Raw genomic sequence first — 56,056 nt, 5'->3', positions numbered from 1 at the left:
AACGCAGGTTGTGGCGATCTGCCACAGCGCTTCGCCGCCCCGCGATCCGGCCGTCGCTACGCACGCACGAGGGGCTCGCCGTGCAGGATCGGCGTCGCCGTGAGGGCCACGGAATCGCGCGCGCCGGGCTCGTCCAGCACGAGGGCGAGCGCGGCGCCGCCGAACTCCTCGAGCGGCACCTCGACGGTGCTGAACCCGGGCAGCACGTCTCCGAGCATCGGGACGTGGTCGAACCCGGTCACCTCGATCCCCGCTGCCCGGGACTCGCCGAGTTCGCGCAGGCGGGCGATGACGCCGACGGCCATCGCGTCGCTCATCGCGGCGATGACCTCGACGTCGTCGAGCCGATCGCCCAGCAGGTCGACCGCGCGGTAGCCCCCGTCGCGCGAGAACTCCGTGTGCACGATGTCGTCGTCCGGGATCTCGATCCCGCGGTCGGCGAGGCCCTCGACGAACCCGCCCACGCGCTCCAGCGCCGTCACCTCCGCCGACGGGCCCGAGACTATCGCGAAGCGCCGCTTGCCGGCATCCGCGAGTCCCCCGGCGAGCAGGCGCGCGGCGTGCCGGTTGTCGACCGTGACGGTCGGGAACCCGAGCTCGTTGTCGCCGATCACCACGATCTTCGCGCCGTGGTCGCGCAGCACCCTGAGCTGCTCCTTGACGGATGCCTCGCGCGCGGGGTCGGTCGTCCGGCTCGTCGCCATCACCACGGCGAGATGGCGTTCGCCGCGCAGCTGCGTGAGGATGTCGAGCTCGCGGGCGGAGTCGTCGCGCGTCGTGCGGACCGCGACCGAGATGCCGCGCTCCTCGGCCGCGTGCATCATGCCCGAGATCATCGTCGCCGAGCCGAAGTCGTCGATGTCGCCGACGATGAATGCGACGGTGCGGGCGCGTCCGCCCTTGATCGTCTGCGCGGCGGGGCTGACGGAGTAGCCCAGCGTGCGGGCGGCCTCCTCGACGCGGCTGCGCAGCTCGGGCGACCCGCTCTGCTTGCCGCGGACCCCGCCGTTGAGGGCGCGGGAGGCGGCGGGCACCGATACACCCGCCAGGCGCGCCACATCGGCGAGGGTGGGCGGCTTGGCTCCTGGCGTCATCGTCGTCCTTTCGCGGCTGATAACGCTATCCAGTATTGCCGATGCGATGCCGGGCGCGTGCCACTTCCACCCGCGCCGCAGCCCCGCTCCCCGCGACTCAGCGCACGACCGCGGTCACGGTCGCCAGGCGGCCGAGCACCTCCTGGCTGATGGAGCCCAGCAGGAATCGCGCGAGCGCGCCGCGGCCGTGCGAGCCGACCACCGTCAGCCGCGCGGAGCCCGCCAGCCCGTTGATGATCTGCGACGGGTAGCCGCGCTCCACCTTCCGCACGATCTCGAGGTCGGGGTAGCGCGAGCCGAGCCCGGCCAGCGAAAGGGCGAGGGCCTCGGCGGTGAGCTTCTCCATGTTCTCGAGGTACTCCGCCGGATACGACCCCATGTTGCGCGGCGCCTCGAGGGGCGTCCACACCGCCACGGCGATGAGCGGCTCGCCGAGGCGGTCGGCCTCGGCCGCGGCGAAGGCCACCGCCTTCTCCGACACCGGCGAGCCGTCGACCCCGACGACCACCCCCGACCGTCCGGCGGCGTCCGCGTCGGGAACCACGACGACCGGGCAGTGGGCTCCCGCCGCGATGCGCAGGCCGTGCGCGCCCCGGGCCGCCCGCGATCCCTGGCCTGGGTAGTCGCTGCCGATCACGAGCAGCGCCGCGTCGGCCGAGGCGTCCACGAGCTTCGCCACCGGGTTGCCGCGCTCGACGCGCGTACGCACGACCAGCCCGTCCGCGGCGATGCGCGACGCCTCGTGCTCCACGCGCTCGCGCGCCTCCTCGAGCGCGGCGGCGAGGACCGAGTCCTCCCCCACGGCGCCGACGGCGCCTCCCACGACGGTGACGAGCTCGAGCGGCCGCCGGCGCTCCCTCGCGCGCTGCGCGGCCCAGTCGACCGCGCGACGCGCGACGGCGGCATCCGTGATTCCGACGACGATGGCTTCACCCACGATGACTCCCCTCGGATGCCCCCAGGCTAGCGCCGGCGATCGCCTAGGTGCAGGCGGATGCGCCGTGACAAACACCTCGGCCGCGAACGCGGGAAGCCCGGGCGTCCGAGGACGGCCGGGCTTCCCGTGAAGAGGCGGCTACAGCGCGAGGCGCTCGCGCACGACGTCGGCCAGGGCGTCCGCGTGACGACGGGCGTCGTCCTCGGAACCGGCCTCGACCATGACGCGCACGAGCGGCTCCGTGCCCGAGGGGCGCAGCAGCACGCGCCCGGACAGCCCGAGCTCCGCGGTGGCGCGGGCCACGGCATCCTGCACGATCTCATCGCCCACGCGCGTCCGGTCGACGCCCTTCACGTTGACGAGCACCTGCGGGTACACCGTCATGACCGACGCCAGCTCGGCGAGCGTCTTGCCCGTGCGTGCCATCTCGGCCACGAGGTGCAGGCCCGTGAGCAGGCCGTCGCCGGTCGTCGCGAACTCGCTCATGATGACGTGCCCGGACTGCTCGCCGCCGAGCGAATAGCCGTGCTTGTTCATCGTCTCGAGCACGTACCGGTCGCCGACGGCGGTCGTCTCGAGACGGATGCCGTGGGCGTCCATGGCGCGGTGCAGGCCGAGGTTGCTCATGACGGTCGCGACGAGTGTGTCGTCCTTGAGGGCGCCGCGCTCCTTCATCGCCACGGCCAGGATCGCCATGATCTGGTCGCCGTCGACGATGCGGCCCTCCGCGTCCACGGCGAGGCAGCGGTCCGCGTCGCCGTCGTGCGCGATGCCGACGTCGGCTCCGACGCGGACGACGTGCTCGGCGAGCAGATCGAGGTGGGTGGATCCGACGCCGTCGTTGATGTTGAGGCCGTCGGGGTCGGCGCCGATGACGGTGACCTTCGCGCCGGCGTCGCGGAAGGTCTCGGGAGAGACTCCGGATGCCGCGCCGTGCGCGCAGTCGAGCACGACGTGCAGCCCCTCGAGGCGGTTCGGCAGCGAGCCGAGCAGGTGCACGACGTAGCGGTCCTCGGCGTCTGCGAAGCGGCGGATGCGACCGACGCCCGCGCCGGTGGGCTGCAGCTTCGGGCCGGCCATGGCCTGCTCGATGCGCGCCTCGACGATGTCGGGCAGCTTCACGCCGCCGGTCGCGAAGATCTTGATGCCGTTGTCGGGAGCGGGATTGTGGGATGCCGACACCATGACGCCGAAGTCGGCATCGATGTCGGCGATGAGGAACGCGGTCGCGGGCGTGGGGAGCACACCGGCGTCGTACACGTCGACGCCCGAGGACGCGAGCCCCGCCTCGACCGCCGCCGAGAGGAACTCGCCCGACACGCGCGGGTCGCGCGCGACGACGGCCGTGAGGCGCTTGCCGGCGGCGCGACGCGCCTCGGCCGTACGACCCTGGCCCAGGACGACAGCGGTCGCCTGGGCCAGGGTCAGTGCGAGATCGGCGGTGAGGGGGCCGTTGGCCAGCCCCCTCACCCCATCCGTGCCAAAGATCGGCATGCGGAGAGGAAGCCGATCAGCGCTTCGAGTACTGCGGCGCCTTGCGGGCCTTCTTGAGACCGGCCTTCTTGCGCTCGATGACGCGGGCGTCGCGCGAGAGGAAGCCGGCCTTCTTGAGGGTCGGGCGGTTGTTCTCGACGTCGATCTCGTTCAGTGCACGGGCGATGCCGAGGCGCAGCGCGCCGGCCTGACCCGAGGGGCCGCCGCCCGAGATGCGGACGATGACGTCGTACGCGTCGGTGAGGTTGAGCACCGTGAACGGGTCGGTGATGAGCTGCTGGTGCAGCTTGTTCGGGAAGTAGTCCTCGAACGCACGGCCGTTGACGGTGATGGTGCCGGAGCCCGGGATGACGCGCACGCGGGCGATGGCCTGCTTGCGGCGACCGACGGCTGCGCCCGACACCGAGAGCACGGGGCGCTCGGCGGCGACGGCGGTCTCGTCGACCTGGGACTCGGTGGAGTAGCTGCTGGGGGTTTCTTCGATGTTCGCCATCAGTGTGTCCTGTTCTGTGCGGCGCTTACTGGGCGACCTGGTCGAAAACGTACGCGGTGGGCTTCTGCGCCGCGTGCGGGTGCTCGGCACCGCGGTAGACCTTGAGCTTCGACAGCTGGTCGCGGCCGAGGGTGTTCTTGGGGAGCATGCCTCGGACGGCCTTCTCGACGGCGCGGACCGGGTTCTTCTCGAGGAGCTCCGAGTAGGTGACGGACTTGAGGCCGCCCGGGTAGCCCGAGTGACGGTAGGCCTTCTTCTGCTCGAGCTTCTGGCCCGTCAGCGCGACCTTCTCGGCGTTGACGATGATGACGAAGTCGCCCATGTCGACGTGGGGGGCGAAGGTGGCCTTGTGCTTGCCACGCAGGAGTGCGGCGGCGTGCGAGGCGAGGCGGCCGAGGACGACGTCAGTCGCGTCGATGACCAGCCACTCGCGCTGGGCTTCGCCAGCCTTGGGGGTGTAAGTGCGCGTCACAGTAGTGCTGCTTTCTTGATCGAACGGAGAGGTTCGTGAATCCCACTCCGGGGTGGTTCCGCCTCTCGATGAGAGACCGAACACGCCAGTGGAGGGCTCACGTTCGCGGTGCCGGGTCAGCTGAGCCGAACACCAAAGATCGATTCTACGGCATCCGGATGCCTCGTCCAAACCGCCAGCGCGCGCCCGGGCGCGGCAGGATCTCAGGGGGTGACGGGCTCCGTCGGCTCCGGCGCGGGAGCAGGCTGCGGTTGCTGCTCCTCGGCGGGCGGCTGCTCCTGGTTCGGAGGCGCCGGCTCCGGCTCGGGCGTCACGGGTGCCGAGTAGAAGCGGCGGGATGCCTCCTCCTCCGCTCGCAGCTGGTCCTCGCGCAGCGCGGTCACCGCGGCGGCATAGGCGAGCAGCTCGGCGTCGCCGCTCGCTCCCGCGCTCTGCGCGGCGCCGGCCGCGGCCGCCGTGGCGATGACGTCGTCTCGGAAGCTCTGAAAGGCGAGGTCGTTCTCGGCGGCGATCGCCTCGGCGGTGGCGGGGAGCGTCGCTCCGAGCGCACGCTGCGCCTCGGTCAGCGCGGTGACCTGCTGTGTCACCGCGGCGGTCGCGGCCTTCACCTCTTCGGTCGTCGCCGTCACGGCCGCGGAGTAGGCGCGGGCGTCCGCCGCCGCGTCCTCCGCGGACTGCACGTCGTCGATCGTGGTCACGTCGGGGGCGTCGTAGGCGGCCGGTCGCTCGGGCAGCGTCGTGCTGTCCAGAAGAGCGATGACGGCGGCCGCGGCCGCGTTCGCCGCGTCGAGCGCCGGCTGGTCGCTCATCCCCGCGACCGCTGCGAGCGCCGGCGTGGCACTGTCGGCCGCGGCGCGGGCAGCCGCGGCTGTGGTGTCGTACTCCGCGTACGCCGCCTCCATCGCCGGCACCGGCTCGTCGGCGGCGTCCGCGGCGGCCTCGAACTCGGCGGTCGCTGCGGCGAGCTCCTCGGCCTGCGCCTGGAGCAACTGCGACACCGTGATGCTCGCGGCGACGAGCATCAGGACGAGCGCGACCGCGATTCCCACGGACCACCACGTGCCCTTGCTCCAGGCCCGCATTCCACGCGGCGTCGAGGCGAACTCGCCCTGGGCGGCCTGCGCGGCCGCCGCCGCCTTCGCCGCGCGCCGCGCCTCGCGCTTCGTGGCGCGTTCAGACGGCGGGCGTCGCTCGGCAGATCGCCCCGGCGGCGCGACGGCCGCGGCTGCCCGACTCGGAACCGTGACGGCCTCGGCGCCTCCGGCCGCGATCGCCGCTGTCGCGGCGGCGTCCGGTGCGTACGCCGATGGCGGAGCGGATGCCTCCACCGGCACGTCTGGCGCATCGTCGAGAGGGATCAGCTCACCGTCGGCGTCGAACACGAAGAGGTCGTCGGGGTCGTACGAGAGCAGGTCGTCATCATCGAGCGCGAAAAGATCCTCGTCGGGCGGCATGGTGTCGGGGATCGCCGACTCGGCCGCATCCCCTGGCATCCGATCGGCCTCAGAGGGCACGCCATCGAACTCCGCGCCCGCAGGATCGTGCGCGGGCGCGGGATCCAGCGCGGGCGCGTCGAGCGTGGGCGCCGGTGTCTCCTTCGCGGGGCCAGGCGCGTCTACCGGATCCCGGCGCGGCGGTCGTGCGAAGAACTCGGCGAGCCGGTCGGCCGTATTCGGGTCGCGCGTGGGTCCAGGTGCGGCCGACGTCAGAGCGTCCGGGCCGAAAAAGCTTGCGAGAGCGCGCGCCCGATCATCGCCACCGTCGACTGGGGCAGTCTGCGGTGGCGTGCCTTCTTCACGGCTGGGTTCGCCGCTTTCGGGTATGCGGACCAACGGCGCGCGCCCTCCCTAAAAGTCACGGCCGAATCGACTCAGATTACACCCGCGGCTCGGTCACGCCGCGTGCGCCGAGGAATTCTCATCGCGAGCCGACGCATGTTGAGCCGCGTTACTCGGCCTGAGCGTCCGGAAAGCGTTCTTCACCGGGTGGTATCCTCGAACGGTCCCCGCTGATGGAGGGCGTCTTCATCCGCGCGTCCGCGCAGCGTTGAGCTTCTTCAGGGAGATGATCGGCACGTGACAGTCTGCGACCACCGAGCGCACGAGGGGCTCTGACGCGTGGCGATCGACGAGCGCCCGCAGACTCATGCGCGCCGCCCGTTCGACGAGCGGGTCGCGCCCACGCCTCGCACCTTCCCCTCCCCTGCGGCTCGCGTCCGCCGCTGGCAGCGTCTGTTCGCGGCGCTTCTCTCCATTACCGACACCATCGTCATAGCGATCGTTGTCTTCGGCGCACAAGTCGCGCGAATCGGTTTCGGCCAGGATCTCGTCATCGCGGGCATCCCCGATGAGAATGTCGCCGTCGCTTATACAGTCGTGTCGATCGTGATGGTGCTCGGCTGGGCGCTGTCTCTTCGACTGTTCGGCACCCGCGATCACAAGATCATCGGGACTGGCGTGGTGGAGTACAAAAGGGTCACCAACGCGACCTTCGCGTTCTTCGGGGTCTTCGCCATCCTGGCATTCGCTCTGCAAGCTCCTATCGGTCGTTCTTACTTGCTCGTCGCGCTGCCCGCAGGGTGGGCACTCCTGATTTTCAGCCGCTGGGTGTGGCGCAAGTGGCTCATAGGCCGTCGCCGGCGTGGCCGCCTCCTGAGGCATGCAGTGCTCGTCGGCGATCGCGCGAGCTCGATCCATGTCGCGCAGCAGATCCAGCGCGATCCGGGGTGCGGCTTGGAGATCGTCGGCGCGGTCACGGAACATGGCTCGACGGAGGCAGCCTTGACCGACGACATCCCTGTCATCGGCGACTGGAACAACGTGCTTGAGAACGTCGACCGCGCCCGAGCGGACACTGTCATCGTCACGGGCAACCACTCCCTCAATCCGCGCCAGCTGCGTGAACTCGGTTGGGGTTTGGAGGAGCGAAAAGCAAGCCTGATCGTGGCGCCCGCTCTCACCGACGTCGCTGGCCCTCGCATTCACTCGACTCCGGTGGCAGGTCTCCCGCTCATCCATGTCGACTATCCCGAGTTCACCGGCATCCACCGGTTCCTCAAGCGTGCTTCCGATGTCCTGGGCGCCGCGTTCCTCATCGTGCTGGCGTCTCCGATCATGATCGCCGTCGCGATCGCGGTGAAGGCTACGAGCCCAGGCCCAGTTCTCTACGGGCAGGAACGCATCGGCCGCGACGGCATTCCGTTCAAGATGTGGAAGTTCCGTTCAATGGTGGTGGGCGCCGACGATCAGCTCAGAAGCCTTCTCGATGCCCAGGGCACGTCAGACCGCCCGTTGTTCAAGATCGTCGACGATCCGCGCATCACCCCGGTCGGCAGGTTCATCAGGCGGTACTCGCTCGATGAGCTTCCCCAGTTCTTCAATGTCCTAGGCGGCACAATGAGCTTGGTCGGACCGAGGCCGCAGGTCGCTGCAGAGGTGGCACTATACGAGGGTGGAGCGCACCGCAGACTCTTCATGCGGCCAGGCATCAGCGGCCTCTGGCAAGTGAGCGGGCGATCTGACCTGGACTGGGACGACGCCATTCGCCTCGACCTCTACTACGTAGAGAACTGGTCTCTCACGGGCGACCTCGTCATCCTCTGGCGCACGCTTCGCGCCGTCGCAGCAACGGAAGGTGCCCGCTGATCACTAGTCGTCGAGCCCGTGCTCGAGAGTCGATCTTCGCGCGAGCAGACGTTGGTAGTACGCCGGCAGAACCTTAGCCCGGACACCTTATGACTCCAGAAGAACAGCAAGAAGTGAGCGAATGGTGGGGCGTCAGTTCTTAATCCGGCTGGTCGGGCTAGGGGCCGCTTCCCTGATCCAGGCGCTATGGCTCATCCTGCTCGCACGGCAAACGGGCGTCGACGCCGTTGGCGTCTACACAATTGTCACCGCGTGGTTTCTTTTTGCTTCATCAGTCTTAGGCCTCGGCATGGGCGCCTATGCCCTACGCCTTGGCCCTCAGTCGCTGAGTTCGGATCGCGCGGTGACCACGATGGCTTTGCTGCGGTTCGGAACCGTAATTGTGATCGCACTCGGCTGTGTCACCGCATCGAACCTGCTGGAGGTATCGCCACATGAGGTGGCTCTCATAGCCATCATGTACGGCGCCCTCGAGAGCATCACGGAACTGTCGCAAGGCGTTCTCTCTGGGCGACGCCGAGTAGTTCTAGCCGTCTCGCTGCTGCTTGTTCAACGCGCTCTCCCGCTAACCGGCTTGCTGCTGTATATGCTGACCGACGCGAGCACTTGGGTCTTCCTGGGGCTGGCGCTCGCGATCGTCGTGTCGAGTGCGAGTTTGCTAACGGTAGCGACGCGTCCCATCCCTGTCGCCCAAGTGTTGCGGCCAGCGCGTGGGTTCTGGGCTACCACTGTAGTTTCAAACGTGTCGCAGCTCGACACACCGTTGGTCGGACTGACCGCAGGTGTAAGCACGGCGAGCCTTTTCGGAACTGCTAACAGGTTGACGAACCCCCTCAACCTCGTCACCAGCGCACTGCTGAATGTTCTGGTCCCTGAACTGGTTGCGACCACGAAGCACGAATCTCGGATGGTCCTCTTTCGCAGAGTACGGAACATCGCCCTCATCCTCGGCGCAATTCTCGTCGCCCTCGCTTATCCTCTGGGCATGCTTGCGGTCACGCTCCTCGGTCCGGAGTTTGAGGCAATCATCCCTTTCGTCATCGGGTTTGTCGTGGCAGCCGCGCTGAGCGGCGTGAGCCGGACGTACCAGGCGGGGCTCTTCGCTCTCGACCATGCCAGACAAGTAGCGGCCGGGATCCTCGCGGGAGCCCTCACGGGCCTCGGGCTGATCGTCGCTCTCGGTACCCTCGGGAATCCGGCGGCTGTTGCCCTTGCACCGCCCATCGCCCAAGTCGTAGTTCTGCTTTGGCTTGCAGTCGCCTGGCGTTCTGCGCTACGCGACGCGCACACGGACGAGAATTGAAGGACGCAAATTGTCAATAACCGTACTCCTCACGGTCGCGATCAGTCCCAACGTCTCCGGCGCAGTTGCCGTTCGGAACATCGATGTACGCCGCGCGCAGTACACGGAGGCTGTGCGTAGTTGGATTCCCTTCCTGAAATCGACTGGTGCCACCCTGGCGTTGGTGGAGACGACGGGCTCATCCCTTGACGAACTCTCCACGTCGCTTAGTCCCGTGCCAGGACTCGTCGACACGCTGAACGTTGGTGTTCCGGCCGATGAGCGAGCTCGCGGCAAAGGGGCGGCTGAGTTTTACGCCGTCGAGGAGTACTTGTCTCTGCGCAACCCCAGCGGAACCATTTATAAGGTGACCGGCCGACTTCGGCTCAGAAACGCTGCGAGAGTTATCAGCGAACTGGGTTCAAATGAGATCCGCGTTCGAGGACTGCCCAATCGAGCGTACATCGACACACGCGTTGTCGGAGCGGGTGCCGAAGCGTGGAAGTTTGTAACCCCTATGGTGCGCGCAACTGTCGACGACGCGGCGGGCATCTACGCTGAACACGCTTTAGGTGCCGCCATTGCTCAGGGCTCATCGCTCGGGGCTATCACCGCGTCACGGTTCCGCCACGCTCCGCTGATTGTTGGGCAGTCAGGAAGCACTGGCGCTCAGTACGGCCGCCTGCGCACGGACCTTGCCCGCGCCGTTCTTCGGCCTGGGGAAGACCTCCTCGCTTGGTTGGCGGCGCACAAGCAGGTGTAGGACCTTGGGCGTGACATCAGGAGTCGCCCTTCAACAGTGCTGCGGTGAACCGACTCGATCCAAACCCGGCAAGCGGCAATGGAGCGGGCGCCGCCAGCGATTTGACGAGCGCCGCACGGAGCTCCGCCGTATCGAGCCGGCACCAGTATGCCCGGGTTCTACCGAGGATCTTCGCATCCCGCCGGAGCGAATGGGCGCCCGCGAGAACAAGGCGCGTGCCAGCCGCTGCCGCCTTGCTTACAACGCCACTCGGACCTTCGTTCGTGTGGGCGGCAACAATGCAATCAACCGCGCCGATCACGGCGTCGAACTCTCTGTCGGTGAGCGGACGGTTCCATTGAATGACAGAGACGCCTGCGTCACGCAGATCCGACAACGCTGCGTGCGCCTTTGCCAACGCCGAGGGTTCAATCTTGCCCGCAAGAAGCAGGTTGGCGCCGGTGACACCCAGAAGGGACCGGCCCACGAGTTCGAGATTCTTTCGCTCAGTTATCGACCCGACAACAGCGACCCAGTGCCCGTCCGCGACGTCGAGCAACTCTGATCGAACGCGGTTGACATCGTCGATCGTCGCGGTCAGAGTCACGGGATCATGAACCCATTTGCCGAGCCCAGGAGTGCGCCCCAACGGACTACGCAACGCGTATGCGGCAACCCCAGCACGGCAGTTGGCCGCCAGTAACCGCAAGCGCTTGACGCCTGTAATCGCCGCCTCGCGAACCCAATTCCCGTTGGGTTGCGCGCTTGGCCGCATGGCCAGCAGGTTCAGTCTTCCCTTCCCGCGCCAACCGTGGATGATCGACTCCCAGAGGTATCGATCACCATCCGGAATGACTGTTATGTCAGCGTCGAGCGTCCTTGCCATTTCCGCGACTTCTGCGAGCGACAGTTCTGTGTCCACGAGAACGACTTCCGCCAGGGAAACCGAAGACCCAATGTGCACAGCCCACTCGTCACTCCCGACCGCGGACGCCGATGTAGAGACCCGGACGCCGTACCCGCGCGCACGAGACTCTGCAATCAGCAATGAAACGTAGTAAAGCCTGTGCCCGCGGTGATCCGGTTCATGCACCATTACCGTAGTCACCGATTCACTGCTCCGAGGACTGGTCCGCGGAAGCAACGTTGATCTGTTCCACATGAGCTCTTTGCGCCTCTAGTGAGTCGAAGCGCGACCCGATCCGGGTGGCCGGGTTGCCCGCCATGATCGCGAACGGATCGACATCTCTGGTCACCACTGCGCCGGCCGCAATGATCGCGCCATCGCCTATACTGCAACCTGAGATGATCGTTGAACCATAGCCGATCCAAACATCGGTGCCAATGGTTACCGTGTCTCTCGGGGAGGATTCGCGTTCGCCGACCCATATCCCTTCATTGACGGGCACTCCAACCTCGTTGGTTCGATGGTCGTCACGGCCAACGATGCCCACGTTCGCGGCGATGAGTGTGTGGTTTCCAATTGAGCCGCTTACCTCGATTGTGCAGCCCCGGCCAACCCACACATCGTCGCCAATAGTAAGCCCGTGGAAGGACCGGATTACGCTGCCCGAACCCATGCGGAAGCGACGCCCGACGGTAACTTCCCCATGTATGGCGAGTCTCCGATACGCACCCTGCCACATCGCCCGCACCCAGGACCCGCCAGGGATTCGATCAAGCCGTCCTCGTCCTCTAGGCATTGATCTCTCGCTGCTCGCGGTTACGCAGTGCGTTCTCGAATCCTTCGGCCATCGCGGTCGACGAATACCTTCGGCCGACAGTGGCGACGATCTCCTCGTGGTCCCATGCCGAACCGAGGAAGGCGTCGACCAGGCGTTGCGCCAGCGAGTCCGCATCTCTCGCGCGGAAAAACTCGCCGTTCTCCCCTGGATGGAAGAGTTCGATCTCTGGCGCATGTGGCTCGTCGTCGGCGACCAACACCGGCACCCCGAATCCGAAGCTCTGCGTCAAACTAAGTCCGGCGTAGCCGGGCGAGAGCGAGACCACGGCACTCGAGTAGATCTCGCGAAGCAACGCGTAGTCACCAACGTGACCTCGAAACTCTATCCGATCATGCAAACCGAGCTCCTCAGCGCGGCTTCGGAGCGGGTCCAGCAGAGATCCTTCGCCAACGTAAACCAGACGAGCGTCTTGTGGCAGCCGGGGTAGCGCGATCGCAAAGGCATCGAGTGCGAGTTCCGGACGTTTCGACGGTTCCAATCGTCCGACAACGAGCGCAAGGTTTCTTGCGGTTAGCCGCGACCACCCGAGATCCTCCACGGGATAGAGCCCGTTTGCGGCGACCCATACCGGTGTTGCGGGGTCCTCGGATCGAACGATGCTCGAGTCGCTCCAGGTGTAGCTAATGACGCCGTCCGCCATCCGTCGCATCGCGCGACGCAAGGGCACTGTGCGCGCTCCCGCCCCTTTTCTCGGCAGAATGTGACCCCACACGAGGGTTCGCCTCTTGCGCAGGCGTCCCGTAAGCAACGCCGCCCAAGCTGTCAATGATCGTGGATTGAGGTCAACGACAACGACGTCTGCGTCGGCGAGCTTTCCGATTACACCTGATTGCCAAAGGAGTCTCCTGCCGACCAGTCCGTACGATGCAGACACGTGAACTCCGGGCCGGCGCAGAGTTCGAACGGTTTCGTCCAAGTGCGTCGAGCCCGCGCGAAACTCGATCACGTCTCCCGACGCGGTGAACGCGTCCCGAAGGTGATCGATGAAGTTCGATCGGTACTCGGGCAGGACCGCTACTGCTACGACGGCGCGCATGACGGCGAACCTTCCTTTGGATGGGAGTGCCGGACATCGGCTGGGGACGACCTCTACGGCTTCGCGGTGTAGCGTACGGTGGTGCAGCGACCGCGTCGAATCACTCTTCTTAGCCTACACTTCCCGCCTGAAGCGACCGGGAACGCGCCGTATTCTGGCGGGCTAGCTCGCGCCCTGCAACAGCAGGGATTCTCCGTCACAGCGATCACCGGCCAACCCCACTACCCAGAGTGGAGATTCAGGGAAGGCCACAGCGAAATCACTGCCGTCGACCGAACAGATGGTGTCACAACCAAACGATTGCGGCACTTGCTGCTGCGGCCTCCGCGAGGTCTTCGCAGACTCATTTCGGAGATCTCGTTTGGCGTTCGTTTGCTCCTCGCACGGTGGGAGTCCCCCGACGTGGTGGTCGCCGTTTCGCCGGCGCTCTTCGCCACTGCGATGGCAGTGGTCCGCGCAAAGGTCTCTCTCCGACCGAAGCCGGTGGTGGTCTGGGTTCAGGACATCTACACCCTCGGCCTACAGGAGACAGGGGAGGGTGGGCGACTCGCCGGACGTGTCGTTCGAGCTGTTGAGCGGGGCACGCTGAAGCGCGCGGATGCAGTGGTGGTGGTACACCCAAGGTTCGAGGAGTTCGTTACGACGCATCTTGGAGTCCGCCCCGAGCGCGTCTTGGTGATCAGGAACTGGACCCACCTCAGACCGGCTCCGCCAATTGACAAGGGGGACGCCAGGAGTCGATTGGGGTGGCAGGTGGAAGGTGAAACTGTCGCAGTCCACACAGGAAATATCGGTCTGAAGCAGGGTCTGGAGACCATCGTCGACGCCGCGCGGCTGGCGGACGAAACCGAGAATGCGATCCACTTCTTCATCGTTGGGGATGGTTCCGAACGTGAGTCTCTCCAGCGTCGAGCGCGCGGTGTGCGGCGATTAACCTTCGTCGATCCAGTGAGCGACGACGACTATCCGAAGGTCCTCGCCGCGGCCGACGTCCTGGTCGTCAACGAAAGGCCCGGCGTCTCTGGAATGGCCGTCCCTAGCAAATTGACTTCATACTTCGACGCACAGCGCCCCGTGGTCGCGGCGACCGATCCGACAGGAACGACAGCCTCGGAGGTCCGGCTTGCCGAGGCCGGAGTGGTCGTTCAGGCAGGTGACCCCGAAGCCGTGATAGCCGCCATCACCAGCCTGTCCAACGACACGACGCTGGCCGCACGACTCGCCGCGAACGGGAGGCGATACCGCATGACCGAGCTGGATGAGTCGGTCGCGGTCGAACGGTGGAAATCTGCCATCACCAGCGCGACCATGCGGCGAACTGCCTGCAAGACGCGGCGATAGGCTGGATTTGTCATGCACACCCGGCGTCGCACTCGCGCGCCCCAACCCCACGAGGCAAGTTTGACGAAACGCGCGCTAATCACCGGCATCACTGGTCAGGACGGCTCCTATCTCGCGGAACTCCTGCTCTCCAAAGGATACGAAGTGCACGGGCTTATCCGCCGAGCGTCGACCTTCAACACCGCCCGCATCGACCACCTCTACGTTGACCCGCATGATCCCGAGGCGAAGCTCTTCCTCCACTACGGCGATCTGAGCGATGGAGCTCGTCTCGTGACGCTCCTTGCGGAGATCAAACCTGACGAAGTCTATAATCTCGCCGCTCAGTCACACGTCCGCGTATCGTTTGATGAACCCGAGCACACAGCAGATACCACGGGGACAGGGACCATCCGGCTTCTTGAAGCGGTTCGTCTCTCCGGGATCGAAACCCGCTTCTACCAGGCATCCTCTTCGGAGCTCTACGGCGCAACTCCTCCCCCGCAGAACGAGGACACGCCCTTCTATCCGCGTTCGCCGTACGCCGCCGCAAAGCTCTACAGCTACTGGATCACCAAGAATTACCGCGAGGCATACGGCATGTTTGCGGTGAATGGCATCCTGTTCAACCACGAGTCACCGCGCCGCGGTGAAACTTTTGTGACTCGCAAGATCACGCGCGCCGTCGCAGCGATCAAGGCGGGCAAGCAGGAGCACGTCTATATGGGAAATCTGGATGCTGTGCGTGACTGGGGCTACGCAGCAGAGTATGTCGAAGGAATGTGGCGCATGCTCCAGACAGACGACCCCGAAGACTTCGTGCTCGCCACTGGCCTCGGCATCACGGTGCGAGAATTTCTGGAGATCGCCTTCGACCATGCCGGGCTCGATTGGGAGCAGCATGTCCGTTTCGACGAACGGTACCTGCGGCCGACTGAGGTCGACGCTTTGATCGGTGACCCGACGAAGGCGCGCGACCGGCTCGGATGGACGCCAACGATCGACGGCCGTGAACTGGCTAAGCTCATGGTCGATGCCGACATCGAAGCCCTCGAACACGCCGGGCGACACTGGATTGACCGCGTCTCACTGAAAAGTTGGGGAACACGATGACCGCCCCCGACGGAGTCGAGTACACGCCTGGTGAGCTCGACCGAGATGCAACTTTCTATGTCGCCGGCCATGGGGGGCTCGTAGGCTCCGCGATCTGGCGCCGGCTTCAGGCATCTGGGTTCAACCGCCTGGTGGGAAAAACCTCAGCTGAACTCGACCTCAAAGATCGCGACTCCGTGTTTGCGTACATGAGTGAGATCAAGCCCAGGTACGCCGTGGTCGCCGCGGCGAAGGTTGGTGGAATCCTCGCAAACAGCACGTACCCGGTCGACTTTTTGAGCGACAACGTGCGGATCCAGACGAACGTTCTGGACGCCGCGCGCGCAAACGAGGTCGAGCGAGTGGTATTTCTCGGCTCGTCCTGCATCTATCCCAAGTTCGCCCCCCAGCCCATCCGTGAGGATGCGCTCCTCACGGGTCATCTCGAGCCGACGAACGACGCTTACGCGATCGCGAAGATCACGGGCATCATGCACACTCAGGCGGTCCGGCGGCAGTACGGCCTTCCGTGGATCTCAGCGATGCCGACAAACCTCTACGGGCCGAATGACAACTTCTCGCCAAGCGGCTCGCACGTTCTACCCGCCTTGATTCGCCGCTACGACGCGGCCGCTCGATCGGGTGCCACTTCGGTGACGAATTGGGGAACCGGTAACCCACGCCGCGAGTTCCTCCACGCAGACGACATGGCCGACGCCGTACTGCACTTGATGGAACACTATGACGGGCCTGAGCAGGTCAACGTCGGCACGGGATCGGACGTCACGATCCGTGAAATTGCAGAGACAATCGCCAACGCCACCGGATTCACGGGTGAGACTAAGTGGGATACCTCGAAGCCTGACGGGACGCCGCAGAAATTGCTCGACGTGTCGAAACTCGCCGCAGCCGGATGGACATCGCGGATAAGCCTGCAGGCTGGACTTGAGCGCACCGTGGCCTGGTACCGCGAGCACATTAGCCACATTCGAACTTAGTCGCCACAGTTCGAAAGGTTGAGCTGGCTTACCAGCGATGGAAAACCGGCTGGCTTCCGGCACGCTCGGCAGACCTACCGGCCGCGCGTTCGCACCCATCTCGAGTATCCCTCGATCCAAGCGAGTTTCGAGCCACTCGCCGTGGTTGCGTGCGCGTATCCGGGATCGAGTCTTTGGCCGACGCCGGTCGGGGATTAGGCTTGTCGCGTCGAAACTACGTCGGGATGTGGACGCTTCCCGATGACGACTGAAATCTTCAGCGGATGGAAGATTGAAGCTCGAAAGCGTTCTGAAGTGGTGCGACGTCGCGCGGCGGACTGGAGCGCTGGGTGGCCTGAGAAGCCACGAAGACGAAGACCACGAGCCCGGGGATCAGGTAGGTGCGACCGGGCGCTGAGACAACCTCGGACATGGACAGGCTCAGCACGATCCCCATGACGGCCGCGGCGTAGCAGGCGCTGACCACATCGTCATTCTTCATGAGCGCCGCAAGTAGCGCCAGGCCGAACGCGATCGCCCCGACTATTCCGGCTGAAACTAACAGCTCGGGGACCAGGCTGTGTGTGGAGTAGTTGGAGAGGATGAAGGGGACGGAGACCGCAGTCACCCAATAGGACGAGCCATAGCCAAAGAACGGTTGCGCGCCGAACAACGAGGACGCGTGCTCCCAGAGCAGCGCACGCCCGGTGAGGTCGAACCCAGTCCACCCCAGGTACGGGATCGCCGCGACGACCACGCCAACGCCTACTGCTGCTACCCGCACTAGCAACGGCCTGCCGAACCGAACCGAGATCTTGTACGCGACCGCCATGCCGATGCCCACCATGAGCGAGTAAAGCCCCGACCGGCTGGTGCTCAGGTCGACAAGGATGAATCCGGCGGCGGTGATGGCAGCGAAGGTGATGACACGCGCAGAGGCAAGAAGCGACACCGAGCAGGCTGCGGCGATGAACATGCCTAGCGCGTTGCCTGTGGCCACGGCTCCGAGCGATTCACCCCACAGGGAGCACTTGTCCGTCCGGCATGCCCCGATCATCCGCTCTGGCAGAAGGATCGTCAGGACCGACACGGTGACAAGTGAGATGACCACTCCCGTCGAGGCACCTGACTTTATCGCCGTGAAGCTCCAGCCGGCCCTTGGCGCGATGAACGCGGGCAGGAACACAGAGATCGACAGTAACGTCATCAAGAGTGAGCCACCGCCAAAGGCGTGGGCCAGGAGTATCCCGAAGAGCAGTGACAGCCAGATGCCGGCGGGGACGACTCCCGCGCGCGTGTGGAGGGCGCCGACCACCATAACGGCGCCGGTAAGGATCATCGGCAGAGTTCGCGCGAGCGAGACATCGTCGGCCGTAAGCTGCACCAACTCGAAGTTCGCGAGTGTTCCAATACCACCGGCCCCGAAGACCGTCATGGACCACCAGAACTCGGGGTAGCCGCGGCTGCTAATCCGCGCCCGGTCGATGCGTAGTGCCACCAGCCAGACGGCGACAGCGGCGAGCAACACAACGACAGGAGACACCGACTCATCGTACTGGGATCACGGACCCGACCCTTGATGCGTGCCCTCAGGGCGACTCCGTTCCACGCATACTGACCGCCTGCCCGAGAGTCCAACCTACTCATGCTTCTACGCGCGCATACTGCGTTGGCACCGAGTCTCACAGATCATCACCCGGTGTACTTCCATGTGGTCCGCTTGATGGTCTTCGGCCACGTGTTGCACCGAGCGCCTTCGACCGCAGGCTCCGCACTGTGACTTAGCATCGAATTGATTGCGACGGGCGTCTTCCTGGTGACATCGAAGGAGCAAGGGTGTTCGAGATACTCACGGTGTGCACGGGCAACGTCTGCCGCTCACCACTTGCACAGACGCTGCTCAGCACACGCCTCGCCGCATACGCACCATTCGTGCACAGCGCCGGTACTCAAGGACTCGATGATGCGCCTATGACCGCCGAGACCCAGCGCCTCGCGCTCGCACTGGGGGTGACGGCCGACGCCGCGAACGGGCACCGATCGCGATACCTGACCGGCAATGACTTGCGCTCCCCGGACTTGATCCTCGCGATGAGCCGCGAGCACCGCCGCCGCGTCGTGGAGATCGCTCCGGGGCGCCTACGCTCCGCGTTCACCCTGCGGGAGTTCGCACGGCTCGCGACTGATACGCCCGATAGCGAGATCGCGACGGCATCTGTGGCCGGCGGAGCGGATGGGCGCGCCCGAGCCCGCGCTGCCGTCGCAGCCGTCGCCGCCCACCGCGGCATTAGCCCACCCCCAGCAGACCCCGCCGAGGACGACATCATCGACCCCTACCGGCGGTCGTGGGAGACATACCAGCTTTCGGCCTCCCAACTGGTTCCTGCCGTCGACCAGGTTGTGCGGGTCATGTCGATCGCGATGACTGCGTCCTAGTGAACGCAACGCGACCCTCAACCGCCGCCGAAACGAACTGAAACCGCCTAGCCGCCACCCGCGCCGGGATCCGGCGGCTGCGGCAGGAGGGGATCGGTGGGCTGGGCGGGATCGGTCGGGTCAGTGGGAGTTGTCGGGTCGGTCGGCGACGTGGGGTCGGTCGGCGCTGTCGGATCCGTCGTCCCGCCGCTTTCCCCTTCCGTGACCTGGCGCCGCCGTTCCTCTTCCTCGCGGGCTCGCTGCTCCGCGATGGCGCGTTCGGCGCGCGCTTGGTCATCCCGCAGAGCCTCTACAGCGGCCGCGTATGCAGTAAGCGTGCCCGCAGACTCTGGCGTCCTGAGCCCGCTCGCAGCGACAGCATCGGCTGTGGCAATCACCACTTCTCGGAAGTCATCCAGTGCGTTCGGATTCTCATTCGCGATAACTTCAGCGCTCCGCGGAAGCGTCGCCGCGAAAGTCGCCATCGCTGTAGCAAAGGTGCGGCGATGAGCGGCAATCTCCGCCTCGAGATCGGCGACGCTCTCTGAGAGCGCCTCGACCTCGCCCGAGTGGACTGCTATGGCATCGATTGCGGACCCGATGGAAGCGAGAGACTCCTCGTCGACGGCGGTTGCCGCCGGTGGTTCGATGCCCGCGGGTACAACCATTGCCTCGAGGGCCGCTGCGAAGTCGACCCGAGCATTCTCTGCAGCCGCGCGCGCCACCTCATCAGTGGCCTGCGTTGCCCCGACGAGCGGCCCCTCGAACTGCTGGGCGTACGCGATGCCCTCGCTCCGCGTCGCATTGACACGGTCGATCGCGGAATTGACGGCTCGGATCTCATTGGCCAGCACTGCCTCGTTATGGGAGAGCGTGCGAAGAGCATCTCTTTCGGGTGACGACGAAGCGAGTGCCGCCCACGTCACGACAGCGGCCACAACCAGGGAGATCACTGCAAGCACCGCGGTGGTCAGGTTGAGCACATCTACTCGGTTACCCACGCGCCTGACACGGGCCGGACCCTCAACCGGACCCCCGCCCATCGCCATCGCGCGTCCACGGCCGCCGACGAGGGCCTGAAGCGCAGGCGTGTCGTCGACCGGGGCGCACACGGTTGATGGCGCCGATCGAGGCTTCTCGAAAAGACTGTCGACTGATTTCGATTCTCGAAGTGTCGCCATAGCGGGATCCGCCGCAGCGCGCGAAGGCGCCTCTCCGGGGAAGAGATGGGAGAGGGAGGTCACTGGTTGCCGTCCGAGGTGTGCGAGGATCAGAGGTACTGATCGGCGCCGACGTCCGACACCGTCCCTCAGGATAACCGCGACGCGTCGCCGATGTCGCGGACCTGTGGGGGATCATTGCAGCTTAAGGACTATGTCGCGCTTCTGCGACGCAGTTGGCTGGTTATCCTCGCGTGCACCACCATCGGCGCATCGGTAGGAGTAGCCGCCGCTTTCCTTGCCCCGACGCTGTACCAGGCGACGACACAACAGTATGTCTCGGTCCGCAACAGTGGCGACGCTGGCGATCTCGCGCAAAGCACGAGTTACGCACGGCAGGCCGTCACAAGTTACGTCCGCGTCATCCCCACGGCAATCGTGCTGGACCCAGTAATCAGGGATCTCGGCCTCGACATCACCTCGGAGCAGCTTGCCGACCGGATTGCGGCATCCGCTCCACCGGACACGCAGCTCATCACTGTCACGGTGACCGACGAGAACCCGAGCCAAGCCGCGCAGCTCGCCAATGCGATCGCCGAGAGGTTCGCGGAAGCAGTTGCTACCCAGCTGGAGGCGCCCACAGGTGCTGAAGCGGAGAGCAAGGTGAGCGTGGAGACGCTCGCCGCAGCTAAGGTGCCCACCGAGCCGTCGTCTCCCAACCTACGGCTCGACTTCTCGCTCGGTCTGCTCATCGGCCTTGGCGCCGGAATCGGCCTCGCCGTGCTGCGCTCGGTGCTGGACACTCGCGTGCACACCGTGTCGGACGTCGAGGGCAGCATCAGCGCACCTATCTTGGGCGGGATACCGTTCGACCCCGACTCCGCTGACCGACCTCTCGTCGTCCAAGCGTCCCCGCGCGACCCACGTTCTGAGGCCTTCCGTCGCATACGGACAAGCGTCCAGTTCCTCAACATCGAGTCAGGCACCCCGAGCTTCGTCGTCACGAGTTCCGCGCCGGCCGAGGGCAAGTCGACAACCGCAGCGAATCTAGCCCTCACCCTCGCCGAGACCGGCATGCGCGTGGCCCTCGTCGATGCTGATTTGCGCAAGCCGCGGGTGGCCGATAATTTCCACGTCGAGGGCGGCGTGGGTCTGACTGACGTGCTCGCAAGGCGGGTTCCGCTCTCGAGCGCGATGCAACCATGGGGACGCAGCAAACTCTTTCTGCTGCCGGCCGGCACGCTGCCTCCGAACCCCGCTGAGGTGCTCGGCTCGATGGCGATGTGGCAGACGCTCGAAGAGATGCGTAGGGCATTCGACTACATCATCATCGACGCGCCTCCGCTGCTTGCCGTGACCGACGCAGCGGTTGTCTCGCGCTTGACGACCGGCGCGATCCTCGTGGCCGCGTCGGGCTGGACGCGGAAGCCCCAACTGGCTGCAGCCGCGAAGGCACTCGAGTCAGCGGACGCGAAGCTGCTGGGGGTCGTGATCACGAAACTTCCGACCAAGGGGCCGGACAGCGCCGCGTACAGCCAATACACCTACGGGGTGACGCACGCCCAGCACTAGGGGCCTCGCTGGCTTGCACCAGTCGCTGTGACAGAATTGCGGATGGCGCTTGCCCTGGATCGCGCCTGACGACGAAGGAAATCGACCACGTGGAACTGCGCGACTACATTCGGATCCTGCACAAGAACTGGGTCATTATCCTGCTGCTGACCATGGCGGGCGCGGCGACGGGTGCCGCCTACTCGTACGCTCAGACGCCGAAGTACCAGTCGACGACGCAGCTCTACGTATCCGTTCGTTCGGACGGCGCTGCAACCGGAGACCTTGTGCAGGGCACTACGTTCGCTCGTCAGATCGTGGCCAGTTATGTCGATGTCGTCACCACGGCCCTCGTGCTGGACCCCGTGATCGAAGAGCTCGGCCTGGATGTGACCTCGGTGCAACTCAGCAGCCAGATCACGGCATCAGCACCGCTGAACACCGTCATGATCGATATCACTGCGACGGACGCCGATCCTGAGCGCGCTGCAGCGATCGCCGACGCGACTGCTGCGAGCCTCACAAACGCCGTTCAGACAACGCTCGAACAGCCCGCGTCCCCGGACGCGGCCAGTCCCGTGCAGGTTACGACGGTACAGCCGGCCGTCATCCCTGCAACGCCCTCCAGCCCGAACACGTTGGTTAACATCGCGCTGGGCACATTGCTCGGTCTGGGGCTGGGAGTCGGCATCGGCGTGTTGCGCACCGTGCTCGACACTCGCGTCCGCACTCTGCATGACATCGAGCAACTGACGACCGCTCCCCTGCTCGGAGGAATCGCCTTCGACCCAGCGGCCCAGAAGCGGCCGCTCATCGTGCACGCCGATCCGCGCAGTCCGCGCGCGGAATCGTTCCGCTCACTGCGGACGAATCTTCAGTTCCTCAACATCGAGGGCGGGCCTCGCTCGTTCGTCGTGTCGAGCGCCGGGCCCGGAGAGGGCAAATCAACCACAACGGCGAACCTGGCCATCGCGCTCGCGGAAACCGGAGCTCGCGTCGCGCTCGTCGATGGCGACCTGCGTCTGCCCCGGGTTGCGGACTACATGGGCATCGAGGGGGGCGTCGGGCTGACCGACGTTCTCATTGGTCGCGTCGAGCTCGCGGACGCCCTGCAGAAGTGGGGGCGCGGTCAGTTGTTCGTTCTTACTTCCGGGCCGGTGCCCCCGAACCCCAGCGAGATGCTCGGATCTGCCGCAATGGATCACGTGCTCGCTGCTCTCACCGAACACTTCGACTACGTGCTGATCGACGCCCCTCCCCTGCTGCTGGTCACCGACGCTGCGGTGGTCAGCAAGAAGACGCGCGGCGTGATCCTCGCGGCGGCGTCGGGGAAGACGAAGAAGCACGACCTGACGGGAGCGATCCGCAGTCTTGAGACAGCCGGCGGTGTGCTTCTTGGTCTCGTCGTCACGATGCTTCCGACCAGAGGGCCCGACAGCTACGGCTACGGCGCCTACACCTATGGTTCAACGCACGAAGCCGACGGTTCAAAGAAACCCAAGAGGCCGCGCAAGGTCCCGAAGGCTTCGACGCGGCGGACGAAGGCTGCTGCCTGACCGCCCGCGCCATCACGGGGAAGCCCGTCCCGCTGATGCTGAGACAGTTCCAGTGAACTCCACGTCGGTGAAGGGGAACCCGCGGCGTCAGGCGAACATCGGTTCAGGCTCTCGGGGCACCGCGCCCAACTAGAGCCCAGAGGATCTAAGGACATCTATGCGAATTTCCGTCATCGGCTGTGGCTACCTCGGGGCCGTTCATGCGGCGGCCATGGCATCTATTGGCCATGAAGTGGTCGGGGTCGATGTCGACGTGAAGAAGATCGACATGTTGTCGCGAGGTGAGGCGCCATTCTTCGAGCCTGGCCTGCAAGAGATCCTGACGGAAGGTATCGCGTCCGGGCGCCTTTCATTCACCTCCGATCTTGCCGCGGCATCCGGTGCACAGGTCCACTTCATCGGCGTCGGCACTCCGCAGCAGAAGGAAGGCTCCGCCGCAGATCTGACGTACGTCGACGCCGCAATCGACGGTCTACGGCCATTCCTCAGGGCGGGTGACGTTGTCGCCGGGAAATCGACGGTTCCCGTAGGTACTGCTGCCCGGCTCGCCGAGCGTATTGCGCCCACGGGTGCGACACTCGTGTGGAACCCCGAGTTCCTGCGTGAAGGCTGGGCGGTTCAAGACACAGTGGACCCGGATCGGCTTGTCGCTGGCATTCCCGCCGGCGCGGCGGGCGAACGCGCCGCAAGCATTCTTCGTGCCGTCTACCACCCTGCTGTTGCGAAAGACACGCCCTTCATCGTCACCGACTACGCCACAGCCGAGTTGGTCAAGGTCGCCGCCAACGCCTTCCTCGCGACGAAGATCTCGTTCATCAACGCGATGGCCGAGATCGCCGAGGTGACGGGCGCCGACGTCACGCAACTGGCCGATGCGATCGGCCACGACGTCAGGATAGGCCGGCGTTTCCTCGGTGCCGGAATCGGCTTCGGCGGCGGGTGCCTGCCGAAAGACATCCGTGCATTCGCGGCACGCGCCGAGGAGCTGGGACGCGGTGAGTCTGTGAGCTTCCTTCGCGAAGTGGATGCGATCAACCTCCGCCGCCGCGAACGTGCGGTACAGCTGACGGTCGACGCGCTCGGTGGATCAGTCTTCACAAAGAGGATCACCGTCCTCGGCGCCGCCTTCAAGCCGCACAGCGACGATGTCCGCGACTCACCTGCATTGGACGTCGCCGTGCGCCTCCATGGACTCGGTGCCAGTGTCACCATCACCGATCCCGCGGCGATTCCCAACGCACGTCGCCTCCACCCGCACCTGAACTATGTGACGGACCGTGACGACGCCCTTCGAGATGCCGACGCCGTGCTCCTGGTCACGGAGTGGGACGAATACCGTCGCGAACTCAGCCCCGAGCACGCCGCGACCTTGACGACTGGCCGTGTCGCCATCGACGGTCGCAACGGGTGGGATGCCGCCGCGTGGCGCGCAGCCGGGTGGGCCTACTACGGCATGGGTCGGCCCTAGACGCCTGCTCAGCGCCACCGACGCACCGTTTCGCGCCGGATGGCTGCTCAGCCGGCGGCGGGCGGGAACAGCGCGTCGCAGCTCGAGTCGATCGTCACGGGGGTGGCGTTGGCGGTCGGCGTGTAACGCAGGTTCAGCGGACCGAGCTCGCCCTGCGGCAGCGCGACCGTGTACGACACGGTCACCGTCTCGTTCTTCGGCACGAACACGGTCTTGCTGAGCGCCGTGTTGCCCTTCTCGACACCGCTGCGCTCCCACCGTGCCACCTGGCCGACCGCGGGGTCGGTGGAGGTGATCTGCGCGCCGGGCGGTGCGAAGAACAGCACGTCGAGCATCATCGTGGTGTCGGGGATGCCGTACGAGCCGTTGCGCAGGCCGAGCGTGTACTCGCTCTTGATGTCGTCGGTGATGCCGTTGTGCAGCGTCATCGTGGTGGTGATGGTGCGGGCGGCGGGGTCGCACGAGGCGTTGACCGTCGACGACAGGTGGTATTCGAGCTTGCCGACCGACGAGTCGTTGAGGTACATGCCGACCTGGGTCTGGGTCGTGTTGTCGGGCTTCAGCGCGCCGTCGAGGCCGAACTCGTCGGCGAGCGCCTGCGCGGCAGGGTCCGTGAACGAGAGGTAGACCCGCTGCTCCTCGGCCGACTGTTCCAGCGCGTCGAGCATCTCGAGCGGATCCCACGACGCCGCGGTGAGGTGGTCGAACACGCGCTTGGCCGTGTCGGTGAAGAACGCGTCGGATGTCGCCCCGTCGGGGTAGATCTCGTACGAGTCGCTCAGCAGCACCTTGACGGCGTTCTCGGCATTGAGCTGCTCGCCCGTGTTCAGGGTCACAGGACCGGCGACGGCCAGCATGTGCGAGAGCACCACTGGGTCGATGGAGATCACACCGTCGAAGGACTGCCCGGTGGTGTCGGCGAAGATCGCCTGGAACAGCTGAGCCGTGGTCGGGAAGTCCGGGGTGAAGTTGTAGTCCTGGTTGTGACGGGTGAGCGTCGGCAGGTAGAGGCCGGTCGTCTCGGCGGGAAGCGAGATGTACTCGTTGCCCTGGGTGCCCGCCTCGTAGAAGGTCGCCGAGGTCGCCTGGTCGGCGTAGCCGAGCTTGCCGTCGGTCATCGTGACGATCATGCTCGAGGCCGGGTTGCCGCCGGTCGCGCGGATCTCGGCGTTGTTCTGGAAGATCAGGAGGTAGGTCTTCGTGCCGCCCGATCCGGCGATGTTCAGCAGCGTCGGGAGGTACTTCTCCGCCACCGCGAGCGCGGGGGCGGCATCGCCGATGACGTCGAGGATGTCGGCGATCGGCTCGCCCACCTCGGGCAGCAGCGACGCCCGGTCGATGGGAGCCACGAGCGCCTGCGCGTCGGCGAAGGCGGAGGCGATCTCGGGGATCGAGCCCTGCACCTGCCGGAACGGCTCGAGGTTGATGCCGCCGCCCTCGACGGTGAGCTTGTCGAGGTCGGCGGTCGACATGAACTGCATGCCCGGCGGCAGCGCCCGCAGCACCAGCACGTCCACCGCGCGAGTCACCCGCTGCACCGCGTCGACGTTCTGCCCCACGAACGGCACACGCGCGGCGATGTCCCACAGCGGGCCGTCCACCGTCTCGGCGGCCAGTTTCACATTCGCCGTGATGTCGGCGGCGGTCGCCTGCAGCTTCGTCTGGTCCTCCGACCCCAGCTGGGAGTTGAGGGCGGTGATCCCGGTCTTCGCCCGCTCCAGCGCGGACCGCGCGACCTTCGCCTCGGAGATGAACTGCATGGCCAGCACGCCCGCGATCACGCCGGCGACGAGCAGAACGAGGATGATCGAGAGCACCACCCACAGCCAGACACGACGCTTGCGTGGCCGTCCGACCGGCGCCGGATCGGGCTCGTAGAGGTCGGCCATGTCGTCGGATGCCGCCGCCGGGGCCGTGTCGGCCTGCACGGTCGCCTGACGCGCGTGACGACGCAGAGAGTTCTCCTCGCCCATCGGCGCATCTTCGGGTTGCACGGTGCCATGCTAACCGTCCGAGGTTGTGAGAACACCGCGACTTCACTCGGCGCGGGCCGCACCCCGCCGTCGGCGCTTGTCCCCCGAAAAGGGGACACCGCCTCGTCAAGAGCCGACGCCGACGGCTCGTAGGCTGGAAGGCACCCCGCGTCGTCTCCCCCGAACGTGACCTCTCTTGCTCCGTGCCCTTATGACTGTTCTTCTCGCCACCGTGATCGTGGCCGTCTGCCTACCCCTGGCGTTCTACGTCCTCGCCGTCGCCGGGTCGCGCGATTCCGTCCGCTACTACTACGGCACCTGACGACGCCCGCTCGGCGATCACCACGATCAGCAGCCCCAGCGCCGCCCCCAGCGTGTTGGCGAAGATGTCTCTCAGGCTCGCGGTGCGCTCGGCGAGGAACGCCGCCTGCCCGAGCTCGATGATCATCGTGACGGCGAGCGCCACCGGCACGACCAGTGCGCGGCGGCGCGGCAGCGCCAGCGCGAGCAGGACGCCGAGCGGCATGAAGAGCGCGACGTTCGCGGTGAACTCGACGACGTCGTACGACAGCAGCGGCACGACGCGCGCGATCTCGCGCAGCAGTCCCGTCGCGTCGCGATCCACCGGCGTCGGCCAGAACGCGATCACCGCCAGCACGGCACCGTAGAGGACGAGGAGGCGAAGGCCGGTCCGTCTCGCGCGGTCCGCGCCCCGATCGGGTGACCGGTCGAACGACAGCGGCGCATCCGTCATCGCGGCTCCCCTCGGTCGGGCGCCGCGACGATGCCGCGCAGTGTGCGGCGAGTCTACCGGCGGGAGCGGATATCGTGAGCCCGTGGCCGCACCAGACGTCGTCGTCTCGACCTCGCTCGAGCGCACCTACCGGTATCTCCGCATCGGCGTCGCCGGCACCGTGGTCGCGATCTTCGTCGCCATCGGCCAGGCCGCCGCGACCTATGGCTGGCTGACGACGGTGAGCGACTACTTCTACACGCCCGCCCGCAACGTCTTCGTCGGTGCGCTCATCGCCGTGTCGCTCGCCCTCTTCGCGCTGTCGGGCCGCGGCGCAGAGCGGGCGCTCCTGGACGCCGCCGCACTGTTCGCACCGCTGATCGCGCTCGTCCCGACGACGATCCCGCCGGACGCCGTGCCAGGGGTGGCCGTCTCGTGCGCGGAGCGCTGCTTCCCGCCGGAATATGAAGCGGATGCCGCCAACGGCGTCGCGGTCTACCTCGTGCTGGGCGTGCTCGTCCTGCTCGTCGCACTGCTCCTCGCGGCGCTGCGGCAGGTGTCGCTGCCCGCGGTGTGGCCGTCGCTCCTCATCGCGGCGGTCATCCTCGCCGCGACCGGGCTGACCTGGGCGTTCGCGCGCGACCTCTTCCTCCAGCAGGGCCACTTCGTCGCGACCACGCTCTTCTTCGCACTGTTCGCCGCGGTGGCGCTGCGCAGCGCCTTCCCCCGGCGAGGACCCCGGCCCGCGCCCGTCTTCCGAGTCCTCTACACCGCGATCGCGGTCGGCCTCGTGCTGGTGCTCGTGGCGTACGTCATCCTGCTGCCCCAGGCGGACGGCTCCGGCATCCCGATCGTCCTCATCCTCGAGGCGGCCGCCCTCACGCTGTTCTTCGCGTTCTGGGTGGTGCAGGGCCTCGAGAAGTGGTCCGACCCCGACCCGACGCTCATCGCCACCTGACGGTTCACGACGCCGGGGAGGGTCAGGCGGCGCCCGACTCCGCCTCCGCCACCTCGACGACACGGCGGACGCCGGCGGCGGGATGCGCCGTCACGAGGATCGGCAGGTGGTCGCTGAGCCCCTGCGGGAGCGTCCGCACCCGGTCGATCTCGAACCCGATCGACGTGGCGAAGTCGTAGTGGCCGCGGAAGAAGCGGTACCGCGTGTACGTGCGCGAGTCGCTGAGGTTCAGCTCGTACCCCTGCTCGCGCACGTGCTGGCTGAGGTGCTCCTTGAACACCGGATAGTTGTAGTCGCCGACCATGAGCGCCGGCAGCCCCTCGCCCAGCTGCTGCAGCTCGGACAGCGCCGTGCGGATCTGGTGGCGGCGCAGCGAGTTGAGCGCGGTCAGCGGCGCCGCGTGGAACGAGGCCACGATGAGGTCGGTGTTCTCGTCGATGTCGTGCAGCCGCACTCCCAGCAGCCTCTCCTCGGCGGGCTTGAGCACCCGGTCGTGCAGCGACTTCTTGAGCGCCAGCGCCCGCACCTCGACGGCGCGATACGTGTTCTCGCGGTAGTACACGGCGAGGCCGAGACGGTTCCGCTGGGTGGAGTCCGCCAGACGGAGGCCCGAGATCTCGTCCGGGATGTCGGACGTGTCGGCCTCTTGCAGACAGAGCACGTCGGCGCCGTGACGCTCGACCAGATGCATGAGCTCACCGGCTGCCCGGTGCTTGCGCAGGTTGTACGAGATGACCTTCATGTCGGGGGCCAGCCTATTCCGCAGGCCCGGGCGCCGGGTGGCCTTGACAAGACCATGTCGTGACTTCTCACCACGCTCCGAGCATCGCGCACGGGATGTACGAAAACGGGATGCCCCGCCTCTGAAGTGGTGTGCCGCACTACGGCGCCCGACCGTGAACCGTCACGACAGACCCGACCCAGGAGGATCCCATGTCCGCTTCCGCTTCCGCCGGCACCGTCCGGGCCGACCTCACCGACGCCCTCACCGCCAGCCGCACCGCACGCGAGGCCGCCGAGCGCGAGCTGCGCCGCAGCGTGGCCGCCCGCACGCGCGCGGGCGAGGCGCTCGAGCGCACGGCCCAGCGCCGCGGGCTCGACGAGGACGAGCGCGCGCGGCTGCGCGCCGAGTACGCCGCCGCCGACCGCGTCGTCGGCGAACGCCGGGCCGCGCTCGAGAAGGCCAGCGAGTTCGAGCGCGCCGCGACGATCGTCGCCCGCGCGTTCGAGACCGAGGCGTCCTCCGCCAGCCCGCTCGCCGCCGCCCTGCTCGAGCTGGTGGGCTCGAAGACCGGTGCCGCCTCGCGCGCCCGCTCCGCGGCACCGCCGGTGCGCCGCGCCGCACCGGCGGTGCGGCTGCGCGGCGCGCGTCCCCGGACGGCCTGAGCCCCGCGACGGCTCGGAGGCGAGGCGGTCGGTCGGATCCGCGCACGCGTCGTGGATTGACGCCCGACCAGGCATTCGCGGGTTGTGTAGCATCGGGAGTACTTGCGACGCGTCGGGGTCCGCTGCTGGGGTCGGTGATCGGTGCACGCTGTCCAACCGCCTGAGAGGACGCACCTCCCATGTCGACCCCACCCGACGTGCCGAAGACCGCCGTCATCATCGAGGACGATGCCGACATCCGTCACGTGCTGGCCGAAGTGCTCGAGTCGTCCGGGTTCTCCACCGTCTCGGTGGGCAACGGGATCGACGGCGTCCGGGCCGTGCTCACCTACCAGCCCGTCCTCACCACGATCGACGTGAACATGCCGGGCATCGACGGCATCGAGGCGGCCAAGCGCATCCGCGCCCAGTCCGACACCCTCATCATCATGCTGACCGGACTCAACGACGAGGCGGACGTCATCGCGGGCCTCGGCGCCGGCGCCGACGAGTACCTTCCCAAGCCCTTCCGGCCGCGGGAGCTCCGCGCCCGCGTGGAGGCGCTGATGCGTCGCGCCCGCACGAGCACCGAGCCGGCCGAGCCGGTCGAGCAGACCACCACCTGGACCCCGGCGGTGCCGGAGTCTGCCGGGCCTGCGGTCGCGGCATCCGTCCCCGCCGTCGACGGTTCGGCGGAATGGCTCGCGCACCGCGATCTGCGGCTGCACCCCGAGAACCGCATCGTGCTCCTGGGCGCCGAGGAGCTCGACCTCACCCGCACCGAGTTCGACCTGCTCGCCACGCTGCTGGAGTCCCAGCGCCGCGTGCGCAGCAAGGCCGATCTCACCCTGGTGCTGCGCGGAGAGTCCTACGTCACCAGCTACTTCGTCGGCGACGCCGACAAGCGGGCGGTGGAGGCCCATATGACCAACCTGCGCCGCAAGCTCGGCGACAGCGCCGCCAACCCGCGGTACATCGAGACGGTGCGCGGCGTCGGCTACCGGCTGACCTCGGAAGCGGTCTGATCGACGGATGCCGCGGCGGAGGCATCCTCCCGCCCCAGACGAGCGGATGCCTCCGCGGCTGCGTTCCGGGAGAGTGCCCGCTTCCCCAAACGGGCACCCTCTCCGCCTCCCCCTCGCCGGGGCTCCCCTCCCCGGCGTCTTCCCCAGTTCTGATCCGCTTCGGGTCCGGATCAGACCTTGCACCCGCCCTTTCGACGGATGAGTCTGAAGAGCATGGACAGCGCCTGCCGCTCCGTCACGACCCGGCTGAGATAGCCGGCGCTCTCGAGCTGCCGCGACAGTGTGTCCGCGTCCTCGGAACCGTCGATCCATGGCGTGGACCGGTGGTTGTCGTTCATGACGTCGCGCAGCGCCTGCGTCAAGAAGATCGAGAAGAGGGCGCCGAGCGACGAGATCGCCGAGATGCCGCCGATGCGGCTGTCGGAGGTCGCCTCGGCCTCGAGGTGCTCGACCGCCGTGACGTCGGCGACGATGTCGCCGTCGACACCCAGCAGGTAGTCGTGGCCCTCGACGAGCGTGTAGCCGTAGTTCAGCGCGCCGGCCCGCGTGCCGGGGATCCGTCCGATGTCGTGGACGAACACCTCGGTGAACTGCTCCCCGAGCTCGGTCGCGACCTCGTGCGGTCCCGCATACGAGGACGCGATGCCCACGGTGCGGTCGGACGTGTTGCTGACGACCACGTGGATGACGTCCGGCACCCGGGTCTGGCCGAGCAGCGCCTCGAGCACCTGGGCGATCGAGTCCTCCTTGTTGTGCGCCGGGACCACGCAGCCGATCGACGACCGATGCGCCGAGGTGTCATCGAGCACCGCCCCCAGGTCATCGGCGGACCCGCGCGATGCGGCGGTGTGCTCGGCGAGAGGGGTTCCCTCGCTGACGCGCATCGTCCGCGTGCTGCGGGTGAGCGGGACCTGGTCTGACACGTTCGTCGCTTTCGCTTCTCGGCCGGTCTCTCCGGCACGCACCAAGCATCGCCCGCCTACCGCAAGCGGCCTCCGAGGCGGCGCGAGCACCGGCGCAAGGTTTCCGCAAGAGATCCGCAAGAAGGCGTTCTCCGACTCTCTGTCACTTCGGCGGGGAGGGGCGGGCCGGGCCAATAGGATCGCGTCATGGCTACCGGGGCTGCACGACCAGTGTTCGTCGTGCGCACGCCCGATGCCCGCACCCGGTCGATCTGGCTGACCCAGCTCGTCCTGGCCGCGAGCGTGCTGATCACCGCCGTCCTCGCGATGGCGCTGCAGCCCGCGATCTTCGGCCGGTGGACCTTCCTCGTCGGAACGCTCGCGGTGGTGCTGCTCACGCTGGCCGTGCTCGCGCTGCCGTGGTCGCAGCTCCCCGCCTCCGCCGTGCTCGCGGTGCCCTTCGCCGACGCGGTCGCGATCGGCCTGCTCTCCAGCGACCTGGATCTGCGCCTCGGCTACCTCTGGGGCTTTCCCGTCATGTGGGTCGCCATGCACTTCCGCGCGACCGCGCTGGCGGCGATGCTCGCGCTCATCGGGCTCATCATCCTCATCGATTCGGCGATGCTCACGGGCACGATGGCGGCGCTGCGGGCCTTCGTCGTGCTGCTTTCACTGACGTTCATCGGGATCACGTCGCACCTGGCGCTGCGTCGCACCCGCGCCCTGCGCCGCCTGCTGCGCCGGCAGGCCGGCAGGCTCACGGCGACGCTCGACCGCCGCTCCGACCAGGAGCGGCGCACGACCGAGATCCTCAACGGCATCGACACCGGCATCGTGCGCATCTCCGAGGGCGGCGCCGTCCTGGCCGTCAACGACGCCTACTCGCGCCTGTACGGGCTCGACCCGCTGGATCTCACCCTGCCCGCGCGCTCCGTCGAGTACACCGGCCTGCGCGGCATGCCCGTGCCGTTCTCGGAGCGTCCGTTCGCACGCGCCGCGCGCGGCGAGACGTTCGTGGACGCGTCGGTGTGGCTCTTCACCGCGAGCGGCGAGTGGCGCGCCCTCTCGGTCACCGCCAAGCGCCTCGCCGCGCGCGGCGACGAGGAGTCCTCGATCCTCCTGCTGGTGCACGACGTCACCGCACTGACGTACGCCGAGCGCGAGCGGGAGCGCTTCACCGCGATGGCGTCGCACGAGCTGAAGCATCCGCTCACCGTCTTGATCGGCAACGCCGAGCTCGCCCTCGAGCTCGACGACCTGACACCGCGCACGCGCGAGCGGTTCCGGTCGATCGTCGCCGCAAGCGAGCGGATGCTGAAGATGACCGAGAGCCTCGGCTCGACGTCCCGCCGCGGGTTCTCCGGGCGCGACACGCTCGACGACCTCGACCTGCGCCAGATCCTCCTCGACTCGGTCACGTCGTTCCGCCCGACGGCCGCGGCCGGCGACATCGCGATCGACCTGCAGGCGGACGACCCGCTGTGGGTGACCGCCGACGGGTTCCGGTTGCGTCAGGTCGTCGACAACATCGTCAGCAACGCCATCAAGTACACGCCGCGCGACGGGCGGGTGCGGATCGTGGGAGCGACCGAGGGCGACACCGTGGCGCTCACCGTCTCCGACACCGGGATCGGCATCGGCGCCGATGACCTCCCCCTGATCCTGACGCCCTACTTCCGCACCGCCGAGGCGAAGAAGACGTCGGGCGGCACCGGCCTCGGGCTCGGCATCAGCAACGACATCGTGCGCGCCCACGGCGGCACCCTGACCATCGAGAGCGAGGCGGGCGCAGGCACCACGGTCACCGTGCGCCTCCCGCGGGCGGCGGAGCTGGAGACCGGCTCGGCCGCGTCGCGCAGCACGGAAGGACGAGCATGACCGACCTCATTGTCGGATCGGGCGTGGAGCTCCTCATCGCGCAGGCGGTGATCACGACGCTCGCCACGATGCTCACGATCGGGATCGCGTTCCTGGTGAGACCGGGAACGGCGACGCTGTACTGGAGCATCGCGTTCACCCTCGCGATGCTCGCGACCTACGGCGTCGTGGCCGGGGAGGTCTCCGGCTCCGAAGCGCTGCGCCGCGCCTCGCTCGGGGCGCTGATGGGCGCGCCGGCGTTCCTCTGGTCGGGTTTCCGAGCGGCATGGCGGTTCCGTCCGCTCGTCTGGACCGGAGCGGTGGTCGCCGCCGGCTCGGCGGTGACCCTCGCCGCCGTCGACGGCATCGTGTGGTTCACCGTGGCGTACCGCGCCGTCTTCTTCGCGGCATCCGTCTTCGCCGCCCTGTTCGTGATGGACTGGCTGTCGGCGGCCTCCCGGCGCAGCGACAAGCTGCTCCTGCCCTTCGGCATCGTCTCGATCGCCTTCTCGGTCACCGGCGCGGCGACCCTCGTCGCCGGCTTCGTCTTCCCGCCGTCGGGCGGCGACGACTTCGCCCTCGTGCGGCTGGTGTCATCGGTGGGGATGCTGGTGTACGTGGCGTGCGCGCTCATCGCCGTGGTCGGAACGACGGCCCGCGACAGCGGTCTCGGCCGCATCGCCACGGTCTCGACGGCGTGGCAGCAGTTCGAGCGGATCGCGCAGGATCGCCTGCTGCGCGCAGCGCGCACCTCCGAGCCCTGGTCGGTCGTGTACCTCAGCCTCGACGACGCCGCCGACATCCGCCAGACCGCCGGGGCTCCCGCCTTCGCGAACCTCTCGGAGCGGCTCGTCGACGAGGTGCGCGGGGTCTTCCCTGCGGAGTCCGACGTGGGTGCGCCCGCCCCCGGCGCCGTGGTCGTCCTCGTCCCCCGGCCCGACGCCGCCGTGCGCGACCTGCTGCGCACCAGCCTCGAGCGGGTCACGTCGCTCGACGTGCACGGCGCCATGCCCATCCGGCCGACCGCGAGCGCCGGCTGGGCGCCCGCCTCGGTGCTCGGGTACGAACTGGACGCGCTGGTGTACACCGCGCGGGAGGCCGCGGCGCTGGCGAGCGAGAAGGGCGGCGACCGGTGGGAGCGCGTCGGCGCCACCGTCGTCGAGCGGCTGCTCAGCCAGTCGGAGCGACAGTGAGCGATGCCCGGCGCGTCCGTTCGGCTCAGCCGCGCGGGCCGAGGGGGCGTGTGGAACAATTCGGGCAGGTGCGACGCGAGGAGACAGCATGAGCGAGGCCATGTCGGCAGCCGCCGTGGTGATCGAAGACGACGACGTCGTGCGGGATCTGCTGGTCGACATCTTCCAGTCGGCGGGCTTGACCGCCTTCGGCGCATCCTCGGGCGCGGAGGGGATCGAAGCCGTGGCGGTCCACGAGCCCCTCATCACGACGGTCGACATCAACATGCCCGGGATCGACGGCCTGGAGACGACCCGGCGCATCCGCGATCGCAGCGCCACCCACATCATCGTGGTCTCCGCGCTCACCGATGAGGCGGATGCCGTGCTCGCACTCTCGTCGGGGGCCGACGACTTCGTCGCCAAGCCGTTCCGCGCCCGCGAGTTCCGGGCGCGGATCGATGCCGTGCTGCGACGATCCAAGGCGGTCGCGCCCTCGCCGAAGGCCGGTGCCGGCGACTCGAGCGCTTCTCCGAGCCCGCCCGCGCCCGCCTCCGACGGGGCGGCGCTCGTGCACGACGACCTGGTCGTCGACCCGTCGACGCGCATCGCGGAGCGCGGCGGCGTCGACGTCGGCCTCACCCGCACCGAGTTCGACCTGCTGGCGGCGCTGCTGTCGACCGGCCGCCGGGTGCGCACCAAGGAGGAGCTGGTGCGCGTGTCGCGCGGCGAGAGCCGTGGCGCGGCCGACGCGCCCGTGACCGAGGTCGAGATGCGCACGATCGAGACCCATATCGCCAAGCTCCGACGGAAGCTCGGCGAGGACCCGGGCGATCCGCGGTACATCGAGACCGTGCGGGGCGTCGGCTACCGCCTCACGTCCGCCGCCGCGCGCGAATAGGCGGTCGGCGTGCACGCCACGACGGAACTCACCCGGTCCTCCGACCCGGTCTACGATCCCCGCGAGACGGACAGCCGCGTCCACACGGTCTGGATCTGGCAGCTGTCGTTCGGGGCCGTCGTGGGGATCATCACCGTCCTGACGGCGATCATGGATCCGCAGGTGCTGGTCGTGCCGCCCCTCGCGATCGGCGTCGCCGGCGTCTTCGTCACCACGGTCGCCGCGCTGATCGTCCCCTGGCACAAGTACCCCGAGTCCGCCGCGACGGTGCTGCCCTACCTCGACATCATCTGGGTGGGCCTGCTGACCTTCGGCACCGACCTGCGCCTCTCGCACCTCTGGGTCGTCCCCATCGCGTGGCTGGCGGCGCTGTTCAGCCTCGGGCGGCTCGCCGTCGGACTCGCGCTCGTGGGCGCGATCGGCGTCGCCGAGATCCTGGCTTCGGGCACCACGCCCGCGAGCGCCCTCCGCGTGCTCATCGTGCTCCTGGCGCTCGCGTTCGTCGGCGCGACGGTGCATGCCACCGCCCGCCAGGGCCACGCCTACCGCACGCTCCTGCGTCGTCAGGCCCGACGCATCCGTCACTCTCTCGACACCGCCTCGATCGAACGGCGGCGCGTGAGCGAGACCCTCGACGGGGTTCACATCGCCATCGCCCGCATCAACCGGTCCGGGGAGCTGATCTCTTCCAACACGGCGTACCGTGAGCTCTACGGACTGGACGGGGCCGACCCGAGTCAGCCGCCCCGCTCGATCGAGTACGACGGGCTGCGCGGCACGGCGCTGAGAGAAGGCGCCCGGACGTACGCACGGGCCGCGCGGGGCGAGGAGCTGGATGCCGAGCGCGTGTGGCTGTACGACGTCGAGGGGAACTGGCACGCGCTGTCGGTCACGAGCCGGCGTCAGGAGCCGCGCGAGGACGAGGAGCCGAGCACGGTGCTGATCGCCGAGGACGTCACCGGCCTCCTGACGGCGGACCGGCGACGCGATGCGCTGGCGGCGGTCATCTCCCACGAGCTGCGCAATCCGCTCACCGGCATCCTGGGCCACGCCGACCGGCTTCTCGAGCGCGATGACCTCGACTCCGACGTGCGGCGGCGCCTGGCCGTCATCGAGGAATCGGGCGAGCGGATGATGCATCTGATCACCTCGATCCTCTCGGCGCCGACCGACGCGACGACCCGCGCCGACCGCGACGCGCGCGCGGTCACCGACCTCCGGGCGATCCTGGACGCCTCGGTGGAGTCGTTCGCTGCGAACGCCTCGGAGCGGCGGGTCGCGCTCTCCCTCTCGCCCGGCCCGCCGGTGCTGATCTGGGGCGACGCATTCCGCCTCCGCCAGATGGCCGACAACCTGCTCGGCAACGCCGTCAAGTACACACCTCCCGGCGGGACGGTGGAGGTCTCGGCACGACGTACGGGCACTGATGTCGAGCTCGTGGTCGCCGACAGCGGCATCGGCATCCCCGCCGCAGACCTCCCGCGCGTGTTCGACCACTACTTCCGCTCCGCCGCCGCCGTCGACAGCGGCATCCCCGGAACGGGCATCGGCTTGCAGATCGTGCGCGACGTGATCGAGGCGCACGACGGGACGATCGACATCGCCAGCGAGCCCGGCACGGGAACGACCGTCACTGTGCGCATCCCCGCGGAGGCCTCATGACCTACTCGAGCCTCGACGACGCCGTCGTGCTGGCGGTCCTGGCGACGCTGATGTCGATGATCATGATCGGGCTCGGATTCCTCTACCGCCCACGCCTGGCGACCCTCCTGTGGTCGCTCATGTTCCTCCAGGTCACGCTGTCCGCCTACGGCACGGTCGTCGCCAACGCGGCATCGCTGCACCAGCTCGCCGACGCCTCGGCCGGCTTCGCGCTCGGCGCGCCGGCGCTGGTCTGGTCGGGGCTGCGGGCCGACCAGGACAAGCGATCGCTGCCCTGGCTCGGCCCGGCCCTCGGGTTCGTCGCCGGCGTCGCGTACGCGGTCACCGACGGCACCGACGCCCACACACTGGTGTTCTCGCTGGCCTACGTGGCCTCGGCGGCGCTCGCCGCGCTGTCGGCGCTTGAGCTGCTGCACCGCGACGAGCGCAGCATGGGCCGGCTGCTGCCGCTGACGATCGCCTCGGCGACGCTTCCCCTCATCGCCGTGGCCAGTCTGATCGCGGCCACGGTGACGCTGGGCTCCCACCTCACCGCCCCGGCGCTGCCGGACCTCAAGGCGATCGGGCTCCTGGCCTACCTCACCTGCGCGATCGTCACGCTGCTGTCGCTCGCCCGCTCCCCCGACGCCGCGGGGTCCGAAGAGCCCGCCGACCCCTTCCCGGCCGTCGCCGCCGACCGGCTCGCGCGCGCGCGGGAGTCGAACGAGTCCGGGTGGTCGCTGCTGAGCGTGTCGCTCGACGACACCGACTCGCTGCGCGTCGCCGGAGGCGAGGTCGCCTTCCGGCGGATCCTCGCGCGGTTCCGCGCCAACGTGCGCGCGTCGTTCCCCGCCGACGCCGACATCGGCGCCGACGGTCCGTCCGGCTACTTCGTGCTCATCTCCCGACCTGATGGAGCGATCCGGGACTGCATCCGCGACCTCCTCGACCGCGTCTCGACGGTCACCCCGGATCAGCCGCTCGCGGTCGAGTTCTCGACGAGCGTCGGCTGGGCCAAGACCGCCGACGGCGGGTACGACCTCGCGACCCTCAGCGCGGCGGCCCACGAGGCGATGGAGCGTGCGCAGCGCGCGGGCGGACACCGCTGGGAGCGCGCGCAGCCCGTCCGGTGAGGCGGCCTACTCCCGGTCGCGGCGCGCGCGGGTCTGCTCGGCGCGCTGCCCGAGCAGGTCGTCGGCGGGGTAGCCGACCTCCGTCAGGGTGAGACCGCGCGCGGCGAGCACCTTGACCTCCGGCACCCGCTCCCGCGCGTCGCGGATGTCGACCACGTCGTCGATGTCGAGCCTGCCCTCGCCCACCGCGACGCACGCGCCGACGAGCGCGCGCACCATGCTGTGGCAGAACGCGTCGGCCTTGACGTTCGCGACGAGGACGCCGGCGCCGTCGCGTCGCCAGTCGAACTCGAGCAGCGTGCGGATCGTGGTCGCCTCCTCGCGGGGCTTGCAGTACGCGGCGAAGTCGTGAAGCCCGATGAGCGCGCGGGCCGCGGCATCCATCGCCTCTGCATCCAAGGAGGCGCGCACCGACGTGGTGCGATGACGCTCGAGCGGGTCGTACCCGGTCACGGTGTCGCCGATGCGGTATTCGTACCGACGCCACACCGCCGAGAAGCGCGCGTCGAAGCCGACCGGCGCGATGCGGGAGCCGAGGACGGCGACGTCGGCGTACGCGCCCACGACCCCGCTCATCCGTGCGGCCAGCGCCGCGGCGCGGTCGTCCGGCGATTGCGTGCCCGCGCCCGGACGTGCGTGCCGGGCGAGCATGCGGCTCTGCTGGGCGTCGTCGAGGTCGACGTGCGCCACCTGCCCGGTGGCGTGGACGCCCGCGTCGGTGCGCCCGGCGACGACGAGGCGGGGGTCGCCGCCGATGACGCGGGCGAGCGCGGACTCGAGCGTCTCCTGCACGGTCCGCAGCCCGGGCTGACGCGCCCACCCGCGGAAGTGCGTGCCGTCGTAGGCGATGTCGAGCCGGATGCGCACGGACTCCACCCTATTCGCCCGCCGCGCGGTCGCCTCGCGCGGCCCCGACCCGCGGGCGGCTGCCGTGCGTCCTGAGGCGGGCCGCGTAGACTTGCCGTTTCCCCTCCTCGTACAACCAGCCATGACGTCGACTGCGCCCGCCGTTCGCCCCGCCGCCCGCTTCGCGGGACTGGACGGGCTCCGCGGGATCGCCGTGATCCTGGTGGTGCTGTACCACCTGTTCCCGCCCGCCGTCCTTCCCGGCGGCTTCGTCGGGGTCGACGTGTTCTTCGTCATCAGCGGGTTCCTCATCACGAGCCTGCTCCTGCGGGAGCATCACGCCACGGGCCGCATCGCGCTCGGCCGGTTCTGGCAGCGCCGCGCGCGGCGGCTGCTGCCGGCGCTCGCACTCGTCGTCGGCGTCGGCTCGACGCTCGCCTGGGTCGTCGGCGGCGACGTGCTGGTGCGCCTGGGCGCGCAAGTGGTGGGCGCCGCCACCTTCAGCTACAACTGGCTCTCCATCGCCGGCGGCGAGACGTACTTCGCCGCGACGACGCCGGAGCTGTTCCGCAACGTCTGGTCGCTCGCGGTCGAGGAGCAGTTCTACCTGCTGTGGCCGCTGCTGCTTCCGCTGCTGCTCCTGCTGCCGGGCGCACGTTCCCGCGCGACCCTGGCCGCGGGCCTCGCCGCCGTCTCAGCGGTCTGGATGGGCGTGGTCGTCACCGGCGCCGACGACCCCACCCGCGCCTACTTCGGCACCGACACGCACGCCTTCGGGCTGCTCCTGGGCGTCGCGCTCGCCTTCGCGCTGCCGCCGCTGCTGCGGCGGCCGTTCGCGCTCTCGCCGGTCGCGCGGCACCTCACCGGGGCGGCGGGCGTGCTGGCGATCGGCGGTGTCGTCGTGCTGGCGTCGATGCCGCCGCAGGACGGCGCCGCCACCTTCCCCGGCGCGCTCCTGGTCGCGAGCCTGCTGAGCGCCGTCGTCATCGTGGCGGGCGTGTGGCCGGGCTCCTGGCTCGGGCGCGGCATCGACGCCGCGCCGCTGCGCTGGATCGGCGACCGCTCCTACGGCATCTACCTGTGGCACTGGCCGCTGCTGGTGCTCGCGGTCGCCGCGTTCGCGCCCGACGCCACCGTCGCCGCCGTCCCGGTGTGGCTGGGCCTCGGGGTGCTCGGCGTCACGGGCGCGGCATCCGCTCTCTCGTACCGGTTCGTCGAGACGCCCGTCCGCCGATGGGGCTTCCGCGCCTCGGCTCGGATGCTGCGCCGGCGGCTCCGCGGCGGGCCTCGGGCGCGCCTGCGCGCGCTGGGCGTCGCCCTGGCGGGCGTGCTGGTGCTGGCCGGCACCGGCGCCGCACTCGCCGCCGCGCCGGAGGAGTCCAGCGCCGAAGCCGCGGTCGAGGCGGGCCGCGAGGCACTGGCGGAGGCGATGCGTGAACGCCCGCCCGCCCCCGTGGCGCCTCCGCCCGGATCGGGACAGCAGACGGATGCCACGGCCGCCGCGCCCGCCAACGACGAGGTCGCGGGAGACCAGATCACCGCCGTGGGCGACTCCGTCATGCTGGCGTCGGCCGGCGGCCTCGTCGAACGCCTCCCCGGCATCGAGGTGGATGCCGAGGTCTCGCGGTCGATGTGGGCCGGGCCCGGCATCCTGGGGTCGCTCGCCGCGACCGACCGGCTGCGCCCGTACGTCGTGGTGGCGCTCGGCACGAACGGCCCCGTCGACCCCGGCGCACTGGAGAAGCTCGCCGACACGATCGGCCCCGAGCGCGGACTCGTGCTGGTCAACGCCCACGCGCCGCGCGACTGGATCCCGGGCGTCAACGCCGAGCTCGCTGCCTTCGCCGACGCGCACCGCAACGTCATCGTCGCCGACTGGTCGGGAGCGATCGCGGCGCACGAGAACCTGCTCGCCCATGACCGCATCCACCCCGGCGACGCGGGTGGCCGCATCTTCGCCGACACGGTCGCCGCCGCCGTCGACGAGCTCGCGAGGGAGCGCCGCGCCTACGCGAACGACCTCATCCGCGGCCTGCAGCTCGACCTCACGCCGTAGCCGCGGGGAGGCCGTGCGGCGGCCCCGCGACCGAGTGAGAGCGGTGGGCGCAGGCGGCGCGAGGGTCGCGCAGCGCGGGCAGATGCAGCGAGACCCGCCACCCTGACGGGTGACGGGTCTCGCGGTGCAAGGGTGGCCGGGCACGGATGCCGCGACCTGCCGGGCGGCGACGCCCGGCGTCCGATCACTCGGACTTCTTGTCGTCCTCGACGACGGCGTCCTCGGCGGCAGCCTCGGCGGCCTCGCCCTCCTCAGGCGACTCGGCGCCGGCCGCGGTGGCCGACTCCTCGGGAGTGGTGTCCTCGACGGGCTCTTCGCTCACGTTCGACTCCTCGGCGGTGGTCTCGTCGGCCGGAGCCTCCTCGGCCGCGGCCGGGGCAGCGGCGGAAGCCGACTTCTTGGCCGACTTCGGCTTCGGGTTGACGGGCTCGAGCACGAGCTCGATCACGGCCATGGGCGCATTGTCGCCCTTGCGGTTGCCGACCTTCGTGATGCGGGTGTAGCCGCCCTCACGGTCCGCGACCAGCGGCGCGATCTCGGTGAAGAGCTCGTGCACGACCGACTTGTCGCCGATGACCGACAGCACCCGGCGACGCGCGTGCAGGTCGCCGCGCTTGGCGAACGTGATCAGGCGCTCGGCGAGCGGACGCAGGCGCTTGGCCTTGGTCTCGGTCGTCTTGATCGACTTGTGGGTGAACAGCGCGGCGGCCAGGTTCGCAAGCAGCAGACGCTCGTGGGCGGGGCCGCCTCCGAGGCGGGGACCCTTGGTGGGCTTGGGCATTCTCAGTTACTCCAGTGTCTTAAAGGTCGAAAGCCGAAACTCAGACGGTCTCGTCGTCGTAGCCGCCGTAGAAGTGCGCGCCGTCGAACCCGGGGACCGAGTCCTTCAGCGACAGGCCGAGCGAGACGAGCTTGTCGCGCACCTCGTCGACCGACTTCTGACCGAAGTTGCGGATGTTCATCAGCTGCGTCTCCGAAAGGGCGACGAGCTCCGACACGGTGTTGATGCCCTCGCGCTTGAGGCAGTTGTACGAGCGGACCGACAGGTCGAGGTCCTCGATCGGCATCGACAGCTCGTTCGAGAGGACGGTCTCGACCGGCGCCGGGCCGATCTCGATGCCCTCGGCCTCGACGTTGAGCTCGCGGGCCAGGCCGAAGAGCTCGGTCAGCGTGCGACCGGCCGACGCGACGGCGTCGCGCGGGGCGATCGAGGACTTGGTCTCGACGTCCAGCACGAGCTTGTCGAAGTCGGTGCGCTCACCCGCACGCGTGGCCTCCACGCGGTACGAGACCTTGAGCACCGGCGAGTAGATCGAGTCGACCGGGATCTGGCCGGCCTCGGCGTACTCGTTGCGGTTCTGCGTCGCCGAGACGTAGCCGCGGCCGCGCTCGATCGTGAGCTCGAGCTCGAACTTCGCGGTGTCGTTGAGGGTCGCGATGACCAGCTCGGGGTTGTGCACCTCGACACCGGCGGGAGCGGAGATGTCGGCGGCGGTGACCTCACCGGCGCCGGTCTTGCGCAGGTACGCGGTGATGGGCTCGTCGCGCTCGCTCGAGACGACGAGCTGCTTGATGTTGAGGATGATCTCGGTGACATCCTCCTTCACACCCGGGATGGTGCTGAACTCGTGGAGGACGCCGTCGATGCGGATCGACGTCACGGCCGCGCCGGGGATGGAGGACAGGAGGCTGCGACGCAGCGCGTTGCCGATCGTGTAGCCGAAGCCGGGCTCCAGCGGCTCGATGACGAAACGGCTGCGGAACTCCCCGACCTTCTCCTCGGTCAGAGTGGGACGCTGTGCGATGAGCACTATGTGTTCCTTTCGATCACGTGCCCGCTATATGACACGTGCGGTGGGTGAGGTGTTGAGTTTTACTCGGGGATGCCTCGGACCGAGGCATCCGTTAAGCGTGCGGTAGCCCTTCGACGGGCTCAGTGACCGATACGGATCCTGAGCCCGTCGAAGGGCGGGAAGTCAGACGCGACGGCGCTTGGGGGGACGGCAGCCGTTGTGGGCCTGCGGCGTCACGTCCTGGATGGAGCCGACCTCGAGGCCGGCAGCCGTCAGCGAGCGGATCGCGGTCTCGCGGCCCGAGCCCGGGCCCTTCACGAAGACGTCGACCTTCTTGACACCGTGCTCCTGCGCCTGGCGGGCAGCGGACTCCGCGGCCATGCCGGCGGCGTACGGCGTCGACTTGCGCGAGCCCTTGAAGCCCACGCCACCGGACGATGCCCAGCTGATGACGGCGCCCGACGGGTCGGTGATCGAGACGATCGTGTTGTTGAACGTCGACTTGATGTGGGCCTGGCCCAGCGCGATGTTCTTCTTCTCCTTGCGGCGCGGCTTGCGCGCGGCGGACTTGGCCTGTGCCATTGCTTTGCTCTCCTGAACCTGGGGGCCGCGCCTTAGCGCGCCTTCTTCTTGCCGGCGACGGTGCGCTTCGGGCCCTTGCGGGTGCGGGCGTTCGTCTTGGTGCGCTGACCGCGCACCGGGAGGCCGCGGCGGTGGCGCAGGCCCTCGTAGGAGCCGATCTCGACCTTGCGGCGGATGTCGGCGGCGACCTCGCGGCGGAGATCACCCTCGACCTTGTAGTTGCCTTCGATGTAGTCGCGGAGTGCGATGAGCTGGTCGTCGCTGAGGTCCTTGACGCGGATGTTCTCGTCGATCTCCGTCGCCTTGAGGATCTCGTTCGAGCGGGTACGGCCAACGCCGTAGATGTAGGTAAGGGCGATCACCACGCGCTTGTCGCGCGGGATGTCGACGCCGGCAAGACGTGCCATGCGGCTCTCCTAGGAGTGAGTGGAGGTGTGGAGCAGCATCGGTGCCCGGGCCTCCGCCCGAGGTGTCCCCCGCGGTGCGGGTTCTGATGCTGCCTGTGTGTGTATTGAGTTGTGAGTCGCGGGCCGCGCCGGGGCGCGGCATCCGTTCAGCCCTGGCGCTGCTTGTGACGCGGGTTCGACTTGCAGATGACCATGACGCGACCGTGGCGGCGGATGACCTTGCAGTGGTCGCAGATGGGCTTGACGGAGGGGTTGACCTTCATGATTTCTTCTCTTCGCTGTCTTCGCCGGGCACGCGTGCGTGTGCCGCGTGGGGCGTTACTTCTCGACCGGTCTAGCGGTAGCGGTAGACGATGCGACCGCGCGTCAGGTCGTAGGGCGAGAGCTCCACGACCACACGGTCCTCGGGGATGATGCGGATGTAGTTCTGCCGCATCTTGCCTGAGATCGTGGCAAGAACCTTGTGTCCGTTGGTGAGCTCGACGCGGAACATCGCGTTGGGCAGCGCCTCGGACACGACGCCCTCGATCTCGATGACACCGTCTTTCTTCGCCATACGCTCGCTAACACTTGTGCAGACCGGTCGGTCTGCGGGTGGATGGGATGTCGGTGCGACGACACGCCGATGAAGGCGCAACGCACCAAAGATCAAGCATACGTGATAGCGGATGCCTCGGCAAATGCCCGCCGCGCCGTCACGGCTGCCGCTCAGGATTCCCTCGGGTGGCGGGCATCGCCGGGCCCATGGCATCCCCAGGACCCCGACTCGGCCGGACCACGGCGCCCCAGGCCCGCGGCATCCCAGGGCCCGCGGCATCCGTTCTCCCCCGACGTCTGCGCACCCCCCCTTTCCAGGGCAAACACCACATTCGCGACGAGGCGCCACACTCGGGCGCGGTGTCTCGCGAGCGATGCGGTGTTTGCCCTTCCTCCACGGGGGCGCAACCTCGGGCACGGGGCGCGAGTTCCTCACGTCTGAGCGCAGGCGCGGAACGAGCGGATGCCGCGGCCACGACCATTGCCGCATGGCACAGGTTCTGCCGGTCGGCGTGGTCCGGCCCTCGCCCATCGAACTCGTCAGCGTCCGTGACGCCTTCGCCGGCACGCGTGGGCTCCGCAACAGCGCGCACTTCCACCGCGTGCGTACCGGCGTCTATGCCGCCCGACCGGCATGGGACGCGCTGCGCCCCTGGGAGCGGTATCTCGCGCGCGTGCACGCGTACGCGCTGGTGAATTCCGACGCCGTCTTCGCATACGAGTCCGCTGCCGCGCTGCTCGGGCTACCCGTCTTCGGCGAGCCTGCGCTGATCCACGTGTACGCGCTGGCCCGGACCAGGTCGCGACGCTTCGGGGACGTCTTCGTGCACAGCTGCGTCGCCGTCCCCGAGACCGTGACGCTCGGCGCCCACACGATGACGACGCCCGCCACCACGACGGCGGATCTGATGCGCGTGCTGCCGCCACCGTTCGGACTTGCCGTCGGAGATGCGGCGGTGTCGCGGGTGCAAGGAGGGATGCTCGCCGTCGCCGACCTCGAGGCGGCCGCCGCGGCCCTTCCGAACACGCGCGGGCGCGCGCTGCGAAACCTTCTGCTGCCCATGGTCGATGCGCGTGCTGAGTCGCCGGGTGAGAGCGTCAGCCGCGCGGTGATCGTCTGGTCGGGTTTCGAGCCGCCAGACCTCCAGCGCGTGTTCGTCACCGACGGCATCACCGACCGGACCGACTTCTGGTGGGAGAGCGCGAAGGCCGTCGCGGAATCCGACGGCTACGGCAAGTACGTCCGAGCGACCGCCGAGGAGACCCTCGAGGGCGTCCTCGCCGAGAAGCGGCGCGAGGACCGGCTGCGACGGCACTGCCGGGAGTTCGGTCGGTGGGACTGGGCTGCGTGCATGGCCGTCGCGCCGGTGATCGGCGAGCTGGAACGGCTCGGCGTGCCGCGGGTCGCCGCACCGCGGAGCCGGCTGCTCGCGACCATGCGGGCCAACCCGCGCTCTCTCCCGCGCACGCCCGCCGTTCCCCGCACGCCCGTTGTCCCCAGCGCACCCGCGGCCGGCACGCCCGCAGCGCGCCGCTGATCCACCGCGCCGCTGACCCGTCGCCCGCTGACCCGTCGCCCGCTGACCCGTCGCCCGTTGACCCGTCGCGGCCCCTCGAGCGGGCGATACACCGCGAACGCGACGGCACACCACGGTGCCGCACGGTGTCTCGTCGCGAACGCGGTGTTTACCCTGAATGTTGGGGAACGGATGCCGCCCACGGGGACCCCGGCGCGCCGAACGTCCGCGCGCCGGCGACCCGCCGCCCCTCCGGTCCCCTCGAGCGGGCGATACACCGCAAACGCGACGGCACACCACGGTGCTGCACGGTGTTTCGTCGCGCACGCGGTGTTTACCCTGAATGTTGGGGAACGGATGCCGCCCACGCCAGGCCCCCCACGCCGGGCGCCCCCCACGCCGGGCGCCCGCCCACGCCGGGCTGCCGCCCACGCCGGGCGCGCCCACGCCGGCCGCCCACGCCGGGCGGCCGCCCACGCCGGACGCCCGCGTGCGGCGAACGCCCGGGCGCGCCGGGCGCCCGCGTGCGGCGACGCGCGTGGGAGGAGGGGGCGGATGCCGCGGGGCGCGGCATCCGGTCACTCGAAGAGGGTCGCGAGCGCGCCCGCGGGGGGCAGGTCGGAGTTGGAGATGACATCGCCGTTCACGGCGACGGTCGGCGTGGCGATGCCGGACTGTCCGGGCTGCACCGGCGTCTGCTCCGTCATCGCCGTGACGAAGCCGGCGTAGCTGCCGTCGTTCACGCAGGAGTCGATCCCGGTGACGCCCACGCCCGACGCGATCTCGAGGATCTCGTTGTTCGTCAGGCCGTCGGTGCTCTCGGCGGGCTGGTTCTCGAACATCGCCTGCAGGAAGGGCAGCGAGGCATCCGGGTCGGCCTCGGCCACGCAGTACGCGGCGTTGGCCGAGCGGGTCGAGAACTGCGTGCCGTTCGACAGCCGGTCGAGGATCGAGATGGGGTGGATGCCGAGCGTGATGCTGCCGTCGTCGACGAGGCCTTCGATCTCGGCGCCGTACACCTGCTCGAACTGGTTGCACACCGGGCACATGAAGTCGACGTAGGTGTCGAGGCGGTCCTCCCCCTCGCCGACGAGGATCGCACCGGTCTCGGTGTCGATGTTCGACGCCGACGGAGGGTTGACCTCAGTGGGCAGCGGCTTGGGCGCGGCCTGGTTGTTGAGCGTCACCACGAGCACCGCGACGAGCACGAGCGCCACCACCACGGCGATGGTCACCCAGATCGCGAACCAGTTGACCTTGCGTGCGCCGGCCTGTGCCATCTCGAGAGCCTCCCTAGGCGATCTGACGCGGCGTGATGCCGAAGGGCGCCAAGCCCGCGGCTCCGCCGTCGGGTGCGGTCAGCACCCAGATTCCGTCTTCGTGCACGGCCACGCTGTGCTCCCAGTGGGAGCCGGCGGTGCCGTCGAGCGTCGACACGGTCCACCCGTCGTCTTCGATGAAGGTGGCCTGGTCGCCGATGACGACCATCGGCTCGATCGCGAGGACGAGGCCGGGTCGCACCTCGGGCCCCGGATCGGCGACGCGGTAGTTGAACACCGAGGGCGACTCGTGCATCTTGCGGCCGATGCCGTGCCCGACGTACTCGCGCAGGATGCCGTAGGCGCCGGACTCCGGCGAGTTCGCCTCGATGTACTCCTGGATGGCGGCGCCCACCTCGCCGAGGTGGCGGGCGGTCGCGAGCGACGCGATGCCGGCCCACAGCGACCCCTCGGTCACGTCCGACAGGCGCTGCCGCTCCGCGACGACCTCGGGCCGCGTCTCGTCGGGCAGCACCGCGGTGAACGCGGAGTCCCCGTTCCACCCCTTGTACTCGGCTCCGGCGTCGATCGACAGGATGTCACCGGGCGCCAGCACGCGGTCGCCCGGGATGCCGTGCACGACCTGCTCGTTGACCGACGCGCAGATGGTGTGGCGGTACCCGCGGACCATCTGGAAGTTCGACTTCGCCCCACGGCCGGTGATGACCTCGGATGCCGCGGCATCCAGTTCCGCGGTGGTGACGCCGGGCGCGATCAGGCCGCGGACCGCGTCGAGGGCGGCGGCGGTGATGAGACCGGGTTCCACCATCGCCCGCAGCTGGGCGGGGGACTTGTAGATGGAGCGGCGCAGCGACACGTTCAGGAGACCGGGACGCGCACCAGGCCGCGCGCCTCGAGCGCGGCGATGATGCGGTCGGTGATCTCGTCGAGCGAGCCCACGCCGTCGATGTCGTCGACGATGCCGCGCGTGCGGTACACCTCGAGGATCGGCGCCGTCTCGCGCTCGTAGATCGCCAGGCGGTTGGCGATGACCTCTTCGGTGTCGTCGCTGCGGCCCTGCTCGGCGGCGCGCCCGGCGATGCGGGCGATGCTCTCGTCGCGCGGCACGGCCAGCTCGATCACCGCGTCGAGGGACTCGTCGCGCCCCTCGAGGAACTCGTCGAGGTGCATGACCTGGGCCATGTTGCGGGGGTAGCCGTCCAGCAGGAAGCCCTCCGCCGCGTCGGCCTGCGCGAGGCGGTCGCGCACGACCGCGCTCGTCAGCTCGTCGGAGACCAGGTCGCCCGCCTCGATGATGGCCTTGACCTGCAGGCCGAGCTCGGAGCCCTCTGCGACCGCCGCGCGGAACACATCGCCGGTCGAGATGGCGGGGATGCCGAACGCCTCGGCGATGCGCACGCCCTGCGTGCCCTTGCCTGAACCCTGCGGGCCGACGATCAGAAGTCGGGTCATCGGAGGAGCCCTTCGTAGTGGCGCTGCTGAAGCTGCGCGTCGATCTGCTTCACCGTCTCGAGTCCGACGCCGACGATGATGAGGATCGAGGCTCCGCCGAACGGGAAGTTCTGGTTGGCGCCGACCGTGGCGAGGGCGACGAGCGGGAGGAGCGCGATCAGACCCAGGTAGATGGAGCCCGGGAGCGTGATGCGCGTGAGGACGTAGTCGAGGTACTCGGCGGTCGGGCGGCCGGCGCGGATGCCGGGGATGAACCCGCCGTACTTCTTCATGTTGTCGGCGACCTCGACGGGGTTGAAGGTGATCGCGACGTAGAAGTACGTGAAGCCGACGATGAGCAGGAAGTACAGCAGCATGTACAGCGCGTTGTCGCCGGTGACGAGGTACGCCTGGATCCACTGCACCCAGCCCGGCACCTCCTCGCCCGGCTGCGGCTGGTTGAACTGCGCGATGAGTGCGGGGATGTACAGCAGCGACGAGGCGAAGATGACGGGCACGACGCCGGCCATGTTCACCTTGATCGGGATGTACGTGTTGGTGCCGCCGTAGGTGCGGCGCCCGACCATGCGCTTGGCGTACTGGACGGGGATGCGGCGCTGCGACTGCTCGACGAAGACGACGAGCGCGACGACCACGATGCCGACGGCCAGCACGAGGAGGAAGACCTCGAAGCCGCGCGACTGCCAGATCGCCCACATCGAGGCGGGGAAGGCCGCGGCGATGGAGGTGAAGATGAGCAGCGACATGCCGTTGCCGATGCCGCGCTCGGTCACCAGCTCGGCGAACCACATGATGAGGCCGGTGCCGGCCGTCATCGTGATGATCATGAGGAGCTGCGCCCACCACGCCTCCTCGGTGAGGAGGTTCTCGCACTCCGGCACGCCGGTGACGCCGAACAGCTGACCGCTGCGGGCGACGGTGACCAGGGTGGTGGACTGGAGGAGCGCCAGCGCGATCGTCAGGTACCGCGTGTACTGCGTGAGCTTGGCCTGGCCCGCCTGGCCCTCCTTGTAGAGGGTCTCGAAGTGCGGGATGACCACGCGCAGCAGCTGCACGATGATCGTCGCGGTGATGTACGGCATGACACCCAGCGCGAAGATCGACAGCTGCAGCAGAGCGCCACCCGAGAAGAGGTTGACCAGCGACAGCAGACCCTCGGTGCCGGCGGACTGCCGGAGACACGACTGCACGTTCGGGAAGTCGACGAACGGCGCGGGCACGTGGGCACCGAAGCGGTACAGGGCGATGATCGCCAGGGTGAATGCGATCTTCCGCCGAAGGTCAGGAGTGCGGAAGATCCGCGCGATGGCGCTGAACAAGAGGATTCCTCCAGTGGGGGGCATCGGCACGCAGACGTGCCGACGTCCAGGGTAACCCAGTGGGGGCCGGAGCAAGCTCCGACCCCCACTGCGCGCGTATTACTTGACGGTGCCGCCCGCGGCGACGATCTTCTGCTCGGCAGAGCCCGAGACCTTGTCGACCGCCACGTTGAGCTTCACCGAGATGTCGCCGGTGCCGAGCACCTTGACCTTCTCGTTCTTGCGCACCGCACCCTTGGCGACGAGGTCGCCCACGGTGACGTCGCCACCGGCCGGGTACAGCTCCGCGAGCTTGTCCAGGTTCACGACCTGGTACTCGACGCGGAACGGGTTCTTGAAGCCGCGGAGCTTCGGGGTGCGCATGTGCAGCGGCATCTGCCCGCCCTCGAAGCCGACCTTGACCTGGTAGCGGGCCTTGGTGCCCTTGGTACCGCGGCCGGCCGTCTTGCCCTTCGAGCCCTCACCGCGACCCACACGGGTCTTGGGGGTGTTCGAGCCGGGGACCGGACGCAGGTGGTGCACCTTCAGCACGCCCGGGCGCGCAGCCGGGACGTCCTTCTTGGCAGCAGCCTTCTTGGCCGGCGCCTTCTTGGCCGGCGCAGCCTTCTCAGCCTTGTCGGCCTTGGCGGCGGCGGGGGCCTTGTCGGCGGCCTTGGAGGAGGCGGCCTTGGAGGCGGCAGCCTTCTTCGGGGCCTTCTTCTCAGCCTCGACGGCTTCGTTCTTCTCGGCCTTCTCAGCCATCAGTCGATCTCCTCAACCTTGACGAGGTGGGCGACGGTCCGGACGTAGCCGCGCGTCTGCGCGTCGTCGGGACGGACGACCGAGTCGCCGATCCGCTTCAGACCGAGCGAACGCAGCGTGTCGCGCTGGTTCTGCTTCTCGCTCACCTTGGACTTGACCTGCGTGACCTTCAGACGCGCAGCCATCAGACACCTGCCTTCGCAGCGGCCGCGGCCTCAGCCTCGGCACGGACGAGACGGGCGGGGGCGACCTGGTCGAAGTCGAGGCCACGGCGTGCGGCGACCGCACGGGGCTCCTCGAGCTGCTTCAGGGCCTCCACCGTCGCGTGGACGATGTTGATCGTGTTCGACGAGCCGAGTGACTTCGACAGCACGTCGTGGATGCCGGCGCACTCGAGCACGGCACGCACCGGGCCACCGGCGATGACACCGGTACCGGCAGCGGCCGGGCGCAGCAGCACCACACCGGCAGCGGCCTCACCCTGCACCGGGTGCGGGATGGTCGAGCCGACGCGGGGCACGCGGAAGAAGTTGCGCTTGGCCTCCTCGACGCCCTTCGAGATCGCCAGCGGCACCTCACGGGCCTTGCCGTAGCCGACGCCGACCACACCGTTGCCGTCGCCGACGACGACGAGCGCGGTGAAGCTGAAGCGACGGCCACCCTTGACGACCTTCGACACGCGGTTGATGGTGACGACGCGCTCGAGGAACTGGCTCTCGTTGCGGTCGCGGCCACCGCGGTCGCGGTTGGGGTTGCGCTCGCGACCACCGCGGCGCGGCTCGCGCTCGCGCTCGGCGGGCGCCTCGGCGGCCGGGGCCTGAGCCTCGGCTGCAGCCTGGTCGGTCACGATGTTCTCCTTGTTGTCACTCACAGGTTCAGACCTCCCTCGCGGGCGCCGTCGGCGATCGCCGCGACACGGCCGGCGTAGCGGTTGCCGCCACGGTCGAACACGACGTCCGAGACGCCGGCGGCCTTCGCGCGCTCGGCGAGGAGCTCGCCGACCTTGCGGGCCTTGGCGGTCTTGTCAGCGTCGGACACGCGCAGGTCGGTCTCGAGGGTCGAGGCCGAGGCCAGCGTGTGGCCCTTGCTGTCGTCGACGATCTGCACGAAGACGTGGCGCGCCGAGCGCGTGACGACCAGGCGCGGACGCTCGGGGGTGCCGACGACCTTCTTGCGAAGGCGGGCGTGACGACGCGCGCGCGCGTCGGACTTCGACTTCACAGCCATGGTTACTTACCAGCCTTTCCGGCCTTGCGCCGGACGACCTCGCCGGCGTAGCGCACACCCTTGCCCTTGTACGGCTCGGGCTTGCGGATCTTGCGGATGTTGGCCGCGGTCTCGCCGACAGCCTGCTTGTCGATGCCCGAGACGGTGAGCTTGTTGTTGCCCTCGACCGTCAGCGTGATGCCGGCGGGCGCCTCGACGAGCACCGGGTGCGAGAAGCCGAGAGCGAACTCGACCGACGTGCCCTTCTGCGCGACGCGGTAACCCGTGCCGACCACCTCGAGGCCCTTGGAGTAGCCCTGGGTGACACCGATGATGTTGTTGTTGATGAGCGTGCGGGTCAGGCCGTGCAGCGAGCGCGACGAGCGCTCGTCGTCGGGGCGGGTCACGACGACCTGGCCCTCTTCGACCTTGACCTCGATGGGACGGGCCACGGTGAGCGACAGCTCGCCCTTAGGGCCCTTGACGGCGACATCCTGACCCTCGACCGAGACGGTCACACCGGCGGGGATGTCGATCGGAAGACGACCGATACGCGACATGTCAGATCACCACACGTAGGCGAGGACTTCCCCACCCACGCCCTTCTGCTCGGCCTGGCGGTCCGTGAGGAGGCCAGAGGAGGTGGACAGGATGGCCACGCCGAGCCCGCCGAGCACGCGGGGGATCTCGGTCGACTTCGCGTAGACGCGCAGACCGGGCTTGGAGACGCGCTTGATGCCGGCGATCGACCGCTCGCGGTTCGGGCCGTACTTGAGCGTCAGCGTGAGGGTCTGGCCGACGCGCGCGTCGCTGACCTCCCACGACGAGATGTAGCCCTCCTGCTTGAGGATCTCGGCGATGTGGGTCTTGAGCTTGGAGCTCGGCAGCGACACGGAGTCGTGGTGCGCCGAGTTCGCGTTGCGCAGACGGGTCAGCATGTCTGCGACCGGGTCTGTCATTGTCATGAGTTGATTCCTTTGTTCACGAGGTTTCGGCTGCCGTTACACGACAGACGACCTTCCATGATGACGGTGTTCAGTTATGGGATCGGATGCCGCGACCGCCGCCTTCGCGCCGGTCGCGGCATCCGTCAGGGGATCACGCCTGGGCGTCGTCCGACTTGAACGGGAAGCCGAGGTGGCGCAGGAGCGCGCGGCCCTCGTCGTCCGTCTTCGCCGACGTCACGATGGTGATGTCGAAGCCGCGGACGCGGTCGATCTTGTCCTGGTTGATCTCGTGGAACACGGACTGCTCCTGGAGACCGAAGGTGTAGTTGCCGTTGCCGTCGAACTGCGCGCCCGACAGGCCACGGAAGTCGCGGATGCGGGGCAGCGCCAGGTTGACCAGACGGTCGATGAACTCCCATGCGCGGTCACCGCGGAGGGTGACGTGCGCGCCGATGGCCTGGCCCTCGCGCAGCTTGAACTGCGCGATGGACTTGCGGGCCTTGGTCACGACCGGCTTCTGGCCGGTGATCTTGGTGAGGTCGTCGACCGCGCCATCGATCACCTTGCTGTCGCGAGCTGCCTCGCCGACACCGGTGTTCACGACGACCTTGACCAGGCCGGGCGTCTGCATGACGTTGGCGTAGCCGAACTCGTCCTGCAGGGCCTTCTTGATCTCGGTGTTGTACTTCTGCTTCAGGCGGGGCTGGATCTTGCCAGCCTCCACGGCAGTGGTGCTCATGTTCAGAGGTCCTTGCCTGACTTCTTCGCGTAGCGCACGCGGACGTTGCGCTTCACGCCGTCCTTCGTCTGCTCCTCGACGCGGTGGCCGACACGGGTCGGCTTCTTGGTCGAGGGGTCCACGAGCTGGACGTTGGAGATGTGGATCGGGGCTTCCATCGTCTCGATGCCGCCCGTCTTGGTGCCGCGCTGCGACTGGCCGACGCGGTTGTGCTTGGTGACGTAGTTCACGCCCTCGACGATCACGCGGTTCTGCTCGGCAAGGACCTCGAGGACCTTGCCCTGCTTGCCGCGGTCGCCGCCGCGCTCGGGCTTGGCGCCCGAGATGACCTGAACCAGGTCGCCCTTCTTGATCTTGGCCATGGGGTCAGATCACCTCCGGTGCGAGCGAGACGATCTTCATGAACTTCTTGTCGCGAAGCTCACGGCCGACCGGTCCGAAGATGCGGGTGCCGCGGGGCTCCCCGTCGTTCTTCAGGATGACGGCGGCGTTCTCGTCGAACTTGATGTACGAGCCGTCGGGACGACGGGTCTGCTTGACGGTGCGGACGACGACGGCCTTGACCACGTCGCCCTTCTTGACGTTGCCGCCCGGGATCGCGTCCTTGACGGTGGCCACGATGATGTCACCCACGCCCGCGTAGCGGCGGTTCGAGCCACCGAGGACGCGGATGGTGAGCAGCTCCTTGGCACCCGTGTTGTCGGCGACCTTGAGGCGGGACTCGTTCTGAATCACTTGGCCTTCTCCAGGATCTCGACCAGACGCCAGCGCTTGGTCGCGCTCAGCGGGCGGGTCTCGTTGATGAGGACGAGGTCGCCGATGCCGGCCGTGTTGCCCTCGTCGTGCGCCTTCACCTTGGAGGTGCGGCGGATGACCTTGCCGTACAGCGGGTGCTTCACGCGGTCCTCGACCTCGACGACGATGGTCTTGTCCATCTTGTCGCTGACGACGTAGCCGCGGCGGGCCTTGCGGTAGCCACGGGCGTCCGCGTCGCGCACGTCGTGCTCGGCCGACTCGTGGCCCTTGGCGGCGACCTCGGCCTGCTTCTTCTCAGCCATCACTCGGCCTCTTCCTTCGCGGCCGAGTCGGCGGCATCCGCCTTCTTGGCCTTCGTCTTCTTCGCCTTCGTCGCCGTCTCCAGCGGAGCGGGCGTGGCACGGATGCCGAGCTCGCGCTCACGGATCACGGTGTAGAGCCGCGCGATGTCGCGCTTGACCGCACGGATGCGGCCGTGGCTCTCGAGCTGGCCGGTGGCCGACTGGAAGCGCAGGTTGAACAGCTCTTCCTTGGCCTTGCGCAGCTCCTCGACGAGGCGCTGGTCTTCGAACGTGTCGAGCTCGCTCGGAGCGAGCGTCTTGGTGCCGATCGCCATTACGCGTCGCCCTCCTCGCGCTTGATGATGCGTGCCTTGAGAGGCAGCTTGTGGATGGCACGGGTCAGCGCCTCACGAGCGAGTTCCTCGTTGACGCCGGCGACCTCGAAGAGGACGCGACCCGGCTTGACGTTCGCGACCCACCACTCCGGCGAGCCCTTACCGGAACCCATGCGGGTCTCGGCCGGCTTCTTGGTGAGCGGACGGTCGGGGTAGATGTTGATCCACACCTTGCCGCCGCGCTTGATGTGACGGGTCATCGCGATACGAGCGGACTCGATCTGACGGTTTGTCACGTACGCGGGCGTGAGGGCCTGGATGCCGAACTCGCCGAAGGAGACCTTCGTGCCGCCGGTGGCCTGGCCCGAGCGGCCGGGGTGGTGCTGCTTGCGGTACTTGACCTTGCGGGGGATGAGCATTACGCCGACGCTCCTTCTGCCACGGGGGCCTCGTTGCGGCGCTCACCGCGGTCACCGCGGTCGCCGCGGTCGCCACGGGGGCCACGGCGGTCGCCGCGCTCGCGCGCCGGCTTCTGGTTGGCCTGCTCGCGAGCGAGCTCCTTGTTGGTCAGGTCGCCCTTGTAGATCCAGACCTTCACGCCGATGCGGCCGAAGGTGGTCTTGGCCTCGTAGAAGCCGTAGTCGATGTTCGCGCGCAGCGTGTGCAGCGGCACACGACCCTCGCGGTAGAACTCCGAGCGGCTCATCTCGGCGCCGCCGAGGCGGCCGGAGACCTGGATGCGGACGCCCTTGGCGCCGGCGCGCTGAGCGCCCTGCAGGCCCTTGCGCATCGCGCGGCGGAACGCCACGCGAGCGGTGAGCTGCTCGGCGATGCCCTGCGCGACGAGCTGGGCGTCGGCCTCGGGGTTCTTGACCTCGAGGATGTTCAGCTGGATCTGCTTGCCGGTGAGCTTCTCGAGGTCGGCGCGGATGCGCTCGGCCTCGGCGCCGCGGCGGCCGATCACGATGCCCGGGCGGGCGGTGTGGATGTCGACGCGGACGCGGTCACGCGTGCGCTCGATCTCGATGTTGCTCACGCCGGCGCGGTCAAGCGACGTCGTCAGCAGGCGACGGATCTTGATGTCCTCGGCCACGTAGTCGGCGTAGCGCTGTCCGGGCTTCGTC

At 68.4% G+C, this 56,056-nt stretch carries 59 protein-coding genes (1 of these 59 running past the window's edge); 20 read left to right on the top strand and 39 right to left on the bottom strand.

Features of this window, described 5'->3' with window-relative positions:
* Window positions 1-56: 56 nt before the first annotated feature.
* The 6 genes from ACFRAL_RS14310 to ACFRAL_RS14285 form a co-directional block, all read right to left on the bottom strand.
* Window positions 57-1,094 (bottom strand): LacI family DNA-binding transcriptional regulator, encoded by a 1,038-nt coding sequence (locus ACFRAL_RS14310; RefSeq protein WP_336398132.1) that lies wholly within the window; start codon window positions 1,092-1,094, stop codon window positions 57-59.
* A 97-nt stretch (window positions 1,095-1,191) separates the two neighbouring features.
* Window positions 1,192-2,031 carry a universal stress protein gene (locus ACFRAL_RS14305; protein WP_378884037.1) on the bottom strand — a complete coding sequence of 280 codons (840 nt, stop codon included), beginning with the start codon at window positions 2,029-2,031 and terminating at the stop codon, window positions 1,192-1,194.
* Between the two features lie 138 nt (window positions 2,032-2,169).
* Window positions 2,170-3,525 (bottom strand): phosphoglucosamine mutase, encoded by a 1,356-nt coding sequence (glmM, locus tag ACFRAL_RS14300; RefSeq protein WP_378884034.1) that lies wholly within the window; start codon window positions 3,523-3,525, stop codon window positions 2,170-2,172.
* Window positions 3,526-3,541: 16 nt separating this feature from the next.
* Window positions 3,542-4,018: a 30S ribosomal protein S9 gene (gene rpsI / locus ACFRAL_RS14295; protein WP_336398129.1), complete on the bottom strand. Its 477-nt coding sequence runs from the start codon at window positions 4,016-4,018 to the stop codon at window positions 3,542-3,544.
* A gap of 25 nt (window positions 4,019-4,043) precedes the next feature.
* Window positions 4,044-4,490, bottom strand: a complete 447-nt coding sequence (rplM, locus tag ACFRAL_RS14290) for a 50S ribosomal protein L13 (protein WP_336398128.1) — start codon at window positions 4,488-4,490, stop codon at window positions 4,044-4,046.
* Between the two features lie 203 nt (window positions 4,491-4,693).
* Complete coding sequence (locus ACFRAL_RS14285) at window positions 4,694-5,983, bottom strand: hypothetical protein (RefSeq protein WP_378884029.1); 1,290 nt, start codon at window positions 5,981-5,983, stop codon at window positions 4,694-4,696.
* A gap of 624 nt (window positions 5,984-6,607) precedes the next feature.
* Here ACFRAL_RS14285 and ACFRAL_RS14280 point away from each other — a divergent pair.
* From ACFRAL_RS14280 to ACFRAL_RS14270, 3 genes are all read left to right on the top strand, one after another.
* Window positions 6,608-8,134: a sugar transferase gene (locus ACFRAL_RS14280; protein ID WP_378884026.1), complete on the top strand. Its 1,527-nt coding sequence runs from the start codon at window positions 6,608-6,610 to the stop codon at window positions 8,132-8,134.
* Window positions 8,135-8,255: 121 nt separating this feature from the next.
* Window positions 8,256-9,437, top strand: a complete 1,182-nt coding sequence (locus tag ACFRAL_RS14275) for a lipopolysaccharide biosynthesis protein (protein WP_378884023.1) — start codon at window positions 8,256-8,258, stop codon at window positions 9,435-9,437.
* 214 nt (window positions 9,438-9,651) lie between these two features.
* On the top strand, window positions 9,652-10,179 hold the full coding sequence (locus ACFRAL_RS14270; RefSeq protein ID WP_378884020.1) for a hypothetical protein: 528 nt from the start codon (window positions 9,652-9,654) through the stop codon (window positions 10,177-10,179).
* 16 nt (window positions 10,180-10,195) lie between these two features.
* On the opposite strand, the gene ACFRAL_RS14265 is transcribed toward ACFRAL_RS14270, so the two are convergent.
* The 3 genes from ACFRAL_RS14265 to ACFRAL_RS14255 all read right to left on the bottom strand — a co-directional run bounded on the left by ACFRAL_RS14265 (window position 10,196) and on the right by ACFRAL_RS14255 (window position 12,939).
* Window positions 10,196-11,080, bottom strand: coding sequence for a hypothetical protein (locus ACFRAL_RS14265; protein ID WP_378884018.1), 885 nt, complete (start codon window positions 11,078-11,080; stop codon window positions 10,196-10,198).
* A gap of 190 nt (window positions 11,081-11,270) precedes the next feature.
* A complete protein-coding gene (locus tag ACFRAL_RS14260) occupies window positions 11,271-11,567 on the bottom strand; it encodes a DapH/DapD/GlmU-related protein (protein WP_378884016.1) in 297 nt (98 codons plus the stop codon).
* A gap of 286 nt (window positions 11,568-11,853) precedes the next feature.
* On the bottom strand, window positions 11,854-12,939 hold the full coding sequence (locus ACFRAL_RS14255; protein ID WP_378884013.1) for a glycosyltransferase: 1,086 nt from the start codon (window positions 12,937-12,939) through the stop codon (window positions 11,854-11,856).
* Window positions 12,940-13,017: 78 nt separating this feature from the next.
* Here ACFRAL_RS14255 and ACFRAL_RS14250 point away from each other — a divergent pair, with 78 nt between their 5' ends.
* From ACFRAL_RS14250 to ACFRAL_RS14240, 3 genes are read left to right on the top strand one after another with little or no spacing between them, the layout of a single operon-like run.
* Entirely contained in the window at window positions 13,018-14,280 is a 1,263-nt protein-coding gene (locus ACFRAL_RS14250; RefSeq protein WP_378884010.1) for a glycosyltransferase family 4 protein, read from the top strand.
* A 60-nt stretch (window positions 14,281-14,340) separates the two neighbouring features.
* Window positions 14,341-15,372, top strand: coding sequence for a GDP-mannose 4,6-dehydratase (gene gmd, locus ACFRAL_RS14245; RefSeq protein ID WP_378884007.1), 1,032 nt, complete (start codon window positions 14,341-14,343; stop codon window positions 15,370-15,372).
* A complete protein-coding gene (locus tag ACFRAL_RS14240; protein WP_378884004.1) occupies window positions 15,369-16,349 on the top strand; it encodes a GDP-L-fucose synthase family protein in 981 nt (326 codons plus the stop codon). The genes gmd and ACFRAL_RS14240 overlap by 4 nt, the downstream gene beginning before the upstream one ends.
* Window positions 16,350-16,605: 256 nt before the next feature.
* Here the strand turns inward: ACFRAL_RS14240 and ACFRAL_RS14235 are convergent, their stop codons facing one another.
* Window positions 16,606-17,871 (bottom strand): O-antigen ligase family protein, encoded by a 1,266-nt coding sequence (locus ACFRAL_RS14235; RefSeq protein ID WP_378884002.1) that lies wholly within the window; start codon window positions 17,869-17,871, stop codon window positions 16,606-16,608.
* Between the two features lie 293 nt (window positions 17,872-18,164).
* Between ACFRAL_RS14235 and ACFRAL_RS14230 the strand changes: the two genes are divergently transcribed.
* On the top strand, window positions 18,165-18,764 hold the full coding sequence (locus ACFRAL_RS14230; RefSeq protein WP_378883999.1) for a low molecular weight phosphatase family protein: 600 nt from the start codon (window positions 18,165-18,167) through the stop codon (window positions 18,762-18,764).
* Window positions 18,765-18,811: 47 nt separating this feature from the next.
* On the opposite strand, the gene ACFRAL_RS14225 is transcribed toward ACFRAL_RS14230, so the two are convergent.
* A complete protein-coding gene (locus ACFRAL_RS14225) occupies window positions 18,812-19,726 on the bottom strand; it encodes a hypothetical protein (RefSeq protein ID WP_378883996.1) in 915 nt (304 codons plus the stop codon).
* Window positions 19,727-20,101: 375 nt separating this feature from the next.
* Here ACFRAL_RS14225 and ACFRAL_RS14220 point away from each other — a divergent pair, with 375 nt between their 5' ends.
* From ACFRAL_RS14220 to ACFRAL_RS14210, 3 genes are all read left to right on the top strand, one after another.
* Window positions 20,102-21,475 carry a polysaccharide biosynthesis tyrosine autokinase gene (locus tag ACFRAL_RS14220; protein ID WP_378883993.1) on the top strand — a complete coding sequence of 458 codons (1,374 nt, stop codon included), beginning with the start codon at window positions 20,102-20,104 and terminating at the stop codon, window positions 21,473-21,475.
* A gap of 89 nt (window positions 21,476-21,564) precedes the next feature.
* A complete protein-coding gene (locus tag ACFRAL_RS14215) occupies window positions 21,565-23,010 on the top strand; it encodes a polysaccharide biosynthesis tyrosine autokinase (protein WP_378883990.1) in 1,446 nt (481 codons plus the stop codon).
* 157 nt (window positions 23,011-23,167) lie between these two features.
* A complete protein-coding gene (locus tag ACFRAL_RS14210) occupies window positions 23,168-24,478 on the top strand; it encodes a UDP-glucose dehydrogenase family protein (protein WP_378883987.1) in 1,311 nt (436 codons plus the stop codon).
* Window positions 24,479-24,525: 47 nt separating this feature from the next.
* Here ACFRAL_RS14210 and ACFRAL_RS14205 read toward each other — a convergent pair whose 3' ends face one another.
* Window positions 24,526-26,472 (bottom strand): DUF4012 domain-containing protein, encoded by a 1,947-nt coding sequence (locus ACFRAL_RS14205; protein ID WP_378883984.1) that lies wholly within the window; start codon window positions 26,470-26,472, stop codon window positions 24,526-24,528.
* A 229-nt stretch (window positions 26,473-26,701) separates the two neighbouring features.
* Entirely contained in the window at window positions 26,702-27,205 is a 504-nt protein-coding gene (locus ACFRAL_RS14200) for a VanZ family protein (protein WP_336398106.1), read from the bottom strand.
* A gap of 82 nt (window positions 27,206-27,287) precedes the next feature.
* Between ACFRAL_RS14200 and ACFRAL_RS14195 the strand changes: the two genes are divergently transcribed.
* Window positions 27,288-28,142 carry a hypothetical protein gene (locus ACFRAL_RS14195; protein ID WP_378883982.1) on the top strand — a complete coding sequence of 285 codons (855 nt, stop codon included), beginning with the start codon at window positions 27,288-27,290 and terminating at the stop codon, window positions 28,140-28,142.
* 22 nt (window positions 28,143-28,164) lie between these two features.
* On the opposite strand, the gene ACFRAL_RS14190 is transcribed toward ACFRAL_RS14195, so the two are convergent.
* Window positions 28,165-28,884, bottom strand: a complete 720-nt coding sequence (locus ACFRAL_RS14190) for an endonuclease/exonuclease/phosphatase family protein (protein ID WP_336398104.1) — start codon at window positions 28,882-28,884, stop codon at window positions 28,165-28,167.
* Between the two features lie 191 nt (window positions 28,885-29,075).
* Between ACFRAL_RS14190 and ACFRAL_RS14185 the strand changes: the two genes are divergently transcribed.
* Together ACFRAL_RS14185 and ACFRAL_RS14180 are read left to right on the top strand one after the other, a co-directional pair.
* A complete protein-coding gene (locus ACFRAL_RS14185; RefSeq protein WP_378883980.1) occupies window positions 29,076-29,528 on the top strand; it encodes a hypothetical protein in 453 nt (150 codons plus the stop codon).
* Window positions 29,529-29,707: 179 nt separating this feature from the next.
* Window positions 29,708-30,532 carry a response regulator transcription factor gene (locus tag ACFRAL_RS14180; protein ID WP_336398102.1) on the top strand — a complete coding sequence of 275 codons (825 nt, stop codon included), beginning with the start codon at window positions 29,708-29,710 and terminating at the stop codon, window positions 30,530-30,532.
* Between the two features lie 170 nt (window positions 30,533-30,702).
* On the opposite strand, the gene ACFRAL_RS14175 is transcribed toward ACFRAL_RS14180, so the two are convergent.
* Window positions 30,703-31,455 carry a glycosyltransferase gene (locus ACFRAL_RS14175; RefSeq protein ID WP_378883977.1) on the bottom strand — a complete coding sequence of 251 codons (753 nt, stop codon included), beginning with the start codon at window positions 31,453-31,455 and terminating at the stop codon, window positions 30,703-30,705.
* 186 nt (window positions 31,456-31,641) lie between these two features.
* On the opposite strand from ACFRAL_RS14175, the gene ACFRAL_RS14170 reads away from it, so the two are divergent.
* The 5 genes from ACFRAL_RS14170 (at window position 31,642) to ACFRAL_RS14150 (ending at window position 38,138) form a co-directional block, all read left to right on the top strand.
* A complete protein-coding gene (locus ACFRAL_RS14170) occupies window positions 31,642-33,312 on the top strand; it encodes a sensor histidine kinase (protein WP_378883974.1) in 1,671 nt (556 codons plus the stop codon).
* A complete protein-coding gene (locus ACFRAL_RS14165) occupies window positions 33,309-34,484 on the top strand; it encodes a hypothetical protein (RefSeq protein ID WP_336398099.1) in 1,176 nt (391 codons plus the stop codon). Before ACFRAL_RS14170 ends, ACFRAL_RS14165 begins: the two co-directional genes overlap by 4 nt.
* A gap of 88 nt (window positions 34,485-34,572) precedes the next feature.
* Entirely contained in the window at window positions 34,573-35,364 is a 792-nt protein-coding gene (locus tag ACFRAL_RS14160; protein ID WP_336398098.1) for a response regulator transcription factor, read from the top strand.
* A gap of 9 nt (window positions 35,365-35,373) precedes the next feature.
* The gene (locus ACFRAL_RS14155; RefSeq protein ID WP_378883970.1) at window positions 35,374-37,026 is read left to right on the top strand and encodes a sensor histidine kinase; all 1,653 of its coding nucleotides are present in this window, start codon (window positions 35,374-35,376) and stop codon (window positions 37,024-37,026) included.
* Entirely contained in the window at window positions 37,023-38,138 is a 1,116-nt protein-coding gene (locus tag ACFRAL_RS14150; RefSeq protein ID WP_378883968.1) for a hypothetical protein, read from the top strand. Before ACFRAL_RS14155 ends, ACFRAL_RS14150 begins: the two co-directional genes overlap by 4 nt.
* Window positions 38,139-38,144: 6 nt before the next feature.
* Here the strand turns inward: ACFRAL_RS14150 and truA are convergent, their stop codons facing one another.
* Entirely contained in the window at window positions 38,145-39,005 is an 861-nt protein-coding gene (gene truA, locus ACFRAL_RS14145; RefSeq protein WP_378883965.1) for a tRNA pseudouridine(38-40) synthase TruA, read from the bottom strand.
* Window positions 39,006-39,126: 121 nt separating this feature from the next.
* Between truA and ACFRAL_RS14140 the strand changes: the two genes are divergently transcribed.
* Window positions 39,127-41,040: an acyltransferase family protein gene (locus tag ACFRAL_RS14140; protein WP_378883962.1), complete on the top strand. Its 1,914-nt coding sequence runs from the start codon at window positions 39,127-39,129 to the stop codon at window positions 41,038-41,040.
* A gap of 184 nt (window positions 41,041-41,224) precedes the next feature.
* On the opposite strand, the gene rplQ is transcribed toward ACFRAL_RS14140, so the two are convergent.
* The 6 genes from rplQ to infA all read right to left on the bottom strand — a co-directional run bounded on the left by rplQ (window position 41,225) and on the right by infA (window position 44,378).
* The gene (gene rplQ / locus ACFRAL_RS14135; RefSeq protein ID WP_378883959.1) at window positions 41,225-41,821 is read right to left on the bottom strand and encodes a 50S ribosomal protein L17; all 597 of its coding nucleotides are present in this window, start codon (window positions 41,819-41,821) and stop codon (window positions 41,225-41,227) included.
* Between the two features lie 40 nt (window positions 41,822-41,861).
* Window positions 41,862-42,851: a DNA-directed RNA polymerase subunit alpha gene (locus tag ACFRAL_RS14130; protein ID WP_336398092.1), complete on the bottom strand. Its 990-nt coding sequence runs from the start codon at window positions 42,849-42,851 to the stop codon at window positions 41,862-41,864.
* A gap of 165 nt (window positions 42,852-43,016) precedes the next feature.
* The gene (gene rpsK / locus ACFRAL_RS14125) at window positions 43,017-43,415 is read right to left on the bottom strand and encodes a 30S ribosomal protein S11 (protein ID WP_018171470.1); all 399 of its coding nucleotides are present in this window, start codon (window positions 43,413-43,415) and stop codon (window positions 43,017-43,019) included.
* A gap of 32 nt (window positions 43,416-43,447) precedes the next feature.
* Window positions 43,448-43,822, bottom strand: coding sequence for a 30S ribosomal protein S13 (rpsM, locus tag ACFRAL_RS14120; RefSeq protein WP_336398091.1), 375 nt, complete (start codon window positions 43,820-43,822; stop codon window positions 43,448-43,450).
* 146 nt (window positions 43,823-43,968) lie between these two features.
* A complete protein-coding gene (gene rpmJ, locus ACFRAL_RS14115) occupies window positions 43,969-44,085 on the bottom strand; it encodes a 50S ribosomal protein L36 (RefSeq protein ID WP_005050492.1) in 117 nt (38 codons plus the stop codon).
* Window positions 44,086-44,156: 71 nt separating this feature from the next.
* The gene (gene infA, locus ACFRAL_RS14110) at window positions 44,157-44,378 is read right to left on the bottom strand and encodes a translation initiation factor IF-1 (protein WP_005050493.1); all 222 of its coding nucleotides are present in this window, start codon (window positions 44,376-44,378) and stop codon (window positions 44,157-44,159) included.
* 469 nt (window positions 44,379-44,847) lie between these two features.
* On the opposite strand from infA, the gene ACFRAL_RS14105 reads away from it, so the two are divergent.
* Window positions 44,848-45,897 carry a hypothetical protein gene (locus ACFRAL_RS14105; RefSeq protein WP_378883954.1) on the top strand — a complete coding sequence of 350 codons (1,050 nt, stop codon included), beginning with the start codon at window positions 44,848-44,850 and terminating at the stop codon, window positions 45,895-45,897.
* A 557-nt stretch (window positions 45,898-46,454) separates the two neighbouring features.
* Here ACFRAL_RS14105 and ACFRAL_RS14100 read toward each other — a convergent pair.
* From ACFRAL_RS14100 to rpsC, 17 genes are all read right to left on the bottom strand, one after another.
* Window positions 46,455-47,156, bottom strand: a complete 702-nt coding sequence (locus ACFRAL_RS14100) for a DsbA family protein (RefSeq protein ID WP_378883951.1) — start codon at window positions 47,154-47,156, stop codon at window positions 46,455-46,457.
* 13 nt (window positions 47,157-47,169) lie between these two features.
* The gene (map, locus tag ACFRAL_RS14095; RefSeq protein ID WP_378883948.1) at window positions 47,170-48,012 is read right to left on the bottom strand and encodes a type I methionyl aminopeptidase; all 843 of its coding nucleotides are present in this window, start codon (window positions 48,010-48,012) and stop codon (window positions 47,170-47,172) included.
* Window positions 48,013-48,014: 2 nt separating this feature from the next.
* On the bottom strand, window positions 48,015-48,608 hold the full coding sequence (locus tag ACFRAL_RS14090) for an adenylate kinase (RefSeq protein ID WP_336398087.1): 594 nt from the start codon (window positions 48,606-48,608) through the stop codon (window positions 48,015-48,017).
* On the bottom strand, window positions 48,605-49,927 hold the full coding sequence (gene secY, locus ACFRAL_RS14085) for a preprotein translocase subunit SecY (RefSeq protein ID WP_336398086.1): 1,323 nt from the start codon (window positions 49,925-49,927) through the stop codon (window positions 48,605-48,607). The genes ACFRAL_RS14090 and secY overlap by 4 nt, the downstream gene beginning before the upstream one ends.
* 99 nt (window positions 49,928-50,026) lie before the next feature.
* Window positions 50,027-50,668, bottom strand: coding sequence for a 50S ribosomal protein L15 (gene rplO, locus ACFRAL_RS14080; RefSeq protein ID WP_336398085.1), 642 nt, complete (start codon window positions 50,666-50,668; stop codon window positions 50,027-50,029).
* Window positions 50,668-50,853, bottom strand: coding sequence for a 50S ribosomal protein L30 (gene rpmD, locus ACFRAL_RS14075; protein WP_018171461.1), 186 nt, complete (start codon window positions 50,851-50,853; stop codon window positions 50,668-50,670). Before rpmD ends, rplO begins: the two co-directional genes overlap by 1 nt.
* Window positions 50,853-51,539, bottom strand: a complete 687-nt coding sequence (gene rpsE / locus ACFRAL_RS14070; RefSeq protein WP_336398084.1) for a 30S ribosomal protein S5 — start codon at window positions 51,537-51,539, stop codon at window positions 50,853-50,855. Before rpsE ends, rpmD begins: the two co-directional genes overlap by 1 nt.
* Window positions 51,536-51,895 (bottom strand): 50S ribosomal protein L18, encoded by a 360-nt coding sequence (gene rplR, locus ACFRAL_RS14065; protein WP_336398083.1) that lies wholly within the window; start codon window positions 51,893-51,895, stop codon window positions 51,536-51,538. Before rplR ends, rpsE begins: the two co-directional genes overlap by 4 nt.
* Before the next feature lie 2 nt (window positions 51,896-51,897).
* Entirely contained in the window at window positions 51,898-52,434 is a 537-nt protein-coding gene (gene rplF / locus ACFRAL_RS14060; RefSeq protein WP_336398082.1) for a 50S ribosomal protein L6, read from the bottom strand.
* Window positions 52,435-52,440: 6 nt separating this feature from the next.
* Window positions 52,441-52,839: a 30S ribosomal protein S8 gene (gene rpsH, locus ACFRAL_RS14055; protein WP_318354393.1), complete on the bottom strand. Its 399-nt coding sequence runs from the start codon at window positions 52,837-52,839 to the stop codon at window positions 52,441-52,443.
* Between the two features lie 133 nt (window positions 52,840-52,972).
* Entirely contained in the window at window positions 52,973-53,560 is a 588-nt protein-coding gene (gene rplE, locus ACFRAL_RS14050) for a 50S ribosomal protein L5 (protein ID WP_336398081.1), read from the bottom strand.
* A 2-nt stretch (window positions 53,561-53,562) separates the two neighbouring features.
* Window positions 53,563-53,922, bottom strand: coding sequence for a 50S ribosomal protein L24 (gene rplX, locus ACFRAL_RS14045; RefSeq protein WP_172990762.1), 360 nt, complete (start codon window positions 53,920-53,922; stop codon window positions 53,563-53,565).
* 4 nt (window positions 53,923-53,926) lie between these two features.
* On the bottom strand, window positions 53,927-54,295 hold the full coding sequence (gene rplN / locus ACFRAL_RS14040; protein WP_336398080.1) for a 50S ribosomal protein L14: 369 nt from the start codon (window positions 54,293-54,295) through the stop codon (window positions 53,927-53,929).
* Window positions 54,292-54,618 (bottom strand): 30S ribosomal protein S17, encoded by a 327-nt coding sequence (rpsQ, locus tag ACFRAL_RS14035; protein ID WP_336398079.1) that lies wholly within the window; start codon window positions 54,616-54,618, stop codon window positions 54,292-54,294. Before rpsQ ends, rplN begins: the two co-directional genes overlap by 4 nt.
* Window positions 54,618-54,932, bottom strand: coding sequence for a 50S ribosomal protein L29 (rpmC, locus tag ACFRAL_RS14030; RefSeq protein ID WP_318354390.1), 315 nt, complete (start codon window positions 54,930-54,932; stop codon window positions 54,618-54,620). Before rpmC ends, rpsQ begins: the two co-directional genes overlap by 1 nt.
* A complete protein-coding gene (gene rplP, locus ACFRAL_RS14025) occupies window positions 54,932-55,351 on the bottom strand; it encodes a 50S ribosomal protein L16 (protein WP_018171451.1) in 420 nt (139 codons plus the stop codon). Before rplP ends, rpmC begins: the two co-directional genes overlap by 1 nt.
* Window positions 55,351-56,056: the 3' portion of a 30S ribosomal protein S3 gene (gene rpsC, locus ACFRAL_RS14020; protein ID WP_194397477.1), read on the bottom strand. 77 nt of this gene lie beyond the right edge of the window; 706 of the gene's 783 nt are visible here — the last part of the coding sequence; the start codon falls outside the window, past its right edge; the stop codon is at window positions 55,351-55,353. Before rpsC ends, rplP begins: the two co-directional genes overlap by 1 nt.

This window comes from Microbacterium sp. NPDC056736 (genome assembly GCF_042790415.1).
Taxonomy (GTDB): Bacteria; Actinomycetota; Actinomycetes; order Actinomycetales; family Microbacteriaceae; genus Microbacterium.
Note: the sequence above shows the minus strand (reverse complement) of the source record. Positions and strands in the feature narration are given on the sequence as shown.

Coding starts and splice junctions, on each gene's coding strand:
- rplP (WP_018171451.1), bottom strand. CDS start 55,351: ATGCTCATCCCCCGCAAGGTCAAGTACCGCAAGCAGCACCACCCCGGC.
- ACFRAL_RS14140 (WP_378883962.1), top strand. CDS start 39,127: ATGACGTCGACTGCGCCCGCCGTTCGCCCCGCCGCCCGCTTCGCGGGA.
- rplQ (WP_378883959.1), bottom strand. CDS start 41,821: ATGCCCAAGCCCACCAAGGGTCCCCGCCTCGGAGGCGGCCCCGCCCAC.
- rpsK (WP_018171470.1), bottom strand. CDS start 43,415: ATGGCACAGGCCAAGTCCGCCGCGCGCAAGCCGCGCCGCAAGGAGAAG.
- ACFRAL_RS14255 (WP_378884013.1), bottom strand. CDS start 12,939: ATGCGCGCCGTCGTAGCAGTAGCGGTCCTGCCCGAGTACCGATCGAAC.
- ACFRAL_RS14190 (WP_336398104.1), bottom strand. CDS start 28,884: ATGAAGGTCATCTCGTACAACCTGCGCAAGCACCGGGCAGCCGGTGAG.
- ACFRAL_RS14285 (WP_378884029.1), bottom strand. CDS start 5,983: ATGCCAGGGGATGCGGCCGAGTCGGCGATCCCCGACACCATGCCGCCC.
- ACFRAL_RS14150 (WP_378883968.1), top strand. CDS start 37,023: ATGACCTACTCGAGCCTCGACGACGCCGTCGTGCTGGCGGTCCTGGCG.
- rpmJ (WP_005050492.1), bottom strand. CDS start 44,085: ATGAAGGTCAACCCCTCCGTCAAGCCCATCTGCGACCACTGCAAGGTC.
- infA (WP_005050493.1), bottom strand. CDS start 44,378: ATGGCGAAGAAAGACGGTGTCATCGAGATCGAGGGCGTCGTGTCCGAG.
- rpsM (WP_336398091.1), bottom strand. CDS start 43,822: ATGGCACGTCTTGCCGGCGTCGACATCCCGCGCGACAAGCGCGTGGTG.
- rplF (WP_336398082.1), bottom strand. CDS start 52,434: ATGTCGCGTATCGGTCGTCTTCCGATCGACATCCCCGCCGGTGTGACC.
- ACFRAL_RS14275 (WP_378884023.1), top strand. CDS start 8,256: ATGGTGGGGCGTCAGTTCTTAATCCGGCTGGTCGGGCTAGGGGCCGCT.
- ACFRAL_RS14310 (WP_336398132.1), bottom strand. CDS start 1,094: ATGACGCCAGGAGCCAAGCCGCCCACCCTCGCCGATGTGGCGCGCCTG.
- rpsH (WP_318354393.1), bottom strand. CDS start 52,839: ATGACAATGACAGACCCGGTCGCAGACATGCTGACCCGTCTGCGCAAC.
- rpsQ (WP_336398079.1), bottom strand. CDS start 54,618: ATGGCTGAGAAGAAGCAGGCCGAGGTCGCCGCCAAGGGCCACGAGTCG.
- rplE (WP_336398081.1), bottom strand. CDS start 53,560: ATGAGCACCACTGCCGTGGAGGCTGGCAAGATCCAGCCCCGCCTGAAG.
- rplR (WP_336398083.1), bottom strand. CDS start 51,895: ATGGCTGTGAAGTCGAAGTCCGACGCGCGCGCGCGTCGTCACGCCCGC.
- rpsI (WP_336398129.1), bottom strand. CDS start 4,018: ATGGCGAACATCGAAGAAACCCCCAGCAGCTACTCCACCGAGTCCCAG.
- ACFRAL_RS14240 (WP_378884004.1), top strand. CDS start 15,369: ATGACCGCCCCCGACGGAGTCGAGTACACGCCTGGTGAGCTCGACCGA.
- ACFRAL_RS14105 (WP_378883954.1), top strand. CDS start 44,848: ATGGCACAGGTTCTGCCGGTCGGCGTGGTCCGGCCCTCGCCCATCGAA.
- ACFRAL_RS14200 (WP_336398106.1), bottom strand. CDS start 27,205: ATGACGGATGCGCCGCTGTCGTTCGACCGGTCACCCGATCGGGGCGCG.
- ACFRAL_RS14100 (WP_378883951.1), bottom strand. CDS start 47,156: ATGGCACAGGCCGGCGCACGCAAGGTCAACTGGTTCGCGATCTGGGTG.
- ACFRAL_RS14090 (WP_336398087.1), bottom strand. CDS start 48,608: ATGACCCGACTTCTGATCGTCGGCCCGCAGGGTTCAGGCAAGGGCACG.
- rplX (WP_172990762.1), bottom strand. CDS start 53,922: ATGGCCAAGATCAAGAAGGGCGACCTGGTTCAGGTCATCTCGGGCGCC.
- ACFRAL_RS14165 (WP_336398099.1), top strand. CDS start 33,309: ATGACCGACCTCATTGTCGGATCGGGCGTGGAGCTCCTCATCGCGCAG.
- ACFRAL_RS14210 (WP_378883987.1), top strand. CDS start 23,168: ATGCGAATTTCCGTCATCGGCTGTGGCTACCTCGGGGCCGTTCATGCG.
- rpmC (WP_318354390.1), bottom strand. CDS start 54,932: ATGGCGATCGGCACCAAGACGCTCGCTCCGAGCGAGCTCGACACGTTC.
- ACFRAL_RS14160 (WP_336398098.1), top strand. CDS start 34,573: ATGAGCGAGGCCATGTCGGCAGCCGCCGTGGTGATCGAAGACGACGAC.
- ACFRAL_RS14170 (WP_378883974.1), top strand. CDS start 31,642: ATGGCTACCGGGGCTGCACGACCAGTGTTCGTCGTGCGCACGCCCGAT.
- ACFRAL_RS14180 (WP_336398102.1), top strand. CDS start 29,708: ATGTCGACCCCACCCGACGTGCCGAAGACCGCCGTCATCATCGAGGAC.
- ACFRAL_RS14185 (WP_378883980.1), top strand. CDS start 29,076: ATGTCCGCTTCCGCTTCCGCCGGCACCGTCCGGGCCGACCTCACCGAC.
- glmM (WP_378884034.1), bottom strand. CDS start 3,525: ATGCCGATCTTTGGCACGGATGGGGTGAGGGGGCTGGCCAACGGCCCC.
- rpmD (WP_018171461.1), bottom strand. CDS start 50,853: ATGGCTGCGCGTCTGAAGGTCACGCAGGTCAAGTCCAAGGTGAGCGAG.
- rplO (WP_336398085.1), bottom strand. CDS start 50,668: ATGGCTGAGAAGGCCGAGAAGAACGAAGCCGTCGAGGCTGAGAAGAAG.